Origin of the sequence: Kineosphaera limosa NBRC 100340, from assembly GCF_000298215.1 — a bacterium.
Classification (GTDB): Bacteria; Actinomycetota; Actinomycetes; order Actinomycetales; family Dermatophilaceae; genus Kineosphaera; species Kineosphaera limosa.
Genome location: NZ_BAHD01000050.1, coordinates 1 through 52,605, shown reverse-complemented (window position 1 = coordinate 52,605; position 52,605 = coordinate 1). Strand labels below are relative to the sequence as shown.

Genomic DNA, 52,605 nt, shown 5'->3' with positions numbered 1-52,605 from the left:
GACCGGGATGTTCGAGTCCAAGATCGTGATGGACCCGGTCAATGAGGCCGTGTTCAGCGCCGCCCTGCACGCCCTGTCCAAGCCGCACGTCGACCCAGACACCGGCGAGCACGACCCCCGCACGCCCGGCACGCGGCGCCTGGACGCGCTGGTCACGATGGCCAAACACGCCACGACCCCGGACAAGACCGTCCGCGGCAGCGGGGCCGCCGCACGGATCATCGTCACGATCCCCCTGGCCGACCTCGTCGGCGGCGTCCGCAAGACCAGCCTCGCCGAACAACTCGGCCTCTTTCCTTCACAGGATGAGCAGGCGACCGACCTCGAGCCTGACGGGTGCGCGGCAGGCCAAAAGATGCACGCTGGCAGCGACGGCCCCTGCTGCGGCGGGACGCAGGAGTTGACGACCCACGGGACCGGCGCCGGTGTGCTCGCATCCGGGACGCTCGGGCACCACACGATCCGCTCCAGCGTCGCCGGGTGCGGCACCACCCGGTTCGGGCAGGTGCTCTCGCCCGCGGACGTGCGGATGCTGGCCTGCGACGCCCAGATCATTCCGGCCGTGCTCGGGACCCGCAGCGAACTCCTCGACCTGGGCCACGCGCACCGGCTCGCCAAGCCCGGGCTCGTCACGGCCCTGGAGCTGCGGGACAAGACGTGCACCTACCCCGGGTGCCGAATACCGGCCGCCTGGACCGACAAACACCACCTTCAACACTGGGCCAACGGCGGACCCACCACCGAATGGAACATGGCGTGCGCCTGCCGCCATCACCACACCGTCATCCACCGCCACGGTCACATCGGCACCGTCACGCCCTCCGGCGTGCACTGGACCCGCGCCGACGGCACACCAATCGGCAACCAACCGCGACCCGCCACCGACGCCAGTGACGGCGACGCGAACAGCCACCGGCCCAGCCACGACCACCGCGGCGACGGCGGTGGCGGCGGTGGCGGTGACCTGCCCGAACGCGAGACCCTGCCGAGCGAGCAGCTCACCTTCGCCACGTAGACGGGTGCCGAAGAAGCCGCCAACGCACGACCCCGCGTGATCAAGCAGCGGCCGAAATCGGTGCTCCACCACATCTGAATGGGTGCCCCCGTCGGCAGCAGACCCCGGGGGCACCGGCGAGAATCGGGCCATGCGTACCGAACAGCAGGCGCTGCGGACCTCCCTGGTCGTCGTCCTCGTGCTCGCGGCGCTCGGGGTGAGCTTCGGCATCATGTCCGGCTCGTTCGCGATCATCTTCGACGGAGTGTTCTCCCTCGTCGACGCCTTCATGTCCATCGTGTCGATCGTCGTCGCCGGGCTCATCACCCGCTCCGCGGCCAACCAGCTGTCGCGGCGCACGCAGGAACGCTTCAACATGGGCTTCTGGCACTTCGAGCCGATGATCCTGGCCCTCAACGGGCTGGTCATGCTGGCGGTCATCGCCTACGGCATGGCGCAGGCGATCTCAGCGATCGTCAGCGGCGGACGCGACATCGAGTTCGGCCCGGCGATCGCCTACGCGGCGATCGTGCTGGTACTCACAGCGACCTTCGGCCTCATCGAACATCGGGCGACCAAGCGGATCGGGTCCGCACTCGTGGCCATGGACGTCAAAGGCTGGCTCATGGCCGGCGGAGTCACCGGCGCGCTGCTCCTCGCGTTCATCGTCGGCTGGTTCATCGACGGAACCTCGGCCGAATGGCTCATGCCGTACGTCGACCCGGCGGTCCTCATCCTCGTGTCCCTCGCCCTGCTGCCCGCGCCGATCCCGATGCTGCGCCAGGCGCTGTCCGAGATCGCCCTCGTCGCCCCGCCGGAGTTGCGAGAGGCGGCGCAGCGGGTCGCCGCCGAGATCGGCGAGGAGCACGGGATCCCGGAGCAGCGCGTCTACGTCGCCCAACTGGGCCGCGGCAAGACCGTCGACATCGTCTTCCACGCCCCGCCCGACCTCCCGCCGCGGGCCCTGTCCGAATGGGACGCCATCCGCGCCCAAATCCGCGACCGCCTCGCCGGCGACGACCCGCACTACTGGCTCACCATCACGTTCACCAACCTCCCACCCGCCGACGCAGCGTCGCCCGTGACCCTCCCCAGCGACGCGACATAACGCGTCCCGCGGCCCGACGCCCATCGACCGGAGGGGTCCGGCCCGGCCCCTCAGAAGCTGCGCCGCGCTGCCGACCGGTACCTGACGGCGTGCGTAAGGCGCCGCCCCAGCCGCACTACCGGGGGGAACGCGTGGCCACCGCTCGACCCAAGACCGCGAAGTCTCCGCTGGCGCCAGGGCTCACACTGACCGTCGACCCCGCCTGGCATCTGGCCCGTCGGGCCACCCACGCCGCCACCGCCGCGCAGGCCGCAACGATCCGCCGCGCCGGCACGACGAAGTGGATCGACACCCAACTCGCCCCCGCCCGCATCGACGACGGGCCGACGGAACGCTTCGTCAACAGCACCTTCCGCGTCACGACGCTGGACCTGCCCGGCATCCGCGCCTTCACCGGCAACAAGCTGTGGGAATCGACCCCCTCCCTCGAACGAGCCACCGCCTGGCGGCAACTGACGACCCGCCGCCCCCTGCTCGAGAAGCTCGTCGAGATGTGGCACGACCACCTGCACATCGCGCTCCGCGACGACAACGTGGCTGGGTGGCTGTGCGTCTACGACCGCGAGGTCATCCGCCCCCGCGCCCTCGGCCGGTTCGCCGACCTGCTCTACGCCGCGACCACCCACCCCGCGATGCTGCGCTACCTGGACAACGCCGGCTCCACCGCCGCCGCCCCCGCCGAGAACCTGGCCCGCGAGTTTCTCGAACTGCACACCGTCGGCACCGGCGTCTACCGCGAGCGCGACGTCAAAGACATGGCCAAGCTGCTCACCGGCTTCTCCGTCGACGAGCGCAGCGGCACGTTCGTCTACCGGCCGACCGTGCACGCCGTCGGTCCGTTGAGCATCGTCGGGGTGCGCCTGGCCAACGCCTCCCCCGGAGCCGGACCGGCCGACCTGCGCACTCTCGTCGAACGCCTCGCAGTGCACCCGGCGACCGTCAAGAACGTCGTGACCCGCCTGGCCCGACGGTTCGTCGCCGACGCCCCACCCGCCTCCCTTATCTCCCGGCTGACCAGCGCCTATCTGGCTAGCGGCACCCGGATCGCGCCGGTCGTGCGCACGCTGCTGCTGAGCCCGGAGTTCGCCGGCTCTACCGGGCGCAAGTGGGCGCGGCCGCAGGAGCTCATCGCCGCCGCCTTCGCCGCCGGCGGCCCCCGGTACATCAAGCCCAAGGACGCCGACCCGTGGGCGCCCATGGGCACCTACCTGTGGCTGCTCGACACCCTCGGGCATCTGCCGATGGACCACCCGGACCCCTCCGGCTACCCCGACACCGCCGCCGCCTGGCTGAACCCCGGCGCGCTGCTGGCCCGCTGGAACGCCGCCGAGGCGATCGCCGGACGCTGGGACAAGACGCTGCCGACCCGGCCGTGGGCCACGGCCATCGGGCTGACCACCGCGCAGACCTACGCCCAGGCCGCGACCCGGCTCGTCACCCAGCTCACCGGGTACTCCCCCGCCGCCGCCGACCGCGACGCGATTGCCACCTTCCTGGCCGACCCCAGCGGCCGCCGCGGCACCCCGCCCGCGACCGCGCGGGTCTCCGCCGACGCGCTGCGCTGGCACCTCGACCAGAGCGTGCGGCTCGTGCTCGCCTCCCCGTACATGTCCTTGCGCTGATGGGAGCCCCGTGATGAAGGACCCGCACCTGTGGCGCCTGTCCGACGACATCGTGCCGATGCACATGCACGACTCCGAGGAGGAGGTGCTCGTGCACGCCGCGCCCGACGGCTCCTGCGAGGTGCTCTCGAGCGCCCGGGAGGCCAGCGAGATCGCCGCCGCCGGCGCGTTGGCCGACGCCGACTGCCCGTCGGGGGTGACGCGCCGCACGGTGCTCGCGTCGATGGCGGCACTGGGTGCGTTGGGCGTCGTCTCGGGCACCCCGCGGTACGCGTTCGCGGCCACGCCGACCGCCCGGGACACGCTCGTGGTCATCTTCCTGCGCGGCGCCATCGACGGCCTGCAGGTCGTCGTGCCCGTCGACGACCCGGACTATCGACGCGCCCGGCCGGGGCTCGCGATCCGACCCGAGGACGCGCTGCCCGTCGCCGACGGATTCGGGCTGCACCCAGCCACGCGGCCGCTCCTGCCGATGTGGCAGGCCGGGCAGCTCGCGGTCGTCAACGCGGTCGGCAACCCGAAGGCCACGCGGTCGCACTTCGACTCCCAGCTCGACATGGAGCGGGCCGCCCCGGCGGCGGTGCGCAGCGGCTGGTTGGGGCGGCATCTTGCGGCGACCTCGCGGAGCACGGAGTTGGTGCGGGCGGTGACCGTCGGTTCGCGAGCCGCGGTGTCGGCCGCCGGGTTTCCCACGGCGTCGTTCAGCGGCGACCTCGAGAACTTCGACGTGTGGAGCTGGGAGGGGTATCGCGGCGGGGTACACAAAACCCTCGACCGGTTGCACCGCAGCGCCGGCGGGGCGTTGGCGGCGGACGCCAGCAAGGCGGTCGCCGGGGTGGCGACGCTCGCGCGGGCGCGCGCGACGAAGGCCGGTACCGCGCCCTATCCGGACGACGACTTCGGGCGGGGGCTGCGCGAAGTCGCCCGGGTCATCAAGGCCGGCGCACCCGTGGAGGCGGCCTGCCTGGACCTCGACGGCTGGGACCTGCACCGCAACCACGGCGGCCCGTTCGAAGAGTGGGGGCCGATGCGCCGCCTCGTCGACTCGTTCGCCCGCGGCCTGGCTGCGTTCCGCACCGACCTGGGCTCCCGTTGGGGCCGCACGACGGTCGTGACGCTCAGTGAGTTCGGCCGCCGCGTCGAGCAGAACTCCATCGGCGGCACCGACCACGGCCACGGCAACATCATGTTCGTCGCAGGCGGCAACGTCGTCGGCGGCCGCATCCACGGCCGCTGGCCGGGCCTCGCGTCATCCGCCCTGCTCGACGGCGACCTGGCGATCACCACGGACTACCGCGACGTCGTCGCCGAGATCGTCACCCGCCGCCTACGGACCCCCAACATCTCCGCTGTCTTCCCCGGTCACACGCCCAAACCCGTCGGCGTCATCCGCTGACCTCGCGCCGTGTCCTGTGTGGCCGGGTTGGAGAGGCCGCGCGCCCCTAAACAGGATCGCGGGCGGCCGATGCGGGCTCGGTACAGGCGGGATGTCGTAAAGATCGGCATGCGCTGCGAACAGCAGTGGATGTTGTCGGGCGATCGCGGCGTGAAACTGGCCATGTGTCGTTGGCGGCGCCACCTGGCGTTGCACGAAGAGATCGATCACCGATCGGTACGCTGCCCTGGCCAACCCACACGGACAGGAACAGATCGGGGTTGACTGCCGAGACCCCCACCTCCACCAGATCGGGCTCTGCGAAATCGTCCACGTCCTCGGTGACGAGAAAGCAGGCGCTGGCCGCTTCGGCGTCGGCGAGGATCTGCCGATCCGTAGCGCCGGTGGCACTAAAGCGACCGGCGATGGCGCCCGTTGGTCCAAGAACGCCCCCAAATCGCCGACGCACTGCAGCCGGAGAGATGGCGCGGGGCCGCATGTGCCGGTGGGCTTCCTGCTCGGCGGCACGGCTCCACACGGTGCGGAAACCACTGGGCGGACCGCCGACCATAAGTAGGGTGCGGGTGACGGGCTTGGCCAGGACGTTCGCGTCGAGAAAGACGCAGATCGGACTAGCGGTCACCGAACAGGTCTGCTGCGATCTCGTCCCGGGTTAGCTCCACCACATCGCCCATCGTGTCCCGCCAGAACCTCTCGTACTCCTCGAACGGGATCCGGTTTCGATTACCGACCTTCACCGCGCGCAACTCTCCGGCAGCGATCTTCCGCGAAATCGTCGATCGTGACACACCGAGGGCATCCGCCACCTGCGCCGGGGTCAGCATGCGCCGCTTCGAGGTCAGCGTCACGAGTTCGCCATCCGCAGCCGCTCTCTGCACATAATCGGCGATTTCTTCCAGCCAGTCCGGACGCACCTTGCCGTGCCCGGTGGAGGCGAGCACAACCTCCGGGGTGATGGTGATGCTGCGGGCGACCATGACTCCATCATACCTCGAGGTGCACACTCTGAGAAGCGTAAGTGTGCAAGCGCCGCACTCCGGGTGGAGCGCGCAGGATGAACCCTAGGCAGGCCCCGCGCTGGGGGCCGCAGCCGATGGGCCTGTCGGACGAGGAATCGTCAGCCGGCCAGGTCGGGGAACCAGATGCCGATCTCGCGCTGCGCGGAGTCGAGGGAGTCCGAGCCGTGCACGATGTTCTTCTGCACTCCGGGCCCCCAGTCGCGGCCGAGGTCGCCGCGGATGGTGCCGGGGGCGGCCTTGGTGGGGTCGGTGGCGCCGGCCAGCGAGCGGAAGCCCTCGATGCTGCGGTCGCCCTCGATGACTATGGCGGTCAGCGGGCCGGACGACATGAACTCCACCAGGCCGTCGTAGAACGACTTGCCCTCGTGCTCGGCGTAGTGACGAGCCAGCCGCTCGGGGTCCGCGGTGAGCACGGACAGGGCCACCAGCGTGTACCCCTTGGCCTCGATGCGGCGCAGCACCTCGCCGGTGAGACCCCGCGCGAATCCGTCGGGCTTGACGAGGACGAGAGAACGTTCGGTCATACCCTCACCTTATTCCTGCGGCCCGTCGGTGACGTAGGCATACGTGAGGTCGTCCAGCTTGCGGCCCTGCACGAGTGCGACGACCCACAGCCCGCCGAAGATGAACGTCACGGCTAGCATCGCCGGCAGCGCCAACGCGCTGAGCAGCGTGGCGATCTGGATGACCCAGCCGAGCAGAATCCCCAGCCGCATCCGCACCAGGCCGGCCACGACGACGCACGCCAGGGCCAACGTCAACCCGACGCCGAAGAACAACCCGGCCCGCTCCGGATCCTGCACGCCGAGCAGCGCTCGAGCACCGAACGCCGCGAACAGCAGGATCGGAGCCTGACCGGCCAGCACCACCGCGCACAGCCGGGCCGTCATCTTGCGCGGCACGGGTAGCAGCATGTGACCCGACAGCGGAGCCGCCACCGAGGCCGCGCTCACGACGTCTTTCCCAACAGCATCCGCACCTCCGCGGCGATGAACACCGACCCGGTGGCCACGACCCCGCCACCGACGCCCTCTTCGTCGGCCAGCTCACCGGCGCGATCCAGGGCGTCGGGCAGGTCGCGCACGACGTGCACGCGGTGCTCGCCGAAGAACTCGGTCGCCAAGGCGCCGAGCCGCTCGGGGTCCATGGCCCGCATCGATGTCGTGCGGGTGATGACGATCTCGTCGAACACCGGCTCGAGCAGCTCCAGCATGCCGTCGGCGTCCTTGTCGGCCATGCACGCGAACACCCCGATGGTGCGGCCGAACACGAACGAGTCGACCAGGGCCGCGATGAGCGAGCGCACCCCGGCGGGGTTGTGCGCCGCGTCGACGAGCACCGTGGGGCTGCGCCGCACGATCTCCAAGCGGCCCGGGGAGTCGAAGGCCGCGAAGGCCGCGCGCACGACCTCCTGCTCCAGCGGCTGCTCCCCGCCGCCGACGAACGCCTCCACCGCGCACAGCGCCAGCAGCGCGTTATGCGCCTGATGCACCCCGTGCAGCGGCAGAAACAGGTCGGGGTAGTCGGCCGCCAGGCCCCGCAGGCTCACCTGCTGACCGCCGATGGCGACGTCGCGGGCCAGCACCGCCGGCCCTCCTCCCTCTCCGGAGGCGGTGGTGTCGAAGACGAGGGCCGCGCCCACCTCCGCGCAGCGTTCCCGCAGCAGTTCGGCGACGCCGAGGTCCTGGGCGGCGCTGAGCACGAGAGCGCCGGGCTTGATGATGCCGGCCTTCTCCCCCGCGATGTCTTCCAGTTCGGAGCCCAGGTAGCGCTCGTGGTCCAGCCCGATCGGCCCGATGACCGCGACGCTCGCGTCCGCGACATTCGTGGCGTCCCACTGCCCGCCCATGCCCACCTCGACGACCGCGACGTCGACGGGCGCGTCGGCGAAGGCCGCATAGGCCATGACGACGAGCACCTCGAAGAACGAGAACCGACCCAACCCGTCGGCGACACACCGCTCCTCGGTGAGCGCCAGCAGCGGCGCGACCTCGTCGTAGGTGTCGACGAAGCGTTCCCCCGAGATCGGCTCACCCGAGAGCACGATCCGCTCGCGGATGTCGTGCAGGTGCGGCGAGGTGAACCGCCCCGTGCGCAGGTTCAGCTCCAGCAGTAGGCGCTCGACCATTCGGGCCATGGTCGTCTTGCCGTTGGTGCCGGTGATGTGGACGAGGGGGAACGTGGATTGCGGGTCGCCGAGCAGCTCCAGCAGGGCCTGGGTGCGGGCCAGCGTCGGATCGATGTCGTGCTCGGGGGCGCGGGAGACGATCTCCTCCTCGACCTCACGCAACCGTTTACGAACGGACAGGTCCATGAACTTCCTTGTCGTCGTCACTAACTCCAAAAGTCACCACACATTTCTATGCGGTGCAGCGCGGACGGCGCCGCCTCACGTCGGGTCGCGGCGCATCCAGACCAGGTCCGGCATGTCGGTCTGCGGCTCGCGGTGGTCCTCGACGAAACCCACCGACCGGGTGAACCTCGCGGCCGAGTCGTTGCCGGCCGCGAACGACATGAAGGTCGGCTGATGTCCGATGCGCTCGAGGACCGCACCGAGCAGCTGCCCGCCCACGCCGCGACCCTGCCAGTCGGGCAGCACGTACAGCTTCCAGACGATCTGGCGACCCTCGAGCGGACCGTAGCTGGCCATGCCGACGACCTCGTCACCGGCCTGCGCGACCATCGTGCGCCCTGCCCGAATCGAGGGGATGCAGGCATCCTTCGTCCACCACTTGTCGAGGAAGAGTGGCACGAAATCGGGGTCGTAAAGCTCGCCGTTGGTTGCGGGCCACGTCCGACGACCGATCTCGACGACCGCGTCGAGATCGTTGCCGTCGGCCTCGCGGACCCGGATCATTGCCCGGTTGTCGCTGTTCACCGCTTCGTCACCACCACCCGAATGTCTCGCCCGTCACCGACGACGGCGCTGCTGCCCTGTTCTGCCGGCAGTGCGGCGAGGTCGGCCGCGGCGCCGAACTGCACGGCCAGAGTCTCGGTCATGATGAGCCGCTCGTGCGTCAGACACGCCCGGTACACATCGTCGTCACCGAGGATTGTCAGGCCGATGCGATCGGAGACATCGAGATCGGCCTCCTTGCGGGCCTGCTGCACCGCGCGCACGATGTCGCGGGCCAGGCCCTCGGTGGCCAACTCGGGAGTGACGCAGGTGTCGAGCACCACGAACCCGCCGCCGCTGCTCATCGGCAGCATCGCCGTCGCCTGCTCACCGGCGCCCGGCAGCGCCGCGTCGACCACGGTCTCCAGGGTGTACTCCCCCTCGACCAGGGTCAGCCCACCGGCGACCACCTGACCGTCGCCGTCGACGCTCCAGTCGCCGGACTTGGCCCCCTTGATCGCCACCTGCACGTCGCGGCCCAGGCGCGGGCCGGCCGCGCGCGCGTTGACGCTGAGCCGCTGGGAGACCCCGAACTCGGCCTGCGCGGCGTCGGTCAGCTCGACGAGCGCGACATCCTTGACGTTGAGCTCGTCCGCGATGATCGCGCTGAAGTCGGCCAGGCCCGCCGCGTCGGGCGCCACGACCGTCAGGCGGGCCAACGGCAGCCGCACCCGCAGGTTCTTGGCCTTGCGCAGGCTGGAGCCCACCGAGCACACGGCCCGCGCGCGGTCCATGGCCAGCACCAACTCGTGATCGGCGGGCAGATCCTGGGCCACGGGCCAGTCGGTCAGGTGCACCGATCGGCCTCCGGTCAACCCCCGCCAGATCTGCTCGGTCGTCAGCGGCAGCAGCGGCGCCGCCACCCGACAGAGCACCTCCAGCGTGGTGTACAGCGTGTCGAAGGCGTACGAGACCGACTCGTTGCTGGCGTCGCTGGTGTCCCAGAAGCGGTCGCGGCTGCGGCGCACGTACCAGTTGGTGAGAACGTCGAGAAAGGCGCGGATGAGGTCGCAGGCGCCGGCGATGTCGTAGCCGTCCATCGCGGCCGTGACGTCGTCGACCAGCTCGCGCAGCTTGGCCAGCAGGTAGCGGTCGAGCACGTCCTGGCTGGCGGTCGACCACTTTGCCTCGACGCCGTGACCGCCGTCGGCGGCGTTGGCGTACAGGGTGAAGAAGTACCAGGTGCTCCACAGCGGCAGCAAGGCCTGGCGCACGCCTTCGCGGATGCCCTGCTCGGTGACCACGAGGTTGCCGCCGCGCAGGATCGGGGACTGCATGAGAAACCAGCGCATCGCGTCGGCGCCGTCGCGGTCGAAGACCTCGGTGACGTCAGGGTAGTTGCGCAGCGACTTGCTCATCTTCTGGCCGTCGTTACCCAGCACGATGCCGTGGCTGATGCACGACTCGAACGCGGGCCGGTCGAAGAGCGCGGTCGCCAGGATGTGCATCGTGTAGAACCAGCCGCGGGTCTGCCCGATGTACTCGACGATGAAGTCGGCCGGGAAGTGGTGCTCGAACCAGTCGGCCTTCTCGAACGGGTAGTGCACCTGGGCGTAGCTCATCGAGCCGGAGTCGAACCACACGTCGAGCACGTCCTCGACGCGGCGCATCGTGGACTGACCCGTCGGGTCGTCGGGATTGGGCCGGGTCAGCTCGTCGACGAACGGGCGGTGCAGGTCGACGTTGCCGTCACGGTCGCGGGGCAGCTCGCCGAAGTCGGCCTCGAGCTGGGCCAGCGAACCGTAGACGTCGATCCGCGGGTACTCGGCGTTGTCGCTGCGCCACACCGGGATCGGGCTGCCCCAGAAGCGGTTGCGGGAGATCGACCAGTCGCGGGCGTTCTCCAGCCACTTGCCGAACTGGCCGTACTTGACGTGCTCGGGCACCCACGTGATGTCTTCGTTGGTGCGCAGCATGTCGTTCTTGAACTTCGTGACCTCGACGAACCAGCTGCTCACGCCCTTGTAGATCAGCGGCTCGCGGCAGCGCCAGCAGTGCGGGTAGGAGTGGTCGTAGGTCTCGCGGCGCAGCAGCACCGTGCCCTCGGTGATGCTGCCCTGGTCGTGCTGCTCGGCGCCCGGGGCCTGGTTGCGGGTCGCGGCCTTGAGGTGGTCGATGATCGGGGCGTTCGCGTCGAAGACGAGCATCCCCTCGTACTCCGCAACCGGCGCGGTGAAGCGGCCGTCGGGCCCGACCGGCATGACGGCCTCGATGCCCTCCCGGTCGGTGACGACCTTGTCGTCCTCACCGAACGCACCCGCCGTGTGCACGAGCCCCGAACCGTCGGTGGTCGTGACGAACTCGGCGACGACGAACCGGTGCGCGTTCTCCCACCCGACGTAGTAGTCGAACGGCGGGAGATAGCGGCGGCCAGCGAGCTGGGCGCCGGTGTAGCGGGCGATCTCCTTGGGATTCTCGCCGAGTTCGCGGGCGTAGGCGGCCAGCCGAGGCTCGGCGAGCAGGTAGCGCTCGGTGTTGCCGGTGACGTCGGACTCGACGAGCACGTACTCGATGTCCTCGCCGACCATGATCGCGAGGTTCGAGGGCAGGGTCCACGGGGTCGTCGTCCAGATGAGGGCGAGGGCGCCGGCCAGCGGATCGTCGGTCAGCCCCTCTTCGGGCAGGATGCGCAGGCCGACGGTGACCGCCGGGTCCTGGCGCACCTGGTAGACCTCGTCGTCCATCCGCAGCTCGTGGTTGGACAGCGGAGTCTGGTCGTTCCAGCAGTAGGGCAGCACGCGGAAGCCCTCGTAGACCAGGCCCTTGTCGTAGAGGCTCTTGAAAGCCCACAACACCGACTCCATGAACTCGACGTTCAGGGTCTTGTAGTCGTTCTCGAAGTCGACCCAGCGCGCCTGGCGGGTGACATAGTCCTGCCATTCGTCGGTGTATTTCAGCACCGACTCGCGACACTTGGCGTTGAAGGCCTCGATGCCCAGGTCGAGGATCTCCTCTTTGGTCTTGATGCCGAGTTGGGCCATCGCCTCCAGCTCGGCGGGCAGACCGTGGGTGTCCCAGCCGAACCGCCGCTCGACCCGCTTGCCGCGCATCGTCTGATAGCGCGGCACCACGTCCTTGACGTACCCGGTGAGCAGGTGGCCGTAGTGGGGCAGGCCGTTGGCGAAGGGCGGTCCGTCGTAGAAGACGAACTCGTTGTCGCCGTTCTCCCCCGCCGGCCGGGCCTGCACAGAGGCCCGGAACGTGTCGTCGGCCTCCCAGTACGCGAGCACGTCGCGTTCGATCTGCGGGAAGCGCGGGCTGGCGGGGACGCCGAACGCGGCGCCGGGCACGCCGTTGCTCTGCTGGGCGTCGGCATTCGACGAGGGCGCGCTGACCTTGGGGTAGATCATCGGAGGTGGTGCTCCTGGAGGCTCGTGACGGGCGGGACTACTCACACGAGGACGACGCCCTGCCCGGTCGGGCTACGCCGCGGTACCACCTCGCTTGCCGGGCGCTCTGGCTGTCGCCAGGGTCGCGCCGACCGCTCGTCGCAGGCTGTGACGGGCCCTCCCGTCCGGTTCTACTGAGCCCCCGCGAGGCGCGGACCGTTCTTCCGGAGGCTCGCCGGTGATAGCCGGGTCGATGCCTTGTGTCCCCAGTCTACGGCCCCGCGCAAGTCCGCCGCACGGGCGAGCGGCGGACGGGACGCGCGGGGCAGTCCTGATCAGTCCGGGATCAGTCCGCGGCCTCGAGAAACTCGGACACCAGCGGCGCCAATTCCTGGGCGGACGTGATCAGCCCGAGGTGCCCGTCGTCGTAGAGGTGCAGACGCGCGTGCGGCAGCAGCGTGTGCATCAGCCGTGCGTTGGCCACCGGGATCAGCGGGTCGTCGACTCCGGCGAGGATGAGGGCCTGCTGCCGGATCAGCGGCAGCGCAGGCAGGCTGCTCCACCCCACACCGGCCAGGAGTTGATAGAGGTAGACCCGACCCGACCCGACCCGGGACTGGTCGTGCATCAACGTGGCAGCCCGCTCCGGGCGATTGCGCATCCGCCCGCCGTAGAGCTGCGCCGCGACCGACCCAGCGTAGGCCGGGTCGCGGTACCGACGTCCGGTGAGCATCAGGGCCAGAACGCGCGGGTGGGCCGGCACCATGAGCATGCCGGTGCCCGTGCTGACCAGGACCACGCGCCGACAGCGCCGCGGATTCTGAAAGGCGAGTTGTTGGGCCAGACCGCCGCCCCACGAGATGCCCAGCACGTCGAATCGGTCGTAGTCGAGACGATCCAGGAGCCGGGTCACGAACGCGCTCAGCACCGCGAAGGTGTACGGCAACGCCGGCGTCGGCGACCCTCCGACGCCGGGCACGTCGAAGCGGATCACCTCGATCGCGGGGTCCAGCCGGTCGACGAACGGGTCGAGCAGGTCGAGGCCGGCGCCGATCCCGTTGCAGATCAGCAGAGGTGGCCCGGTGCCGGTGCCCGGGCGGATCGAAATCCGCACCTGCTGGCCGAGCAGCCGCACCCACTCGACGTGGCCGTGCGGGTGACCGTGACCGTGCGGGTGACCGTGACCGTGTGCCTGCCCAGGGCGCTCACACGAAGGCGCCGACACCGGTGATGTCCCGTCCCACGATGAGCGTCTGGATGTTGGCGGTTCCCTCATAGGTGTGCAGAGCCTCCATGTCCGCCATGTGGCGCATCACGTGGAAGTCGAGGAGGATCCCGTTGCCGCCCAACAGGTCTCGCGCCTCGGCGACCACCATGCGCGCCTTGCGGGTGTTGTTCATCTTGGCGATCGCCGAGACGGTGTCGGTGAGCCGATCCTCCTCGATCAACCGCCCGAGCCGGAGGCAGAACAGCTGCATGGAACAGACCTCGGCGAGCATCTTGACCAGGGAGTCCTGCACCAGTTGGAAGCCGACGAGCGGCTTGCCGAACTGCTGCCGCTGCTCGCAGTAGGACAGGGCGATGTCGTAGGCGGCGGTGGCGTGCCCGAGGGCGGCCCACGCGACGGCATTGCGGGTGCCGGCAAGGACGCGCGCCGTGTCCCGAAAACTGCGCGCTGCCGGAAGCCGGTTCGCTTCGGGCACTTCGACGCCGGTCAGGGTGATGTGGGCCTGCCAGACCGAACGCAGCGACACTTTGCCGTCGACGCGCGTAGGTGCCGGGCGCCTCGTCCAATACGGTCAGCCGCGTGCCGCCGAGCGACGTCGGGGCATCCGTGAGGGGTCCGCAGCGCGTCGCCAGCCACTGCGACACATCCGTCCACCACGAGCCTGACTCCTTCTGCGCGCCCGCGAGCCAGCGCTGCGGATCGGCACTCAGGGAGTCGTTGACGTGGTAGCTCGACTTCGGGTTGCCCGGCGGGTTGACCAGCGCCGCCACGTGTCCGCTGTTCGAGAGCACGAATCGCGTCGTGCCGCCCAGCAGTCCGGTGGTGCGGTAGCAGTTCTGCCACGGGGTGATGTGGTCGGCGATGCCGGCCACCACATAGGAGTCGACCGTGATCTGGGCGAGGTCGATGGGGACCCCGAGGACGGTCACCCCGCCCGCGCGGGTGAGCGCGTTCGCCTGGGCCAGGTCGAGGAAGTCGGCGTGCAGGGCGGCGCTCATCCGGGTGGTGTCGGCATTCCAGAACAGGATGTCGAAGGACGGCGGCCGCTTGCCGAGCAGGTAGTTGTTGACCCAGTAGTTCCAGATCAGGTCACGCGGACGCAGCCAGGCGAACATCTCCGCGAGCGAGCGTCCGTCGAGGTAGCCCACGTCGGCCGACCGGCGCTTGGCCTGAGCCAGCAGGTGCGGGTTGGCGAAGGCCGAGACCGTTCCGGCTCCCGCTTGGTCGATGACCGTCACGGCCAGAAACAGGGCGGCAAGCCGGTCCTGCCGACCGACCGCGGCCAGGTAGCCCGCGACCGACGTCGCGAGGATGCCGCCGGAGCACAAGCCGCCGAGCACCGTGGCGGCCGATCCGGTGATCTCCTCGACGGCATCTAGTCCGTCGAGGATCGCGCGGGCGTAGGTGTCGAACCCCCAGTCGGCGTGCCGCGCGTCGGGATTGCGCCACGACATGACGAACATCTGCCGACCCTCCTGCAGGCCGTGCTCGATCATGCTGCGGCCCGGGGCGAGGTCGATGGCGTAGTACTTGTTGATCGTCGGGGGGACGATGAGCATCGGCACTTGATAGACCTGCTCGGTCTGCGGGGTGTACTGGATCAACTCGAAGACATCGGTGCGCAGCACGACGGCCCCGGGGGTCGCCGCGATGTTCTCGCCGACCTCGAAGCCGGTGACATCGACCATCTCCGGTACCCGCGGCGCGGTCGCCAGATCGGTCGCGAGTTGCTTGCCCCCGCGGACCAGGCTCAACCCGGCCGTGTCGATCGCGGCCTTCGCCGAGGCCGGGTTCACCAGCGGCACATTGCTCGGCGAGCAGGCCTCGACGACGTTCTCCAGGAAGAAGCGCACCCGCTTGCGGTCCCGCGGGTTCAGGTCGGCGGCATCGACGAGGTCGTCGATGGTCGCGCCGGTACTGAGGTAGACCTGCACGAGCCGTCGGAGCACGGGATTCTGCGTCCAGCCCGAGTCGGTGAACCGGCGGTCCCCACGCGGCGGGGCCACGCTCGACGTGCCGACGAGGATGCGCGCCGACTCGGTACCCAAGTCGCGCAGCCGGCGGGCCGTCACCACCGGTCGACCCGCCAGGGAGGCCGCCCAACGTGCCGTGGAGGCGCCGGGCAGCAGGTTGCGCAGCGGCCCCAGGGCGGCCGTCACGAGCATGCTGTCGAGCGAATCGGAATGCTCCAGCAGGTCGGCCCCCGCAGCGGTCGGAGAACTGGTCGCGACGGACATGTCAGGCCTGCCCTTCGGTGGCGCTCAGCTCGCGCTTGAGGATCTTGCCGGTCGCCGTCATCGGCATCGACTCGACGACCTGGATGGTGCGCGGGTACTTGTAGCTGGCCATCTGCTCCTTGCCCCACGCCACGAGCTCGGCGGCGGACACGGTGGCGTTCGGCTTCAGAACGACGACGGCCTTGACCTCCTCGCCGTGCGACGGGTGCGGCACGCCGATGACGGCGGCCAGCGAGACGTCCTCGTGGGTCAGCAGGACCTCCTCGATCTCGCGCGGGTACACGTTGAAGCCACCGCGGATGATCAGGTCCTTGGCGCGGTCGACGATGTAGTACCAGCCGTCCTCGTCGCGCTTGGCCAGGTCGCCGGTGCGGAACCAGCCCTCGTCGGTGAGCACCTCGGCGGTCGCCTCGTCGCGGCCGTAATAGCCCTTGAAGATGTTGTGACCGCGCACCGCGATCTCGCCGATCGCGTCGGCGGTCCACTCGATCTCGTCCCACGACCCGGCCGCGACGAGCTTGAGCTCCACGCCGTTGACGGAGGCGCCGATCGAGCCGGGCCGTGCGGGAGCGCCGAACGGCTTGAAGGCTGCGACGGGAGAAGTCTCCGACAGGCCGTAGCCCTCGGCGATGATGACGCCGAAGCGCGCCTCGAACTGGCGGTGGATCTCGACCGGCAGCGCCGATCCTCCCGAGACGGCGGTCCGCAGCCGCGCAGCGATCGCGGCGACGTCGACATCCTCGGTGAGCGCGCTGAGCAGGGCCCAGTACATCGTCGGCACACCGGCGAAGAAGGTGACCTGCTCGTTGAGCATGATCGCCAGCGCGGCGGCCGGCTCGAAGCGAGGCAGCATGACGATCGTGCCGCCGTTGGCGAGGCCGCCGTTCTGGATGACGGTCTGGCCGAAGGAGTGGAAGAGCGGCAGAACGCACAGGTAGGTGTCCGGGTTGTCGGGGTCGGACCCGAACAGGGACTCGCTGAGCAGGGCGTTGTCGCGCATGTTGCGGTGCCGCAGTTCGGCGCCCTTGGGTCGCCCGGTCGTGCCCGAGGTGTAGAGGATGACGGCTGTGTCGTCCTCGTCGGTGACGACGGTCTCGAAGGTCGCGGGCTGACCGGCGAGGGCGCCGGCGAACGTCTGCGCCCCCTCGATCGGCGAGGCCGCGGCCGGGTCGGCGGTGATCAGGAAGAAGTCGCGCACGGAGTCGACCGACTCGAACGCCGTGAAGGCTTCGCGCCCCATCGGCATCTCCGGCGTGCCCTGGAAGGCGAAGAGCGCGACGCAATCCGAGTCCTGCAGGTGGTAAGCGATCTCGCCGGACTTCAGCAGCACGTTGAGCGGAACGACGGTGGCGCCGGCCTTGAGGATGCCGTTGTAGATGATCGTGAACCAGGGCAGGTTGGGGCAGAGCAGGGCGATCTTGTCGCCGGGCTGCACACCGCGCGAGACGAGCAGGTTGGCCACCTGGTTCGCCGCCCCATTCACCTGCGCATACGACAGACGGGTGTCGCCGAGAACGATGGCGGTCCGCTCGGGATAGCGGCGGGTGGAGTCCTCTAGCAGGGATGCGAGGTTGTACGCGGTCATGATGGTGGTCCTCTCCTAACGTGGCATCGGGCTCCGTTGCTGCGATGCCTCTTCGCTCTGGCACAAGTCTGGTGCGGCCGGCGCGCGTAGTCTTTGGCCCCCGGACGCGCGTTCAGGCGCCTCTCATTGTGCGCGTGCACAGTCGTCGCTAGATTTGCATCCATGACGGAGGTCAGCGACGGCCCTCCCGCCAAGCCCGCGCTGGCCCCGGAGGTCGCGATCCTCGCGCGCCACTTGCTCCCCGATTCGGAGGTGCTCGGTCGCCGAGTCGCGGATCGGATCCGCGCCGAGGTCTCGTTCTACCGGCAGGCCTCCATCGTCACGCGGACAGAACTCGATCAGTCGTGCGCCGAGAACGTGCGGCACATCCTGGGGCGGCTGGCCGGCGAACCCGTCCCCGGCAACGACCGCGCCCGGGAGACCGGAGTGCGGCGGTCGGTGCAGGGGGTGCCCAATGCCGCCGTGCTGGCCGCCTTCCGGATCGGGGCCCGGATGATCTGGGAGTTCATGGTCGAGCGAGCCGACCCCGCGTTGGGTGACGTGCTGCTGCGCGCCACGGCCGACATCTGGGCGGTCAGCGACGACCTGTCGGCGACCGTCACCGAGGCCTACCAGGACGCCGCTGCGGAGCGCTCCCGCCGCGACCGACACGTGCGGGCGACGCTCGTCAAGGGGCTCTTCGACGGGGACCGGACCGTCGCCGGTCACCACCTCGAGGGAGCCGCCGCCCTAGGTTTCGGTCGCGGCGCCGGTTTCGTCGTGGTCTCGGCGGACTGCCCCGAGCCCGGCGTCGAGACTCTGCCCGACGTCGGGCGCGCGTTGGAGCGTCGCGGGGTGACGTCGGTCTGGCAACTCGAGGGACACCACCAGGACGGCCTGGTCGAACTGCGGGTCGGGTTCGACGTGCAGCACCTGTGCGAGCGGCTCGCCGAGCTGGCCGAGGCGCGGGTAGGCCTGAGCGCCGTGTTCGCGCAGGTCGCTCGCACACCTGCGGCCCGTCATCAGTCGCGCCTGGCCGCCGAGGCCGGTGCGCCGGGGTCGCGTGACCTGGTCCGTTACGACGACCAACCCCTGGCGGTGCTGCTTGCGAGCGCGCCGCAGGAGGCGCGGCTGCTCGTCGACACGTGCCTGGGCCCGGTCTTCGAACTGGCCCCGGCCGACCGCGACCCGCTGCTGCAGACGGTGCTCAGCTGGCTAACCAATGCCGGCTCCACAACCGCGGTGGCCGGCGAACTCTTCCTGCACCGCAACACGGTCCGCTACCGCCTGCGGCGCCTGGAACAGCTGGTGGGTGCTGACCTGGCCAACCCCGTCGACGCCGCGCAGGTCTACCTCGCCCTCAAAGCCGCTCGCATCCACGGCCTCCTGCCCGATCCCGCCTGACCGACCCTCCCCTCCCCGACGCCACCCGTGAAGATGCGCGGGCGGGGGCGACCTGGGCAGGATGCCGTCATGACTCGGCCGAACAGACCTGACCTCCCGGACGTGCCGTGGATCGTCGACGCAGACGTGCGGGCCGGCTACGGAGTCGACGCCAGTTTCGGGGCGCAGGCGCCGACGGACTTCGAGGTCGTGCGGGCCCGCGACGAGGCGGATGTCGTGGAGGTGCTGCGCTATGCGGCGGCCACCGGCACCCCGATCGTCCCGCAGGGTGGGCGCACCGGCCTCGTCGGCGGCGCCACCGCAACGCCTGGGGCGATCGTGCTGAGCACCCTGGGCCTGAACGACATCGTGGACGTCGACCCGGTGCAGGGGCTGGCCGTCGCGGGGCCGGGCGTCATCGTCGAGGAGTTCAAGAAGGCGTGCGCCGCAGAAGAGCTGTTCTACCCGCCCGACCCGGCCTCGGCAGCCTCGTGCACGCTCGGCGGCAATGTCGCGACCAACGCGGGTGGGCTGTGCTGCGTGAAGTACGGCGTGACCGCCGACTACATCGCGGGGCTGCGGGTCGTGCTCCCCGGCGGGGCGGTGATGACGACCGGCCGCCGGACCGCAAAGAACAGTGTGGGGCCAGACCTGACGGGGCTCCTCGTGGGCTCGGAGGGGACCATCGGTGTCATCATGCAGGTCGTCACCAAGGTGATCCCCGCCCCCGACCCGGCCCTCACGGCGCTCGGCACGTTCCCCACCCTGACCGCGGCAGCGGAGGCGATCGTCGCGTTGCGCCGCGACCCGCACCCACCGTGCCTGTTGGAGTTTCTCGACGAGGCCTCGATCGCGGCGATCCAATCCCTGGCCGACTACGGCTTTCCGCAGGGGTGCGCGGCCGCGCTGCTCGTGCAGGCCGACCGCCCCGGCCACGTCACGCAAGACCTCGCCCGATACGCCGCGATGCTCACGCAGGCGGGGGCCGACGAGGTGGCCGTCGCCGATGACGCCCAGGAGGCCGACGCTCTGCTCGCGGGGCGGCGCGCGCTGCACGTGGCGCTGGAGGCCCAGGGTCCGCAACTCATCGAGGACATGTGCGTGCCGATCCGCGCTCTGCCCCAGCTGGTGACCCGCGGCCGGGAGATCACCGCGGCCCACGGCATCGAGGTCACGATGTCCGGGCACGGGGGCGACGGCAACCTGCATCCGAGCCTGGGCGTGGACCCGCGCGACCCCGATCAGGTGGAGCGCGGCTGGCGGGCCTTCGGCGAGATGGTCGACCTCGCCCTCGAACTCGGCGGCACGCTCTCCGGGGAACACGGCGTCGGGCGACTCAAGGCGCCCTTCCTGCGGCGCCAGTTCGACAACGCCCAGCTGCAGCGGCTGCGCGCCATCAAGGCGGTCTTCGACCCGGCGGGGCTGATGAACCCCGGCGCCTCCTACTCCGCGCCCTGACGCACCCTGACGCTACGCGAACGCCCTGCAGTGGCTTGGGGTCAGGGTTCGAGCAGGGCGGTGCGCCCGAACATCTGCGCTGCCGCTCGCGCGCTCGGCGTCCCGGCGTCCACGTCGGCGCCGGCGGCGAGCAGCAGCCGGGCAATCGCGTCCTCCCCCTTGAAGAACGCCCCGGCCAGGATCGACTGGTCGCGGGCGTTGCGGGCATCGACGTCGGCGCCGCGGGCGAGCAGCAGCCGCACGGTCTGCTCGCTACCGGCGTACGCGGCGAGCATGAGCAGCGTGTTGCCCTCGTGGTCGCGTGCCTCGACCGGCAACCCGTGGTCGAGAAACTCGCCGAGTTCGTCGGCCGCGTCGTCGCGCGCCAGGTCGCCGGCCATCGCGACGACCCGCTCGGCCTGCTCCGGAGACAGCCCGACCGGCCCCGGCGGCACCTGCGCCTCCGACTGCACCTGCGCCTCCGACTGCGGCTGCCGTGACTGCGGCTGGGTGTCCGACTCCGGCTCGGGCGCGGTCAGGGTTTTCAGCACTCGCGCCGGGTTGCCGGCGGCGAGCACACCGGCGGGCAGGTCCTTGGTGACGACCGCGCCCGCCCCGACCACGGTGTCGGCGCCGATGGTGACTCCGGGACAGACGATGACACCGCCGCCGAGCCACACGTTGTCGCCGATGGTGATCGGGGCCTGCGCCTCCCACTTCTCACGCCGGGGCCCCGGCTCCAGCGGATGGGTGGGGGTCAGCAGTTGCACGTTGGGGCCGATCTGCACGTCGTCGCCGATCGTGATGCGCCCGACGTCGAGCGCGACCAGACCCATGTTGGCGAAGCTGCGGGCACCGAACTGCAGGTTGGCGCCGTAGTCGACGGCCAGCGGCGGGAGGATCTCGCTGCCCTCGCCGAACGCTCCGAGCAGCTCGGCCAGCAGCGCGTGCCGCTCGTCGGTGGCGTCCGGATCCATCGAGTTGATCCGATGGGTCAGACTCCGGGCCCGCTGCGCCAGCACCGCCAGTTCGGGGTCGTCCGCGATGTACAGCTCCCCGGCGAGCATCCGGTCCTTCATCGAGCGCGCGTCATCCATCGGGCCACCCTACGAAGGACCGGGCACTCCAGTACGTCGAGGCCGAGCATCGGCGGGCGTCTGGGAGAATGCGAGCCATGAATTCCCCGCTGTCCGCAACCCAGGCGCCCACCGAGCCGCGCGCCGCCACCTCGACGCCCGCGATCCCGGATCGCCCCAGCGTCGACGGCCTCGAGGACAAGTGGGCGCCGGTATGGCAGGAGCAGGGCACCTACTCCTTCGACCGCGAGCGGGCGCTGAGCCTGCCGCGTGAGCAGGTGTACGCCATCGACACTCCCCCGCCGACCGCCAGCGGCAGCCTGCACGTGGGGCACGTCTTCAGTTACACCCACACCGACTGCATCGCGCGATACAAGCGGATGCGCGGGCTCGAGGTGTTCTACCCGATGGGGTGGGACGACAACGGGCTGCCGACCGAGCGCCGGGTGCAGAACTACTACGGCGTGCGCGGCGACACGCAGGCCGCGTACATCGAGGGGTACGAGCCGCCGCAACGTGGTGGCGAGGGCAAGTCGGTCAAGGCCGCCGACCAGCAGCCGATCAGCCGGCGCAACTTCATCGACCTGTGTCACGAGCTGACGACCGAAGACGAGAAGGCGTTCGAGGCGCTGTGGCGCCGGCTCGGGCTCTCGGTCGACTGGAGCGTGACCTACCAGACCATCGATCACCGCTCCCGGGCCGTGGCCCAGCAGGCGTTCCTGCGCAACCTCGCCCGCGGCGAGGCGTACCAGGCGCAGGCTCCCGGGCTGTGGGACGTCACCTTCCAGACCGCGGTCGCGCAGGCCGAGCTGGAGGCCCGCGACTACCCCGGGCACTACCACCGTGTCGCTTTCCACCAGCCCGACGGCGAGCCGGTGTACATCGAGACGACCCGCCCCGAGCTGCTCGCGAGCTGCGTCGCGCTCATCGCCCACCCCGACGACGAGCGCTACCAGGGCCTGTTCGGCACGACGGTGACCAGCCCGGTCTTCAACGTCGAGCTGCCCGTGCTCGCGCACTCGGCCGCGGAGATGGACAAGGGCGCCGGCATCGCGATGTGCTGCACCTTCGGTGACCTCACCGACGTGCAGTGGTGGCGTGAGCTGCAGCTGCCGACCCGCAGCCTGGTGACCCGCAACGGCCGCATGCAGGCCGAGACGCCCGACTGGCTGACCGACCCGGCGGCCCGGGAGTTCTACACGAGCAACGTCGCCGGCACCACGACCTTCACGGCCCGCAAGAACACCGTGGAGGCGCTGCGCGAGTCCGGTGACCTCGACGGGGAGCCGAAGGCGACCCAGCGCAAGGCGAACTTCTTCGAGAAGGGCGACAAGCCGCTGGAGATCGTCACGAGCCGCCAGTGGTACATCCGCAACGGTGGCCGCGATGTCGACCTGCGCGAGGCGCTCCTGGCCCGCGGCCGCGAGCTGGACTTTCACCCCGATTTCATGCGGGTGCGCTACGAGAACTGGGTCGGAGGCCTGGCCGGCGACTGGCTCATCAGCCGGCAGCGCTTCTTCGGCGTGGCGTTCCCCATCTGGTACCCGATCGACGCGGCCGGGGAGACCGACTACGAGCACCCGATCGTGCCCGACGAGGCGCTGCTGCCGATCGACCCGACGCTCGATGTGCCCGCCGGCTACACGCCGGAGCAGCGGGACCAGCCAGGCGGATTCACCGGCGACCCCGACATCATGGACACGTGGGCGACGTCGTCGCTGAGCCCGGAGATCACCGCGGGGTGGCCGGCCGGCGGCACCGGAGACCCGGAGCTGTTCGCGCACATCTTCCCGATGGACCTGCGCCCGCAGGGGCAGGACATCATCCGCACCTGGCTGTTCAGCACCGTCGTGCGCGCGCACCACGAGTTCGACTCGCTGCCGTGGGCACACGCGGCGATCAGCGGCTGGATCCTCGACCCGGACCGCAAGAAGATGTCCAAGTCCAAGGGCAACGCCGAAACCCCGGAGGGCATGCTGACCCAGCACGGCTCGGATGCCGTGCGCTACTGGGCGGCCGCCGCGCGCCTGGGTACCGACGCGGCCTTCGACACCGGGCAGATGAGGGTCGGTCGGCGGCTGGCGATGAAGATCCTCAACGCCAGCAAGTTCGTGCTGGGCTTCCCGGCCCCAAGCGAGGAGCAGGTCGAGCCGTGCGGGGCGACCAACTGCGACGGCGACATCTCGCAGGTCGTGAGGCACCCGCTGGACCGGGCGCTGCTGGCCGACCTGGCCGTGGTCGTCGAGCGCGCCACCAAGGGCTACGAGGCCTACGACCACACCCGCGCGCTGGAGGTCACCGAGACGTTCTTCTGGACGTTCTGCGACGACTACCTCGAGCTCGTCAAGGACCGCGCGTACGGTCGGGAGGGCGATGAGGCCGGTGCACTGTCCGCGCGTGCGACGCTGCGGCACGCCCTCGACGTGCTGCTGCGGCTCTTCGCGCCGTTCGTGCCGTACGCCACCGAGGAGGTCTGGTCGTGGTGGCGCACGGGTTCGGTGCACCGCGCGCCCTGGCCGGCGGCCGACGAGGCCCGGGCCGGCGTCGACGCCGATTCGTCGGGGCAGACGCTAGCGGCCGTCGGTGCCGCGCTGGCCGGCATCCGGCGCGCCAAGTCCGACGCCAAGCTCGGCATGCGCGCCGTCGTGCAGTCGGTGACGCTCGCCGGACCGGAGGCAGCCCTGGCGGCCATCCGCGCGTGCGCCGACGACCTGTCCGCCGCCGGGCGCATCGAGACCATCACCTACGCCGACGCCGACCAGGTGCAGATCCGCGACGCCGTCCTCCTGCCGCCCCCGCCCCGGGAGGGCTGACGCGTTCCACCCCGATACCGGACGTGACCGCGGGCGCCGACCTGGAGGTCATGAGGTCATGGGGGTGTCCGCGGCTCAGGGAACCGGCCAGCCTGCCTTCCCAAAGAGCCTGGGCAAACCATTGCCGCTACCAATCACCCGGCGTAGCATGTTGAACTAGAGGGATTCCGCGTCTAGGATTCGGGTGGCCAATTTGAGTTCCCTACGAGCAGTCTTCGCCTGCACCACGGTCACTGTGACCCTCCTTGCAACCAACACTGTGGCTATGGCCGCCTGGTCGCCCCTCCCCCATTGAGTGACGGCGACCAGGCGGCAACCTCCAGAACTGCTGAACCCGGGCCGCCTCCCCCTAGTTCAGCCTCACTGGTAGACGTTACATCGCAAATGGAGGGCACCGAATCCCTACGCATTGCGATCGACGATGTTCGCCAACAGACCCCTGTCATCACGGGCGCGCACTGGGACAGCACGCGCAGAGCAATGGTCGTTGAGCTCTCCCCAGGGTCGACAAGCGAAGAGCGCGTCATGGCTCGCAAGGGCATCTTGGAACGCGCGGGCAACACGTCGAAATCAGTGATATTCGAAACAACAAAAGCAAACTCGGCGGCAGGAGAGGCGCTCGCCGAGTCAATCTGGAAGCGTGCCGTCGAGGCGGAAGGCAACCTCGCAGGACTAGCGGATGACGCATTCAATTCACGCGGCATCCTGGGCACATACTACGATGCTTCACGCGAGGCAGTCATCGTGGTGCGAGGCCGAGGCCCTATTCCAGGATCGGTACGCCAGCTAGTGGACAAAACCTCGGCGCGATCATCGGCGACGTCGCGAGTGCGGATGTCGCGAGTGCGGATCACGTACGAGGATGGCGAACTGCAAACGCAAAGATCGCGATTCGAACCCGGAGACCAGGCGCCCGGAGGGTCGAAATAGTCCCCGCCAGTGTGGGAATGTTCTGCAGCACTGGCTTCAGCTGGAAGCGAGCAGACGGCGAGAATTTCGGGAATCCCACCTACATACTATATAGCCTACGCCACACCTGGTGATCGAACCTCATGAGGTAACCGAGGCTATCGTGGCACCGTCCGACCCTTCCAAAAAGAGTACAGTGCGTACGCAGCGAAAGACGCGCCGATCACGACCCCAATAGCCATGTAGATCGCAGAGCGGGAGGAAGAAAGCAATATCAGTACAACCAGAAAGAAACCCAGGGCGGCAAGAACTCCCTGCATATTGCGCTGAGAGCGCGACGCTACGTTGGCCGTCAAGGCAGAACCTTCCAGTGGTGCGGTGACGGGACGCCAATGCAGCGCGGCTGGCAGAGTGGGAGGCTAGGAGCGCACTTAGCGATTTTCCCTGGCGAGCGATTAGATGGCACAGCCTGGAGGTCGGCGATCAGGAACATCTCCACCACACATTAGCCACATTAAGGGAAGTCAGAATCTTGCCACCAGCATCACGAGTTGCGATCTCCGAGAGGCCTAGCAAGCCTATACTGGCTCCGCGCACTTGAGAGCGCGATTAACCGCGGCAGGATCGCCGGAGATAACATCAGTCCTCGAGTAGCATTTTCCCTTGTACTCGAAATACCCGAGCGCCTGGCTGCACGTTTCGAGCGGCCGAAGCTTAATCTCCCTGAAGGCCGCCTTGCATTCACCTGGCTTGCAGATAGCGTTCGCCGGAGCAGTTATCCACTTCTTGGGTGCGCACACCCGGACAGTGCCAGCCGAAGTCGCGGTAACCGACAACTCAGAACCCGACTTGAAGTTGTGATTGCAGCGGATCGTATGCGTCGCAGACCCTGCTGTCAACGGCTCTCGCAACTTGTCCTCGCGACTGGCTTCTGCCCGGCTCCTATGTGGCGTCGGTCGCTGTGCGAGCGGGGAGGGTGGGGATGGCACGCAAGGCCGCCGCTCGGTGGCGACTGCCTACCTCCATGGCGGAAACACCATCTCGGCGCCACCCAGCCATCGCTCTCAGTGGACATGACCTTCGCCCCGCGCTGCGGTCAGCCGGGCAGCGTCTACGCTGGCCTACGCCCGCCCAAGCACCCCGCTTCGTGTGCGGACTCAGCCGTCTCCCAAGCCAAGGGGTCAGAGTGCCACAGGACCGTTCTCTGCTGGGCCGCCTACGCAGCGAGCCGGGGGCGGCGCTGCTGCTCGTCGTCGTCACGGTGGTGGCCCTCGCGTGGGCCAATTCGCCCTGGTCGCACAGCTATCACGAGCTGTGGGAGACACATCTCTCGGTGGCCCTGGGGTCGTTCGGGCTCGACCTGAGCCTGCATCACTGGGTCAACGACGGCCTCATGGTCATCTTCTTCTTCGTCGTCGGCCTGGAGGTGCGCCAGGAGTTGGCGGTCGGCTCGCTGCGGGACCGGCGTCGTGCCCTTGTGCCGCTCGTCGCCGGCTTCCTCGGCGTCGCTGTGCCGGCCGCGATCTACCTGGCGATCGCCGGCCGGGAGGCCGCCGCGGGCTGGGGCGCGGTCGTCGGCACCGACACCGCCTTCCTCCTGGGCGCCCTCGCGCTCGTGGGCCCCGCGATGTCGAACCAGCTGCGCATCTTCCTGCTGACCCTCACCGTCGTCGACGACTTCCTCGCCGTCTCGATCATCGGCGTCTTCTACACCGAAGACCTGCAGGTCTGGGCGCTGCTCGTGGCGCTGCTGGCCCTCGTCGCCCTATATCTACTGGGTCGCACCCGGCAGTGGCGCTCTTCCCCCTACGTCGCGATCGTCATCGTGCTGTGGCTGGCCACGCTGGAGTCGGGCATCCACCCCTCGATCGCCGGGATGGTCGCGGGCCTGCTGGTGCCCGCCTACGAGACGCACCGCAGCCACGTCGAAGACGCCCAATCGCGGTTCCGCGACTTCTGGCAGTCCCCGAGGCCGACGCCGCCCGCACGGTGCAGCGGGGCCTGGCGCGCTCGATCTCCATCAACGAGCGACTGCACGTCGCGCTGCGCGGCCCGTCGACGCTGTTCATCGTGCCGATCTTCGCCCTGGCGAACGCCGGCGTCGACCTGCGCGGCGACACCCTGAGCACCGCGATGACCTCCAGCGTCACGTGGGGCGTGATCGCGGGTTTGGTCATCGGCAAGCTGGTCGGCATCTCGCTCGGCACGTGGCTGGCCATCCGGATGCGGCTGGGTCGGCTGCCCGACGGCGTGGGCCCGGGCTCGATCGCAGGTGGCGCCGCCCTCTCCGGCATCGGCTTCACCGTCTCCCTGCTGGTCATCGGGCTGGCGTTCACCGACCAGCGGCTCATCGACGCCGCCACCGTCGGCGTGCTCATCGCCATGGTTCTAGCAGGCCTGCTCGGCTGGGGCATCTTCTACCTGGCGCGGGTGCGCTGGGGTGAGGAGTCCGCCGACCTGCCGGTGACGCTCGTACCGCCGGTCGACCCGGAGCTCGACCACGTCTTCGGTCCCCAGGACGCACAGTGCACCGTCGTGGAGTACTTCGACTACGAGTGCCCGTTCTGCTCGAGCACCACGGGCATCGGCCAGGACCTGCTCGACCACTTCGGCGACCGGGTGCGCTTCGTCGCCCGACACCTGCCGGTGCGCGACATGCATCCGCACGCCGAGCGCGCCGCCGTCGTCTCCGAGGCCGCAGCCCGGCAGGGCAAGTTCTTCAAAATGCACATCAAGCTGTTCGAGAACCAGCACGACCTGTCGGAGGAGACCTACCGCCGGCTCGCGGCCGAGCTGGGCCTGGACCTGGAGCAGTTCGAGGCCGACCTGGCCGACGAGAGCCTCGTCGAGCTCGTCGCCCTGCACGAGCAGAGCGCCCTGGCCAGCGGCGCCCGCGGCACCCCCACGTTCTTCCTCAACGGCTCGCGCCACATCGGCCCCCACGACGCGCGCACGATCATCGCCGCCATGGAAGCCAAGGTCGCCACCGCGGAGGAGCGCCCGGCCCGCCGGCGCTCATAGCGAACCCGACTGTGCCTCGTCCGTAGGCTGGCGGTCATGAGCACCACGGTTCGGGGCGGAGCCCTGGCTCAGATTCTTGCGCTGCTCGTGCTGTGCGCGGTCGGTGCGGAATTGCTCACCGCCTACGCCGCGACGACCGGCAACCCCGCGCGAGTCGCCTTCGAGGTGGTCTTCTTCGCCGCCCTGTACGGCGCGCCGGCGCTCGTGGTCCGCGACGTCGTGCGCCGGAGGGGGTGGGGTTGGCCGAGCCTGCTCCTGCTATTCGCCGCGCTCGGGGTGACCCAGGCGGCGCTCATCGACCAGTCGCTCTTCAGCGTCGACTACCAGGGCTACGAGGGCTGGGAGCAGACGCGTTCCGCAACCCTCGTCCCGGCGCTCGGGGTCAGCGCCTTCAACGTCTTCAACTTCTTCGTCGGGCACGTGATCTTCAGCTTCGGAGCCCCGATGGCCGTCGCCGAGGCCTGGGCACCGGCCCGGGCCGACCGCCCCTGGCTCGGCCGGCTCGGCCGGGTCGTCGCACTCGCGGCCTACCTGGCCACCGCGGCCCTCATCGTCTCCGACGCGCAGTCACGGTCGGGAAGCCCGACGCAACTGGCGACGTCGGCCGTGGTCGTCGCGCTGCTGGTCATCGCGGCGGTCGGGTGGGGGCGCCGGGGTCGCCCACAGTCCGACGATCGGCGCCCGCTGCGGGCGCGCTCCGCCTTCCTTGTCGCATTCCTGGCCGCCGCAGTCATCGCGGTGTGCCCCGAAACCTGGGTGGGCGTCAGCGTCGCCTCGACGACGACAGCCCTGCTCGCCGGGTGGCTGCTGTGGATCTCGCGGCGACGATCGGTCGGCCTGCGGGCGATCGCCGCGGTCGGCCTGGCGTTCCTGGTGGTCCGCGGGCTACTCGCGTTCACCTATTTTCCGCTCGCCGGTGACGTGGCGGCAGGCCCGAAGTACGCCCACAACGTGGTCATGATGCTGGTCGTCGTCCTCGCCGGCGCGCTCGCGCTGCGGCGGCGGACCACCTGACACTCGTCAGTGGCGCCTACTGCGAGCCGCACGGGGCAGAGTCGGCTGACGCAAGTGCCGCAATTTGGAGATCGCGTCCACGATCGAAAGGGCGCTTGGGCGGAACTCCACGGGCACCTGTCCCGCCGCCTCGGCGAGGGCGGGAATCAGCCCCGTGCGGATGCGCTCCACTCGAGAATGCGCCTCATCAGCTCCGAGGCCCAAAGCGGCGCCGGCCCCAATCCAGTCGTCCGCGGTCATATCGCGCGGCTCCCACGATGCCCCGATCTTCATGGACGCACGCAGGCCCTCACCTGGCCCAAGGTAAGGCGCGTACGACGCAGCGTCGTACAAGGGAGCTAGCGCCACACGGGAACCGCGCAGCAGAAGCGAGTAGTTCTTGGCGTGCGCGTCCGTACCGCCCACGAGCACATTGAAGGCCAGTTGCTCGAAGAACGAGGTGGCCACCGGATCCCGGTAGGGGCGGCTCAAAGACCGGAGAAATCGTGCGATCTCTTTGACGCTAGGTCCGCCGTCTTCCTGGTATTTCTGCTCGGGCCGGTAGCTCATGGCCTGCAAAAGGTCCTCCTGATGCAATCGCAGCCACGTCCCGCTCGCGGTCTGGCCGCGGTCGTATCGCGTCACAACCAGGACTCGCGCCCAACCCATCGTTGCGAGTTCGGCTGTCGACGCGCTGATCCCCAGCAAATTGGCCGCTTGCAGGCAAATGCCCTCGTTGACGTGCAGGTCGTCGAATCGAGTTCCGGCTCGAGTCGGCTTGAGGATGTGTGTCGTGGGCATCGAACCGTGGGGCACGGCCCAGCCCCCGTCCGATAAGCGATGCAGCGCCACCTTGTTCTGCGCACCCGCAAGGCTCCATCGCCCAGAAGTGGCACCGACCTCCCAACCGGAATCTCCCGCCGTCAGTTTCTCCATCATGCGCACGAGTTCGTCGTCATCCAGTCGCGGTGCAGTACCAGACCGATGTGCTGCATCGGGAGGCGGTACGCCTCCGGCCAACACCTGAACAGCCCCCGCAGCATCGCGCCCGACATGGCGCAACAGCGCGAAGGGGTTGCGTGCGGATACCCCGAATCTGCGCCCCCACTCGGCACGAACCTCGGCGTTGTCCGGCAGCAGACCCTCCAGCCAAGCCGACACAACCCGATGCTTGTGCTGGCCGACCGCGAGGGGCATGGACAGCGACAATGGCGTCGCATCCGGTGTTCGTGAGTACTCCTCGTCGTATCGGAATGCCAAGGCCCCACCGGAGGCTTGGCTCAGTTGTCCGGCGATCTCACCATCAAGGTAGACCGCAAGGACCGACGTCATCGGTCGACCCTGAAGTAGTGCTCGAAGGGATCGTCAGCCTGTGCCGATCGCTCGGGAGCAATGGCGACCTCGATCCCCAGACCGAGAGCGACAATCACATCGAGAACCTTCTGGACCTCCGCCCGCGGATGCTGTCCCGCCTCCAGGCGCGAGAGCCACGGCCGGGAGACCCCGGCACGTTCGCTCAATTCGGACTGGCTTAGGCCCAATTCGTGCCTCCGGGCACGTAACACAGTCCCAAGCTCTCTGATCGAATCCACGCCGGCCTTCCTGTCGCCGTACCGCTACACCTCGACGATGTAACGGTACCGCGACATCCCAAATTGTTGCCGTTCGACGACAAAGAGACCCGCCGACCACGGCGAGGTGGCATCGGCGCTCCACTAAGCGCTCGGCCTACTGCGGCGAAGGCCCGTAGGTGAGTCGGCGCAGCACCACCTCGGCGGGCCCGCGGCGCCCGGTGCGGGCCAGCCAGGTGGCGAAGACCAGCAGGGCGAGCCAGGTGAGCACGGCGACGAGGACGGCTCCGGCGGAGCTGAGCCACCCACCGACGCCGAGCCCCCAGGCGCACAGCAGCGGGGCGAAGATCACGGACTGGCCGAGGTAGCAGGTCAAGGAGCGTCGCCCGACCTCGACGACCGGCTGGAGCACCGCCGGGGTCGTGCGTAGACGATCGGCGAGGAGTCCGAACACCGCGACGTAGCCCAGGCCGCACGGCAGGCCGGTGCACAACGCGATCATCATGACGGCGTACCAGGAGTCCTGCGACCAGCCGAGCAGCCCCAGGTAGCCGGCGGCGGCGTAGGCTCCACCGGCCCAGCCGATCGTGATGCCGACGATGGCGGTCGTCCAGAGCAGCGGCCGGTGCCGATGTGGCTCCTCGAGCACCTGCGAGCTAGCCGCGACCATGCCCAGCAGAATGCACACGGGCACGATCGGCAACAGCAACCCTTGAGCGAGGGCGACCGAGGCCCACATGCCGAGCCGCTCGGTGATGGTGGCGAGGTAGTCGGGGTTGCCGTTGACGGCCAGCGTCGAAGCCCAGATCGCCCAGCCAGGGGGCGACCCGCCCGCCTCGGCAGGCACATGGCCGGCATCGGTCGCCCAGGCACCGAAGACCGCCAGGGCCGTGAGCGCGCCCAACGCCAGCAGGCCGAGGCTCGCCCACACGAGGACCGTCACCGTCCGCCGCGCGAAGAAGAGGAAGACGAGCACGAGACCGGCCAACCCGTAGGCGCTGACGACATCGCCGAAGAACAGCAGCGCGGCGTGCGCCGCGCCGATCGCGATCATCGCCCAGTGGCGACGACGCAACATGCGTCGCACCCGCCGCTCCGGTACGCCCCGGGCCCTCCGGCTCCGGGCGAACTGCACCATGCCGTAGCCGAAGAGGAACGCGAACATCGGGTACACGCGGAAGTCGACGGCCACGATCGTCACGACCGCGGCGATCCTGTCCGGACCGCCCTCCCCCGCTGGGTGCACGGTCGAGTCCGAGGGTCGTGAGCCCCACAGGTACCAGGGGATGTTCGCCACCGCGATGAGCAGCAGCATCACGCCCCGCGCAAGATCGGGGGCCAGAGCTCGGTGCGCGGTCGTTGCTGCGGTGCGCAGGTCGGTCGCCGAGTCACTCACATTTCCCACCGTACGTGGAGACTGCCGGCCAGACAGCTGCGAATACCCGTATCCGGAGGCCGGTTCCGATGCAGCGTCGCGGCCCGGTCAGGCGGCGTCTTCGCGGGCCAGGGCGCCGGCGGGCAACCCAGAGAGCACGCTCTGGGGCCACCAGCTCGGCAGGTCGGCGGCGCGGCCGACGCGCCGCTGCGCCTTGGGGTAGACGACGAGCCACGGGGTGTTCCAGCCGCCGGCGCTGAACGTGCCGCGCTCCAAGGCAACCAGCGGCACAGCGCGCGCGCCGCCGTCATCGGGGTCGTAGAGCGCGGGCTCGGGGTGCTGCTCGTTGACGTAGAGCAGCAACACATGGCGGGGCAGGGTCGCGTTGCCCACGTAGAGCAGCGCCGGAGCCCCGGGCTGCACCCTGTGCATCACGTGCTCCACGCCGCGGCGCAAGGTAGCGCCGCTCAGCCCCCGCAACATCCCGATCTCGTAGCTCGTGCCGGGCGCGGCAGCACCGTGTTCCAGTTCTGCCAGCGCGCCCCAGGGCGGCGTGCCGAGCGCGATGGGCCATGGCACCTGCCAGCCCAGCCCGCGCGGGCGCAGCGCGTTCGTCCGACTCAGAACCGCGCGTTCCTGCTCGGCGAAACGCTCGTTCGGGGAGCGCCCGTCGACATCCAGGCCGGGCCCGCGACGCCCCTGCGTGATCCAAGTGGTCAGGGCCGGGTCGATCATCATGCGCGCCACGGTGAGGCACGCCGCGCCGCAACTGACGCTGCTCTGCTGCTGCGGTCCCTGGTCTCCGGCAAAGAGGTGGAAGACCCCGGTCAGCCCCATGGTCGCGACCCGCCGGCGCCCACTGCGCTCAGGCGGATTCCTTGCGGTCGGTGCGCTTGCGGCGGGAGGTGGTCTCGCGGCGCACGATCGTCGGGTTGACGTTGTCGAGCACGACATCGCGGGTCACGACGACGGTGGCGATGTCGTCCTCGCTCGGCACGTCGAACATCACCGGCAGCAACACCTCCTCCATGATCGCCCGCAGCCCTCGGGCGCCCGTGCCGCGCAGCAACGCCTGCTCGGCGACGGCCTCGATCGCGTCGTCGGTGAACTCCAGGTCGACCCCGTCGATCTCGAACATCCGCTTGTACTGCTTGACCAGAGCGTTGCGCGGCTCCACAAGGATCTGCACGAGCGCGTCGCGGTCCAGCGGGGAGACCGTCGTGATAACCGGCAGTCGGCCGATGAACTCGGGGATGAGCCCGAACTTCAGCAGGTCCTCGGGCATCACGTCGCCGTAGTACTCGGCCGGCTCCTTCGGCTGGTGCAGCCGTGCCCCGAAGCCCAGGCCGGCCTGCCCGGCGCGCGCCTCGATGAGCTTCTCCAGGCCCGCGAACGCGCCCCCGACGATGAACAGCACGTTCGTCGTGTCGATCTGGATGAACTCCTGATGCGGGTGCTTGCGCCCGCCCTGCGGCGGCACCGAGGCCGTCGTGCCCTCGAGGATCTTCAGCAGCGCCTGCTGCACGCCCTCCCCGGAGACGTCACGGGTGATCGAGGGGTTCTCCGACTTGCGGGCGATCTTGTCGACCTCATCGATGTAGATGATGCCGGTCTCGGCCTTCTTGACGTCGTAGTCGGCGGCCTGGATGAGCTTGAGCAGGATGTTCTCGACATCCTCACCGACATAGCCCGCCTCGGTCAGCGCGGTGGCGTCGGCGATGGCGAAGGGCACGTTGAGCATGCGTGCCAGCGTCTGCGCCAGGTACGTCTTGCCGCACCCGGTCGGGCCGATGAGCAGGATGTTCGACTTCGCGATGTCGACCTGCTCGCTGCCCTTGCGCGGCCCCTCGCCGGCCTGGATGCGCTTGTAGTGGTTGTAGACGGCCACGGCCAGCGACCGTTTGGCCGGCTCCTGACCGATGACGTACTGCTGCAGGAAGTCGAAGATCTCGCGCGGCTTGGGCAGCTCGTCCAGGCCCAACTCGGAGGCCTCGGCCAGCTCCTCCTCGATGATCTCGTTGCACAGGTCGATGCACTCGTCGCAGATGTACACACCCGGCCCGGCGATGAGCTTCTTGACCTGCTTCTGGCTCTTTCCGCAGAAAGAGCACTTCAGCAGGTCGCCACCGTCTCCGATGCGTGCCACGTGGCGACTCCTTTCGTCTGCCCGGTGCTGGGCGTGTGCTGTTTTCGGCGGCCTGCGCTTTTGCCGCTACGGCCGACCGTTCGGCGTGACGCTACCGGTACGGCGAGGCCCGCCTTGTCATTGAACCCCGGCGCGGCAACGGTCAGACACCCCTGTCCGCTAAGGGCGGAATAGCTCAAGGGTGCCGCCACGTGCTTGCGCGCGGGCGGCACCCTTGAGGCTCAGGCCTGTCGGGAGGCCTTGCGGCTGGCCAGCACCTCGTCGATGAGGCCGTACTCCCTGGCCTGCTCGGCGGAGAGGAACTTGTCGCGTTCGATGTCCTCGTTGACCTGCTCGGGCGTGCGCCCCGAGTGGTCGGCCAGCGTCTGCTCCAGCCACGTGCGCATGCGGAAGACCTCGTTGGCCTGGATCTCGATGTCGCTGGCCTGGCCGTAGTCCGAGCCACCGAGGGCCGGCTGGTGGATGAGCACCCGCGCGTTCGGCAGCGCGTACCGCTTGCCCGGCGCGCCGGCGGCCAGCAGCACCGCGGCGGCGCTGGCGGCCTGCCCGATGACAAAGGTCTGGATGTCGGGGCGCACGAACTGCATCGTGTCGTAGATGGCCGTCATCGCCGTGAACGAGCCGCCCGGTGAGTTGATGTACAACAGGATGTCGCGGTCGGGATCCTGGCTCTCCAGCACGATGAGCTGGGCAATGATGTCGTCGGCCGAGGCGTCGTCGACCTGGCTGCCCAGGAAGATGATGCGGTCCTCGAACATCTTGGTGTACGGGTCGGTGCGCTTCATGCCGTACGAGGTCTTCTCCTCGAACTGCGGCAGGATGTAGCGGCTGGTCGGGCTCGGCGCGATGATCCGGCCCTGGGAACTGCGGCTCATGGTGGCTCCAAGGATGGCGTCGACGGGGCGGGTGAAGGTCGGCTCGGTCACTCGGTCCCGCCCTTGCCGGGGGTCTGACCCGCGCTGCTGTACACGTGGTCGACGAAGCCGTACTCCATGGCCTCCTGCGCGCTGAACCAGCGGTCGCGGTCGGAGTCCTTGGTGATCTGCTCGACGGTCTGCCCGGTGTGCTCCGCGATGAGCTCGGCCATCTGACGCTTGATGAACAGCATCTGCTCGGCCTGGATCTTGATGTCGGTGGCCGTGCCGCCGATGCCGCCGAGCGGCTGGTGCATGAGGATGCGCGCGTGCGGCGTCGCGTACCGCTTGCCTTTGCTGCCGGCCGAGAGCAGGAACTGCCCCATCGAGGCCGCCATGCCCATCGCCACGGTGGCGACGTCGCACGGGATCCAGTTCATCGTGTCGTAGATGGCCATGCCCGCGGAGATCGAGCCGCCGGGGCTGTTGATGTACAGCCAGATGTCCTTCTCGGGGTCCTCCGCTGCCAGCAGCAACATCTGGGCGCAGATCGCGTTCGCGTTGTCGTCACGCACGTCCGACCCGAGGAAGATGATCCGCTCCCGCAGCAGCCGCTGGTAGATGTGGTCGTCGAGGCCGCTCTTGGACCGCTCGTCGGCCGCGATCGGGCCGGTGGTCGCAGGGCTGTTGGTCACACTGTCTCCATTCTCGAACGTCCGCCGACCCGTGAACGGGCAGCGGGCGGGACGCACCCGGCATCCCTATCGACACTAACGCCCGGCCCCGACAGGGCACTCCCGGCTCCGGGGCTGTTCGCCGTCAGCGCACAAGCGCGTCGCGCTCCAGCGTGGTCGGCGGGAGCAGGCGGCCCCGGACACCGTGCAGGTGTCCGGGGCCGTGCCCGGGTGCTCCTGGGAGGTGCGGGCTACTTGTTGTCCGCGTCCTCGTTGTTGTCCGCGTCCTCTTGTGCTTTTGCCTCGCCGATGGCGTCGACGATTTCCTGGACCCTGGCCTCGTCGACCTCACCCTCGTCCTCGTCGTCCTCGAAGTCCTCTTCGAAGTCCTCGGCCTCGAAGTCGACGCCTTCGAGATCCTCGTCCTCTTCACCATCGGTGATGGCGTTGAGGTCGACCACGTTGCCCTCGGCGTCGGTCACCTGCACCCGCTCCAGCACGCTGGCCAGCGCCTTGCGACGCGCGACCTCGCCGGCCATGCCGGCAACCTGGTCGCCGTCGTCCATGGCCTTGGCGAAGGTCGCCGGATCCATGCCGTACTGCTGCGCGGCGTTGACCAGGTACTCGATGAGCTCCTGCTGGGTGACCTGCACCTCCTCGGCCTCGACGATCGCGTCGAGTAGCAGCTGGGTCTGCAGCGCCTTACGGGCCTCGCTGTCGACCTCCCCGCGGTGCTCCTCGTCCTCCAGGCGGTCCTCGCCAGCGAGGTGCTGGTGCACCTCGGCCTCCACGAGCGACTCCGGCACGGGGATCGACAGCGTCTCCAGCAGCTGCTCGAGCACCTTGTCGCGCGCCTGCAGGCCCTGCTCGAACCCCTTGGCCTGACGCGACCGCTCGAGAACGGCCTCTCGCAGCTCGTCCAGGGTCTCGAACTCGCTGACCTCCTGGGCGAAGTCGTCGTCCAATTCAGGCAGCTCGCGCTCCTTGACCGCGGTGAGCGTCACCGTGATCTGCGCGTCCTCGCCGACCCGGTCGCCGCCGGCCAGAGCCGCGGTGAAGGTCTTGGACTCGCCGGCGGACAGCCCGGTCAGCGCGTCGTCGAGACCCTCGATCATCGACGCCGAGCCGATCTCGTAGGAGACACCCTCGACCGCGTCGATCTCCTCGTCGTCGATCGTGCCGCGCAGGTCGATCGTCACGAAGTCGCCGTCCGCGGCGGCGCGCTCGACACCCACGAGGCTGCCGACCCGCTGGCGAAGCTCCTCGAGCTGCTCGGCAGCGAACTCGGCAACGTCGGACTCATCAACCGCGTCGACCTGAACGGAGATGCCGGCGAAGTCGGGCAGCTCGATCGGCGGGCGTACATCCAGCTCGGCGGTGAAGACCAGCTGGTCGGTGTCGTTGACGGGCACCTCGGTGATGTCGACCTCGGGCTGGCTCAGCGGCTTCAGCTCGTTCTCGATCAGAGCCTGACCGTAGAAGTCGGGCAGCGCCTGATTGACGGCCTCCTGCAGCACGGCCCCGCGACCGACCCGCTGCTCGATGATGCGGCTGGGCACCTTGCCGCGACGGAAGCCCGGCACATTGATCTGAGATCCGATCGCCTTCAGCGCCGCGTCGACGCTCGGCTTGAGCTCCTCGGAGGGGACCTCGACGGTCATCTTGACCCGGGTAGGAGACAGGGTCTCGACGGCACTCTTCACTTCTGGCACTCCAGCATGGGATCGGGGGTAGGTGGTGGGGTGAGTCCGCGGGTGCGCGGACTCGACAAACCTTCGACTCATGGTAACGGTTCGGGCAACGCCGCCCGTGTCGCCCCGGCGAGGACCCGGCGAGGACCCGGCGGTGACCCGGCGGTGACCCGGCGATGACCCGGCTCCCCGCCGGCCGCACAGCCGACTCCTCAGCGACTCCAAGGGACGATCCAGGGGCGTTTCAGGCTCGTTTGGTCTCGATGAGGTCACGGGATGCTCAAGGAACAGTCAATTCCGTAACGGATCGCCGTAGCTGGCGATGTGGGTAGTGTCGACGCGTTGCTGAGGGGCTTGCGTCGACCCCCGAAATCACCGGGTGGGAGGAAAGCGAGACTCCGATCGTGTCCGAGGGGACTGGACACGGACCAGGACGTCCGCAGGTCAAGGCGCCGGGACAGCGCCGAGATCGCAGGAAGGGGCTCACGGCCTAAGCCGTGAGCCCCTTCTCCTGTCTCCGGGCACCTCGGCTCTCTTTAGAACCTGGGCACAGACTCCGGTGACCGGCGATGGTCGGGCTGACAGGATTTGAACCTGCGACATCGTGCTCCCAAAGCACGCGCGCTACCAAGCTGCGCCACAGCCCGTGACGTGATTCGCGAGGACCAGCGTAACCCGAGCCGGCCGGAGGCCTCGCGCACGCCGCCTGGACCTCGCCAGGGGGTGGCAGGCCGTGAGTTAGACTGGCCGAGGCCCGATCCCCTGACCGCCGTAGCGCCAGGGCGGGTCGTTTGTCCGGCCGGGCGCAACGGTTGCTACGGTCAGGCCAGACACTGCGGGTGTAGCTCAATGGTAGAGCCCCAGTCTTCCAAACTGGCTACGCGAGTTCGATTCTCGTCACCCGCTCCACCACGAAGGCCGGGCCCGACCAGGGCCCGGCCTTCGTTTGTTGCCGCGGGTCGTTCTGCGCGTGGTGCGCCTCCGACTCGGGGCTTTGCGCCTACTACTGGGGCAGCTGCCCGGTGCGCTCGAACGCCGCGAGCAGCGCCAAGCGGCGTTCGTGCCGCGGGTCCCCGGAGAACGGGGTGGCCAGGAAGGTCTCGACGATGGCCTTCGCGTCGCTCTCGCTGGTCATGCGAGCCCCGATGGCCACCACCTGCGCGTTGTTGTGCTGGCGGCCGAGCTGCGCGGTCTGCGGGCTGTAGGCCAGCACGGCGCGCACGCCGGCCACCTTGTTGGCGGCGATCTGCTCACCGTTACCACTGCCGCCGAGCACGATGCCCAGCGATTCTGGCTCCGCGGCGACCGCCTGCGCGGCCGGGACGACGAACCGGGGGTAGTCGTCGTCCGCGTCGTATTCGAAGGGCCCGTGGTCCACGGGCTCGTGGCCCAGGCTCTCGACGTGGGCGATGAGAGCGTTCTTCAGTTCGTAGGCCGCGTGGTCGGCGCCGAGGTGCACGCGCATGGGGGTTCGAGTCTCCTGGAGTAGTCGGTGGGAGTGAGTCGGTCAGTCGAAGATCGGGTCGACGTTGCGGCTGCGCTTGAGCTCGAAAAAGCCCGGGGTGCCGGCGACGAGCACGCAGCCGTCCCAGAGCTTGCCGGCGGCCTCGCCCTTGGGGGCAGGCGAGATGACGGGCCCGAAGAAAGCCACATCGCCGATGGCGATGACGGGGGTGCCCACGTCGTCGCCGACCAGGCCGATGCCCTCGGCGTGACTGGCGCGCAGCGCCTCATCGACGGAATCGGAATCGGCGGCGAAGGCCAGCTCAGCGGGCAACCCGACCTCCGCGAGCGCCTCGGCGATGACCTGGGCGCGCTGCTGGCTGTCCCGAAGCGCCATCCCGCCCGGATGTACGCGGGTGCCGATCGCGTCGTAGAGCTTCTTGACGACCTCTTCGCCGTGTTCGGCCTTGGCGGCCATGATGACGCGCACCGGGCCCCAGGCCGCATCCATGAGCGCCCGATAGTCCGGCGCCAGGTCGCGGCCTTCGTTGAGCACCGCCAGGCTCATCACGTGCCATTCGACGTGGATGTCGCGCACGCGCTCGACCTCCATCAGCCAGCGGGATGTCATCCATGCCCACGGGCAGGCAGGGTCGAACCACATCCGCACCCGCTGCCCACCGGAAGCATCACTCGTCTGGGGGGTCGACTCGTTCGTCTCGGTCATGGCGTCATCGTTGCAGGCTTCGCCCGCCGAGCGCAGGTAGGGGCCCACCGAGCGAGGCCGGACGACCGAGGTCGACGAGCGTCGTCTGCGCCTACGCCGGTCGTTGTCGGTGGTGCCTGCAAGGCTGGCCTTCGACCGGTGCAAGAGCCGGCGATCGATGGGAGCGATCGATGGGAGCGGGGATGAACGACAAGGTGCACGAACTGGTGCGGCGGCACGTCGAGGCGGGCACGCTGCCGGGCGCTGTGACCCTCGTGGCCAGGCCCGGGCGCGACGACGGTGCCACGGGGGACGAACTCGCGCAGGCGGTTGGCGTGCTGTCCTTCGAGGGGCGGCCGATGCGCCCCGATGCAATCATGCGCATCCAGTCGATGACCAAGGCGATCACCACCGTTGCGACGCTGCTGCACGTCCAGGCCGGACGGGTGGGTCTGGACGATCCGGTGCAACGCTGGCTGCCCGAAATGGCCGATCGGGTGGTGCTGCGGGAGCCCGACTCCGACCTGGACGACACGGTGCCCGCGATCCGGCCGGTCACCGTGCGCGATCTGCTGACCAACGCCTCCGGCTACGGGATACAGACCGGCCAGACGCCGCTGGCGACGGCAATGCGCGCGGTGGGCGTCGAGGCGAGCGCCGAGCCACCGGGGATGGCGAGCGACGCGTGGCTGAACGCGCTCGCCACGCTTCCGCTGACCCACCAGCCCGGAGCGGGGTTCCGCTACCACCACTCGTTCTCCATCCTGGGCATCCTGCTGTCCCGGGTCGCCGGCACGGGCCTGGACGAGCATCTGCGGCGGTCGATCTTCGACCCCCTCGAGATGCGCGACACCGGCCTGTGGGTGCCCACCGATCGGTTGGATCGGCTGTCGGCGGCCTACCGGTTCGAGGACGACGCGCTGGTCGAGACCGAACCGGCCGGCGGCGGCTTCTACGCCGGGCCACCGCCCTTCGACGTCGCCCATGGCGAGCTCGTCTCCACTGCGGCCGACCTGTGCCGCTTCCTGCGTCTCTTGACTGACGGTGGCCGCGTTGCCGGCCGGCGGCTTCTCGAGGCCGACCTCGTGGCGCAGATGATCCGCGACCAGGTGCCGGCGCAGGCCAAGACGCCGGACAGTTTCTTCCCCGGCTTCTGGGACGGCACCGGCTGGGGCTACGGGGGGTCGATTCAGCTGGATGGTCCGCACAAGGGACGGTTCGGTTGGGCCGGCGGTCAGGGCACGGACTTCCTTCTCGATCCCGACGGGACGATCGCGATCCTGCTGACCCAGGTCGAGCTCGGGGAGCGGATGTGGCCCGTCCTGGAGGAGTTCCAGGCGGCCGTCTGAGACGCCGCGACCGTCCGCCGCCGCGCCGCGCCGCGCCGTGTCGTGGTGCGTTGCCGTGGTGCCGTGTCGTGGTGCGGTCTCGTGGTGCGGGGGCGCAGCGGTCGGTTGGGCCGGGGGCCCTTTCGGCGCGGACGACGGATGGTTGTCGGTGGCCCGTGCGATCATGCGGCTGCACGGGTCGCTTGGCCTGGTGTGCCTCAACGGTGGGCCGCGAGCGCGCCGAGGACGCCGGTTACGCACCTGTTCGACCAGCACCGATGAGATAGGGAGTTCGCACGTGTCTACCGAGAACCTGACCCGCGAGGAGGCCCGCGCGCGGGCCGAACTGCTCGACGTCGCCTCCTACGACGTCACGGTCGACGTCACGCGCAGCGCCACGACGTTTCCCACGCGCAGCCGCATTCGGTTCACGTGCGCGCAGCCGGGGGCGCAGACCTTCGTGGACTTCCTGGGTGCCTCGGTCGAGGCGATCACGTTGAACGGGCAGTCGTTGGACCCCGCGCAGCACTACGACGGAGCCCGGGTGCATCTGCCTCGGCTGGCGGCCGAGAACGAGGTCGTCATCGAGGCGACCGGTCGATTCATGAACACCGGCGAGGGCCTGCACCAGTTCGTCGACCCGGTCGACGACGAGGTCTACCTGTACACGCAGTTCGAGGTTGCCGACTCGCGCCGCATGTTCCCGGTCTTCGAGCAGCCCGACCTCAAGGCGTCCTTCGCGTTCACGGTCACGGCCCCGGCTCGCTGGCAGGTCATCTCCTGCCAGCCGACCCCGACCCCGGAGCCGGCGGGAGAGGCGGTCGTGCCGGTGCACCCGCCCACGCAGGACGGCGCCGACGACTCGGCGCAGCGTGCTCCCGAGCCGATCGCCACCTGGCGCTTCTCCCCCACCCCGGTGCTCTCCAGCTACGTCACGGCGCTCGTCGCCGGCGCGTACGAGGTGGTCCGCGACGAGGTGAGCACTCGCGACGGCAAGGTCGTGCCGCTGGGCCTGTTCTGCCGGGCCTCCCTGCGCCAGTACCTGGACCACGACGAGCTGTTCGACATCACCAAGCGCGGCTTCGCGTTCTTCGAGACCGAGTTCGATCTGCCGTATCCGTTCGAGAAGTACGACCAGATCTTCACGCCCGAATACAACATGGGCGCGATGGAGAACGTCGGGGCGGTGACGTTCAACGAGATGTACGTCTTCCGCGCCAAGGAGACGCAGACGCGCATCGAGCGCCGCGCCCTGACCGTGCTGCACGAGCTGGCGCACATGTGGTTCGGCAACCTCGTGACGATGGTGTGGTGGGACGACCTGTGGCTCAACGAGTCGTTCGCCGAGTGGGCCAGCACCACGGCGCAGGCCGAGGCGACCCGCTGGACCGACGCCTGGACGACGTTCGCCACCGCCGAGAAGGCCTGGGCCTACCGGCAGGACCAGCTCTCGTCCACGCACCCGATCCTCGCGCCGATCCGCGACCTCGACGATGTCGCCGTCAACTTCGACGGCATCACGTACGCCAAGGGCGCCTCGGTGCTCAAGCAACTTGTCGCCTACGTAGGGCGCGACGCCTTCCGCGAGGGGCTGCGCGCCTACTTCCGCAAGCACGCGTGGGGCAACACGACGATCGGTGATCTGCTGACCGAGCTGACCGCCGCTTCCGGCCGCGACCTGAGCACCTGGTCGAGTGCGTGGCTGGAGACCGCCGGCGTGAACACGCTGTCTGCCGCCGTCACCACAGACGACGAAGGCGTCATCACCGACGCGAGCGTGGTGCAGACCGCCGCTGCGAGCCACCCGACACTGCGGCCGCACCGGCTCGCGATCGGCCTCTACAACGTGCGCGGCGACCGCCTGGAGCGCACGCAGCACTTCGAGATCGACGTCGACGGCCCCAGCACCCCCGTGCCGCAACTCGCCGGGGTACCCATGCCCGACCTGCTCCTGATCAACGACGACGACCTGGCCTACGCCAAGATTCGGCTCGACGAAGGCTCGCTGCGCACCGTCCAAGCCTTGCCGGACGGCTTCGCTGAATCGCTGCCTCGGGCCCTCGTGCTGGGCGCCATGTGGGACATGACCCGCGATGCGCAGCTGCCGGCGTCGCGGTTCGTCCCTTACGTGCTCGACACGCTCGCGCACGAGAGCGATTCCACCCTGCTGCGGGTGCTGCTCTCCCAGGTCGAGTCCACGGTGAAGTTCTACAGCGATCCCGCCACTCGCCCGCAGGCCGTCGAACGCACCGCGGCGCGGCTGCGCGGGCTGGCGCTGGACGCCGCCCCCGGCAGCGACGCGCAGCTGCAGCTCGTCACGGCCTTCGCCAAATGGGCGCAGGCACCGGCCGACCTCGACCTCGTCGCGGAACTGCTCGCGGGCACCCGGGAGCTGCCCGGGCTGGCCGTCGACACCGAGATGCGTTGGACGCTGCTGACCTCACTGGCCGCGGGCGGTCGCGCCGACGCCGACGCCATCGAGGCGGAGCGCCAGCGTGACGACACGGCGACCGGCCGCGAGCGCGCCGCCCGGGGGCTGGCGAGCCGCCCGACAGCCGCCGCGAAGGAGGAGGCGTGGGAGTCGGCCGTGGTGCGTTCAGGCCTGGCCAACCAGACGGTCGACGCGATCGCCCAGGGCTTCGGCCTCGTCCACGACGCGCAGCTGCTGGCGCCCTACGTGAGTCGATACCACGAGGCGTTGACCGGAGTCTGGTCGCAGCGCACGCACGCCATCGCCGAGAGCATCGTCGAGGGCTTCTACCCGCTGGCGTTGGCCGACCAGGCACTGCTCGACGCCTCGCAGCGCTGGCTCGACGCCCACCCCGACGAGCCGCAGGGGTTGCGCCGCCTCGTTGCCGAGAACCGCGACGCCGTCACCAGGGCGCTGGCAGCCCAGGCCGCGGACAGCGCCGCGTCGGCGCCGCAGGGCTGAGCGGGCCGCCGCGATGAGCCAGCCTCCGGAGGCGACCGGCAGCGGGCCGCACGAGCGCGGCTCGACGGGCGGCATCGAGCGCGCCGAGCGCCGCATCCTGACCACACCGGTCGTCGCGTGGGCCGCCTACGACGTCGGGTCGGCGGCCTTCAACGCGGTCATCACGACCTTCGTCTTCACGGTCTACCTGACGAGCTCAGCATTCGGTCCCGCCGATCAAACGAGTTCGGCGTTGGGGCAGGGGCTCGCGGTTGCCGGGCTGGTGATCGCGTTGCTGGCACCGGTCACCGGGCAGCGGGCCGACCGGGCGGGTCGGCGCACGTTCTGGCTCGGCGTCAACACGGCGCTCGTGGTGCTGTGCTCGGCCGGGCTGTTTTTCGTGCGGCCCGACCCGGCCTTCCTTTGGCTGGGGGTGGCGCTCGTCGCGTTGGGCAACATCTTCGAGGAGTTCGCCGGGGTGCAGTACAACGCGATGCTGCCCGCCATCTCCACGCCTCGCACGATCGGGCGGGTCTCCGGGCTGGGCTGGGGCGTCGGCTACCTGGGCGGCATCGTGTTGCTGGGCATGATCGTCGTCGGCTTCATCAACCCCGAGGTCGGCTGGTTCGGGGTGACCTCGCACGACGGTGAGAACATCCGGGTGGCCATGCTGCTGGCCGCAGCGTGGACGTTGGTGTTCTCGATCCCGGTGCTGCTCGTGGTGCGCGACGCCAAGCTGCCGCACCGCGCGCCGGCGAAAAAGCTGGGGCTGCTCGCCTCCTACAAGGCGTTGTTCGGCACCATCGCCAGCCTGTGGCGCTCGGACCGGCACACCCTGTACTTCCTGCTCGCCTCGGCGGTCTTCCGCGACGGGTTGGCCGGTGTGTTCACGTTCGGCGGGATCATCGCGGCCGGCACCTTCGGCTTCGACCCGGGTCTGGTCATCGTCTTCGGGATCGTCGCCAACGTCGTGGCGGGCATCGCGACGATCAGCATCGGGGCGTTGGACGACCGGCTCGGGGCCAAGCGCGTCATGGTGTTCTGCCTCGTCGCCATGTGCCTGGCCGGGCTCGGCATCTTCCTGTTCCACGACCAGGGACCGATGGTGTTCTGGGTCCTCGGCCTCATCCTGTGCATCTTCGTGGGGCCCGTGCAGTCGGCCTCCCGCACCTTCCTGGCGCGCCTGATCCCACCGGGCCGCGAGGGCGAGGTCTTCGGCCTCTACGCGACCACGGGCCGCGCGGTGAGCTTCCTGGCACCGCTGCTCTTCGCCGCGGCCATCGAGATCGGCCGCCGGGTCGTCGAGCCCGGGCAGGACGCCCAGTACTGGGGGATCCTGGGCATCATCTTCGTGCTGTTCATCGGCCTCATGCTGTTGCTACCCGTGCACCCACGCCAGCAATCGCTTGCTGCCGAAGAGAGCTGAGCCGCACCTCAGGGCCGGCGGCCCCGGTGCACGCCGCGAGTCAGGCGACGGGCCCAGCGCGAGGCCATCAGCTCCTCCAGCAGCATCGGCTTGCGGTCCGGCCCGGCCAGCGGCAGCAGCCAGTTGGGGTACTCGGTCGAGGTGCCCGGTTGGTTCATCGTGCGACGATCCCCCACGAGATCGGGCACGGAGACGCCCAGCAGCAGCGCCGGGGAGAACGACAGGTACTTGTGCAGCCCCTCGATGATCTCCTCCAGCTGGCTGGCCGACGGATCGATCGCGAGCGTCGACAGCTCGGCCTGCTCCTCCAGCAGCCCTCGATCACGCAACGCCACGAGCATCTGTTCGCGCCCCGCGATGTCCTCCGCGAGCTCCTCGACCATCGGTCGAGTGAAGAGGCCCAGCTCGTCGCGAACTCGAATGTGCTCGCCGGTCAGGTACCCGGCCGTGGGCGGCAGGTCATGCGTCGTCACGGACGCCAGGCACAGCCGACGGTACTGCTCCGGGCTGCGAGGCCAGCCGTCGTCGTTCCGCTCGAACCACAGGATCGACGTGCCGAGCACACCGCGCTCCACGAGGAAGTCGCGCACCCACGGCTCGACGGTGCCCAAGTCCTCACCCACGATCACCGCGCCGGCCCGGTGCGCCTCGAGGGTGAGGATGCCGATGAGCGCCTCGTGATCGTAACGCACATAGGTGCCTTCGGTGGGCTCTTGACCCTCCGGGATCCACCAGAGTCGGAACAGGCCGATGATGTGGTCGACCCGGAGCCCGCCCGAGTGGCGCAGCGCCGCCCGGATCATGTCCCGGAACGGCCGATAGCCCAGTTCGGCGAGCCGGTCCGGTCGCCACGGCGGCTGGCTCCAGTCCTGGCCGCGCTGGTTGTAGGGGTCCGGCGGGGCGCCGACGGTGACCTGCCCGGCCAGTGCGTCGCGCAGACCCCAGGCGTCGGAGCCGTCGGGGTGCACCCCGACGGCGAGGTCCTGCATGATGCCCAACGTCATTCCCGCATCCAGCGCCTCGCGCTGCACCGCGGCCAACTGCTGGTCCACGATCCACTGGCACCACATGACGAAGCCGATCTCGTGCAGATGCTCCATCCGGACCTGTTCGACGGCCGCCGATCGGGAGTCCTGCAGTTCGGCCGGCCACGGCTCATCGTTCAGTTCGTGCAGCACGCACCAGGTGGCGTAGTCCACCAGCGCCTCCCCCTCGGCCTCCATGAAGGCCTCGAACGAGCGTTGCCGGCGGGACGAGCGCGGGTGCGCGTAGACCAGGCGAAGGGCCGCCTTCTTGGCCTCCCAGCACGCATCCCGGTCGATGCGCTCGGAGGTGTTGCGCGCGCGCGCCGGCACGGCGATCGCCTCGATCTGCGCGCGCACCGTCGCGTCGAGGTAGGCCACCTCGGGGATGTCTTCGACGCGGATGTACAGCGGGTTGACGAAGCGCCGGGAGGTCGGCAGGTACGGCGAGGCCTCCATCGGGCCGGAGAACTCCGCGGCGTGCACCGGGTTGATGAGGGTGAAGTCGGCGCCCAGGTCACGGGCCGACCAGACCGCCATGTCGGCCAGGTCGCAGAAGTCGCCGACGCCCCAGGAGTTGGCCGACCGCACGGAGTACAGCTGTGACATCAGGCCCCACGCGCCGTCGCTGTCGACACCGGGCGGTGGGGTCAACGAGTGGGGAACGACGACGAACGTGCCCGACGCCGCCTCCTGCTCGCCGTCGATGAGCGCGTGCAGCGTGTGCCAGCCCAACGGCAGGTCCGCGGGCAGGTTGAACGTGGCCACCCCGATGAGCTGACCGTCGATCCACCGCGGGTCGACCCAGACCATGGCCTGCTCGAGGACCAGCCGACCGCCGGATTCGGGTTGCACCCACGCCTCGAGTTGCGCGCCGTCTGGCACATGGACCCGCACAGTGCCCCAGGTGCCCTGCCGGTGCAAAGTCATCGGCGGCACCCGCCTGCGCCAGGGCCGCTCATGCGCGGCCCACAGCGATTGGGAGGCTGCCTGATCGTCGGCGGCCTCGACGCCGAGCGCGCCCAGAACAGCCCGGATGGTCGTGGCCGAAACGAGGATGTGGTGCCCCTGCCAATCCCAGTACTCGGTGGCCACGCCGTAGACGTGAGCCAGTTCAGCGAGGGCGGCGGAAGGCGCTTCGTTGGTCACTGGGTCCCTTTCCATGGGTCTGGTGGCCCGATGATCCTATGCCGCCACCGATCGTGGGGGTGGCCGGGTGAGAATGGCCCGCATGAGGTTGCCGATGACGCAGGCCACACCCGACCCTGTCGTGGAGTCCGTGTCGGGTCTGTCGTGGGAACGGGTGGGCGATTGGCTGCTGGATGCCCCCCTGAAGATCCTGCTCATCATCGTCGTCGCGGTGATCGCCCGCTGGCTGGCGCACCGGTTCATCGCCGGGCTGGTGCGGGCGCTCGTGGCCCGCCGCCAGGCGACGACGGAGTCGGGCTCGATCGTGGTCGTCGACCCGGTGCCCACCGCGCAGCTACCCGTCATGCGGCGGCAGGCCCGCAAAGCGGCGCGAGCGCTGACCCAGTCCGGCCTCGTCGACACCGACCGCCAGCGACAGCGCGTCGAGACCCTCGGCTCCGTGCTGCGCTCCATCACCTCCGTGGTCATCTGGTCGATCGCGGTGCTGATGATCGGCGCCGAACTTGGCCTCAACATGACGCCGATCCTCGCGTCGGCCGGTGTCGGTGGCGTGGCTCTGGGTTTCGGCGCGCAGAGCCTGGTCAAGGACTTTCTGTCGGGGATGTTCATGATTCTGGAGGACCAGTACGGCGTCGGCGACATCGTCGACACCGGCGACGTGGTCGGCACCGTCGAAGAGGTCACTTTGCGGGTGACGCGGGTGCGCGACATGCAGGGTGTCGTCTGGTACATCCGCAACGGCGAGATCGTGCGCATCGCCAACAGGTCGCAGGGCTGGCAGACGGGATCGGTCGAGGTGCAGGTCGCCTCCGACGAAGACCCGGAGCGGGCTATCAAGGTGATCCGCGAGTCCCTGCAGGGGATGGAGGAGGAGAAGCCCTGGTCGCGGGTCATCCTGGAACCGCCGCGGGTCGCCGGTGTGGAGTCGATCACTGGCGGCACGATGACCATCTCCGTGTTCGTCAAGTGCCTGCCCAACGAGCATTGGGCGGTGCAGCGTGAGATCCGCGAGCGAACCAAGATCGCGCTGGCCAAGGCCGGTATCCGCGGGCCGATCCTCATGCCCGGCGGCTTCCCGATGGGGGCCGCGGATCCGACCAAGCCTGCCAACCCGACGTAGCCCGGTGCGGCGGTCTGGGCGCCGACCCTGGGAGGATGGGCGTGTGAGCGAGCAGCCGACGACGTACTACGAGGCCATGGGTGGGCACGCCTTTTTCGACGCGCTCGTCGCGCACTTCTACCAGGGTGTCGCCGGCGACGCACAGCTGCGGGCGCTGTATCCGGAGGAGGATCTGGCGCCGGCGCAGGAGCGTCTGCTGCTCTTCCTCGAGCAGTACTGGGGCGGGCCGACGACCTACTCGGACGAGCGGGGCCACCCGCGGCTGCGCATGCGGCACGTCCCCTACGCCGTGACCCCCACGATGCGCGACAAGTGGCTCGAACACATGCTCGGCGGGCTGGATGTCGTGGGTCCCCAGTTCGACCTGCACCCGCAACTCGACGCGGCGCTGCGCGACTACCTGACCCGCGCCGCGGACTCCATGGTCAACTCCCTGGAGGGCCAGCCCGCGCCGATCCACCGGATGGCGACTCCTCCCCCTTCCGCGATGTGAGCCACCTCGCAGTCCGGCATGTGGAAACTACCCGAATCGATTCGATTGCGGGTTGCTGAGCCAGCAGACTGGTGACTCGTGACGTCTTCTTCGACCCGGACAGCCCAGACCACCCTCCGCAGCGACGACTCTGCCCAGGCACAGCGTGAGGGGGTGCTCCTGCACGCGCCGGACGGCCCGGACGCCGCCTGGTGGCGGCACGCGGTCATCTACCAGATCTACCCGCGCAGCTGGGCCGACTCCAACGGCGACGGCATCGGCGACCTGCCGGGCATCACCTCCCGGCTGCCCTACCTGCGCGACCTGGGCGTCGACGCGGTGTGGCTCTCGCCGTTCTACCGCTCGCCGATGGCCGACGCGGGCTACGACGTGGCGGATTACCGCGCCATCGACCCGATCTTCGGCACCTTGGGCGACGCGGACGCGCTGCTGGCCCGCGCCAAGGAGCTGGGCCTGCGCGTGATCGTGGACCTCGTGCCAAACCACTCCTCCGACGAGCACGCCTGGTTCCAGGCGGCGCTGGCCGCCGGCCCGGGCAGCGCCGAGCGGGAGCGCTACATGTTCCGCGAGGGCAGCGGCCCGACCGGTGATGAGCCGCCGAACAACTGGCGCTCGATCTTCCACGGCACCGCCTGGACCCAGGTGGAGCGCGGCGACGCCGCGACCGGCGCCAAGGGCCAGTGGTACCTGCACCTGTTCGACTCCAAGCAGCCCGACTTCAACTGGCAGAACCCGCAGGTCCGCGAGGAGTTCCACGACATCCTGCGGTTCTGGCTCGACCGCGGCGTCGACGGCTTCCGCGTCGACGTCGCCCACGGCCTCGTCAAGAAGGACGGCCTGCCGCCGTGGGAGGCCGAGACGGTCATGATCGACGACCACCAGGGCGAGGGCGAACTGCACCAGAGCCAGCCGACGAACGCGGCGCCGATGTGGGATCAGGACGGCGTGCACGAGATCTACCGCGGGTGGCGCCAGGTGCTCGAGGAGGCCAACCTCGGCGGCGACCCGGCGGGCGACAAGATCCTGTGCGCCGAGGCGTGGGTCGAGCCGATCGAGCGACTCACCGACTACACCCGCTCCGACGAGATGCACCAGGCGTTCAACTTTCCGTTCCTCGTCAGCCCCTGGAAGGCCCCAGAACTGCGTGCGGTCATCGTGGAGTCGCTGCGCGCGGCCGACACCGTGGGCGCCCCGACCACCTGGGTGATGTCGAACCACGACGTCGTGCGCCACGCCTCCCGACTGGGGCTGCCGATCGGGCTGCCGCGCCCGAACGGCATCGGCCCCAACGACCCCCAGCCCGACGCGGTCGCCGGGCTGCGTCGGGCCCGCGCCGTGACGACCCTCATGCTCGGCCTGCCCGGCTCGGCCTACCTGTACCAGGGTGAGGAGCTCGGGCTGCCGGAGTCGAGCGAGGTGCCCGACGAGGCCCGCCAGGACCCGGCCTGGTTCCGCTCGGACAAGACCGAACTGGGCCGCGACGGCTGCCGCATCCCGATGGCCTGGGAGGCGGACGCGCCGGCGCTGGGGTTCAACGACACCGGCGAACTGTGGTTGCCGCAACCGGCCGCCTACCGCGAGCTGGCCGTCGACCAGCAGATCGGCGTGCCCGGCTCCACTCTGGAGCTGTACCGCACGCTGCTGGCCGGACGCCGCGAGCACGACCTGGGCACCGGCGGTCTGCGCGCGCTGCCCGGCGACGACGACCAGGTCGTCGCGTTCGTCAACGAGGCCCACGACGGCGCCCGGGTGGCCCTGCTGCTCAACCTCGGCGCCACGTCGGTGGCGCTGCCCGCCGGTCGGCTCCTCGTGGCCAGCGACGAGCTGGACGACGGACGCCTGCCGACCGACACCGCCGCCTGGGTGCTGCTTGACTGACCCCGTGACCATGCCCGACTCCGGCGCCGGACCCGGCCCGCGCTCCCGCGCGGCCGATCCGGCGCCGGCGCCGTTCGCACCCGAATTTCGGGCGCTGACCACAGCCCTGCTCGCGCTCATCACGATCGTCGCCTTTCAAGAGATGGCGATCTCGACCGTCATGCCGACGATCGCCGCCGATCTGCAGGCGGCGGGCGGCTACGCGCTGGCGTTCAGCGTGATGTTCACGGCGCAGTTGCTGGCGATCGTGTTGGCGCGGGCGTGGATCGAGACGCGCGGCCCACTCAGCGCGATGCGGCTCGGCCAGGTGTTCGTCGTGCTCGGCGGACTGCTGGCCGGGCTGGCGCCGAACCTGCCCGTGTTTCTGGCCGGGCGCGTCTGCACGGGGCTGGGCGGCGGATTCGTCATCGTCGCGATCTACGTGACGGTCGGCGCGGTCTACCCGGTGCGGCTGCGGCCCAAGATCTTCGCGTGGATCTCCGCCGCCTGGGTGCTGCCCTCGATCCTCGGCCCGTTGGTTGCGGCCGGATTGGCGGCCCTGTGGTCGTGGCGGCTGGTGTTCCTGCTCGTCGTCCCCGCCGTCGGGTGGATCCTCATCGCGCTGAGCCGGGTCGGGCACCTGACCACCGCTGCCGAGAACCCCGTCGCGCCGGATCAGGGCACGTTGAGCGAGCGTGCCGACCCGACCGCGCAGGCCTCGCAGGCCTCGGATGCAGCCGCCGGTGCCGCCTCGACGTCGCCGCCCGCTGGTCGCCGGGCGGGTTCAGCGGGGTCGGCGGGTTCAGCGCGTTCGGCGGCTCGGCGAGCGGTCGTCATCGCGGTGCTGGTGGCCGCGGGGGCGGGGCTGTTCCAGTGGGCGGGCACGCGGCTCGTGCCGCCGCAGCCGCTGCCGGTGGCGGGGCTGCTGATCGGTCTGGCGCTGCTGGGGGCGACGCTGCCCAGACTGCTGCCGCCGGGAGCCCTGGCCTTGCGCCGCGGGCTGCCCTCGGTCATCGTGGCCCGCGGCCTGTTCACCGGCGCCTTCAACGGATCGGTGGCCTTCGTGCCGCTGTACCTGGTCTCCCAACGCGACCTCAGTCAGGCGAGCGCCGGGCTGATCCTGGCGCTGGCGTCGATCGGTTGGAGCCTCGGCGCGTATCTACAGGGCCGCGAGCGGCTCGCCGATTCCGGCCCGGCACTGGTCGTGGTGGGAGCCTTGTGCGTCACCGGCGGCGTCGGCTCCTTCGCGTTGCTCGCGCTGACGGGCGCGCCCACCCTGCTTGCGGTGCCTGCCGGCGCCCTGCTCGGCATCGGGATGGGCCTGGGCACGACTGCGCAGTCGGTGCTCATGCTGGCCCTGGCTCCCCGCGCCCAGCACCCCGCCGCATCCTCAGCCCTCATGCTCTCGGACACCCTCGGTGCCGCCCTGGGCATCAGCGTCACCGGCACCGTCTACGCCTCCCTGGCCAGCAGCCCCGGCGACGTGCTCTTCCCCGCCGTCTGGGCGACCTCCGTGGCCATCGGCATCGTCGCACTCCTGGCCGCCCGCCGCGTCATCGCGCGCTGACCGCCGGTGGCCGGCGGTCAGCGGGCGATGACGTGGCCAGCCGGGGTGGACAGGCGCCACCACGGGGAGGCCCGGTACAGGGTGGGCGGTGCGGGTGCGCCGGCCGGCGTCCCGGAGGAGGAGGTGTCGGAGGGTCCCGTCAGCAAGCCCAGGGCGTGGGCGCCGAAGGCGAGGCCGGCGGGACCGCCGGCGAGGTCGGGGGCTGGGCGCGTCCAGACGCGGCGGCGCAGTTCGTCGACGGCCAGAG

General features: G+C 69.7%; 40 protein-coding genes, 2 tRNA genes and 1 pseudogene. 18 read left to right on the top strand and 25 right to left on the bottom strand.

The window, feature by feature from the left end; all coding sequences use genetic code 11:
• From KILIM_RS14115 to KILIM_RS14100, 4 genes are all read left to right on the top strand, one after another.
• A partial coding sequence (locus KILIM_RS14115) for an HNH endonuclease signature motif containing protein (protein ID WP_006593391.1) occupies positions 1 to 1,015 on the top strand: 1,015 nt, incomplete at its 5' end.
• 130 nt (positions 1,016 to 1,145) lie between these two features.
• Positions 1,146 to 2,102: a cation diffusion facilitator family transporter gene (locus tag KILIM_RS14110; RefSeq protein ID WP_006593390.1), complete on the top strand. Its 957-nt coding sequence runs from the start codon at positions 1,146 to 1,148 to the stop codon at positions 2,100 to 2,102.
• Between the two features lie 131 nt (positions 2,103 to 2,233).
• Positions 2,234 to 3,724 carry a DUF1800 domain-containing protein gene (locus tag KILIM_RS14105; protein WP_051988798.1) on the top strand — a complete coding sequence of 497 codons (1,491 nt, stop codon included), beginning with the start codon at positions 2,234 to 2,236 and terminating at the stop codon, positions 3,722 to 3,724.
• Between the two features lie 13 nt (positions 3,725 to 3,737).
• Positions 3,738 to 5,120 carry a DUF1501 domain-containing protein gene (locus tag KILIM_RS14100; RefSeq protein ID WP_006593388.1) on the top strand — a complete coding sequence of 461 codons (1,383 nt, stop codon included), beginning with the start codon at positions 3,738 to 3,740 and terminating at the stop codon, positions 5,118 to 5,120.
• A 46-nt stretch (positions 5,121 to 5,166) separates the two neighbouring features.
• Here the strand turns inward: KILIM_RS14100 and KILIM_RS24060 are convergent, their stop codons facing one another.
• The 11 genes and pseudogenes from KILIM_RS24060 to KILIM_RS14050 form a co-directional block, all read right to left on the bottom strand.
• Positions 5,167 to 5,742: a hypothetical protein gene (locus KILIM_RS24060; protein ID WP_006593387.1), complete on the bottom strand. Its 576-nt coding sequence runs from the start codon at positions 5,740 to 5,742 to the stop codon at positions 5,167 to 5,169.
• Positions 5,732 to 6,097, bottom strand: a complete 366-nt coding sequence (locus tag KILIM_RS14095) for a helix-turn-helix domain-containing protein (RefSeq protein ID WP_006593386.1) — start codon at positions 6,095 to 6,097, stop codon at positions 5,732 to 5,734. Before KILIM_RS14095 ends, KILIM_RS24060 begins: the two co-directional genes overlap by 11 nt.
• Positions 6,098 to 6,237: 140 nt before the next feature.
• Entirely contained in the window at positions 6,238 to 6,663 is a 426-nt protein-coding gene (gene ndk / locus KILIM_RS14090; RefSeq protein WP_006593385.1) for a nucleoside-diphosphate kinase, read from the bottom strand.
• A gap of 9 nt (positions 6,664 to 6,672) precedes the next feature.
• On the bottom strand, positions 6,673 to 7,092 hold the full coding sequence (locus KILIM_RS14085) for a DUF4233 domain-containing protein (RefSeq protein ID WP_006593384.1): 420 nt from the start codon (positions 7,090 to 7,092) through the stop codon (positions 6,673 to 6,675).
• Positions 7,089 to 8,453 (bottom strand): bifunctional folylpolyglutamate synthase/dihydrofolate synthase, encoded by a 1,365-nt coding sequence (locus KILIM_RS14080; RefSeq protein WP_006593383.1) that lies wholly within the window; start codon positions 8,451 to 8,453, stop codon positions 7,089 to 7,091. Before KILIM_RS14080 ends, KILIM_RS14085 begins: the two co-directional genes overlap by 4 nt.
• A gap of 75 nt (positions 8,454 to 8,528) precedes the next feature.
• On the bottom strand, positions 8,529 to 9,017 hold the full coding sequence (locus tag KILIM_RS14075) for a GNAT family N-acetyltransferase (RefSeq protein WP_006593382.1): 489 nt from the start codon (positions 9,015 to 9,017) through the stop codon (positions 8,529 to 8,531).
• The gene (ileS, locus tag KILIM_RS14070) at positions 9,014 to 12,385 is read right to left on the bottom strand and encodes an isoleucine--tRNA ligase (RefSeq protein ID WP_006593381.1); all 3,372 of its coding nucleotides are present in this window, start codon (positions 12,383 to 12,385) and stop codon (positions 9,014 to 9,016) included. Before ileS ends, KILIM_RS14075 begins: the two co-directional genes overlap by 4 nt.
• A 325-nt stretch (positions 12,386 to 12,710) precedes the next feature.
• Positions 12,711 to 13,589: a poly(3-hydroxyalkanoate) depolymerase gene (phaZ, locus tag KILIM_RS14065; RefSeq protein ID WP_255247659.1), complete on the bottom strand. Its 879-nt coding sequence runs from the start codon at positions 13,587 to 13,589 to the stop codon at positions 12,711 to 12,713.
• Positions 13,570 to 14,067, bottom strand: a complete 498-nt coding sequence (locus KILIM_RS14060) for an acyl-CoA dehydrogenase family protein (RefSeq protein ID WP_255247662.1) — start codon at positions 14,065 to 14,067, stop codon at positions 13,570 to 13,572. The genes phaZ and KILIM_RS14060 overlap by 20 nt, the downstream gene beginning before the upstream one ends.
• Positions 14,068 to 14,353: 286 nt before the next feature.
• Positions 14,354 to 15,757 (bottom strand): annotated as a pseudogene (locus tag KILIM_RS14055) (PHA/PHB synthase family protein); the annotation flags it as partial.
• Positions 15,758 to 15,830: 73 nt separating this feature from the next.
• Entirely contained in the window at positions 15,831 to 17,414 is a 1,584-nt protein-coding gene (locus KILIM_RS14050) for a long-chain-fatty-acid--CoA ligase (RefSeq protein WP_006593378.1), read from the bottom strand.
• Positions 17,415 to 17,576: 162 nt separating this feature from the next.
• On the opposite strand from KILIM_RS14050, the gene KILIM_RS14045 reads away from it, so the two are divergent.
• Positions 17,577 to 18,797 (top strand): PucR family transcriptional regulator, encoded by a 1,221-nt coding sequence (locus KILIM_RS14045; protein WP_006593377.1) that lies wholly within the window; start codon positions 17,577 to 17,579, stop codon positions 18,795 to 18,797.
• Positions 18,798 to 18,866: 69 nt separating this feature from the next.
• The gene (locus tag KILIM_RS14040) at positions 18,867 to 20,234 is read left to right on the top strand and encodes an FAD-binding oxidoreductase (RefSeq protein ID WP_006593376.1); all 1,368 of its coding nucleotides are present in this window, start codon (positions 18,867 to 18,869) and stop codon (positions 20,232 to 20,234) included.
• A gap of 41 nt (positions 20,235 to 20,275) precedes the next feature.
• On the opposite strand, the gene KILIM_RS25355 is transcribed toward KILIM_RS14040, so the two are convergent.
• Positions 20,276 to 21,310, bottom strand: coding sequence for a maltose acetyltransferase domain-containing protein (locus KILIM_RS25355; protein WP_006593375.1), 1,035 nt, complete (start codon positions 21,308 to 21,310; stop codon positions 20,276 to 20,278).
• A gap of 77 nt (positions 21,311 to 21,387) precedes the next feature.
• On the opposite strand from KILIM_RS25355, the gene valS reads away from it, so the two are divergent.
• The 4 genes from valS to KILIM_RS14020 all read left to right on the top strand — a co-directional run bounded on the left by valS (position 21,388) and on the right by KILIM_RS14020 (position 29,046).
• The gene (gene valS, locus KILIM_RS14030; RefSeq protein WP_006593374.1) at positions 21,388 to 24,102 is read left to right on the top strand and encodes a valine--tRNA ligase; all 2,715 of its coding nucleotides are present in this window, start codon (positions 21,388 to 21,390) and stop codon (positions 24,100 to 24,102) included.
• 2,095 nt (positions 24,103 to 26,197) lie between these two features.
• The gene (locus KILIM_RS25065) at positions 26,198 to 27,136 is read left to right on the top strand and encodes a Na+/H+ antiporter NhaA (protein WP_006593372.1); all 939 of its coding nucleotides are present in this window, start codon (positions 26,198 to 26,200) and stop codon (positions 27,134 to 27,136) included.
• Positions 27,082 to 28,032: a Na+/H+ antiporter NhaA gene (locus KILIM_RS25060; protein ID WP_006593371.1), complete on the top strand. Its 951-nt coding sequence runs from the start codon at positions 27,082 to 27,084 to the stop codon at positions 28,030 to 28,032. The genes KILIM_RS25065 and KILIM_RS25060 overlap by 55 nt, the downstream gene beginning before the upstream one ends.
• Positions 28,033 to 28,068: 36 nt before the next feature.
• Positions 28,069 to 29,046, top strand: coding sequence for an AF_0692 family protein (locus tag KILIM_RS14020; RefSeq protein ID WP_006593370.1), 978 nt, complete (start codon positions 28,069 to 28,071; stop codon positions 29,044 to 29,046).
• 6 nt (positions 29,047 to 29,052) lie between these two features.
• Here the strand turns inward: KILIM_RS14020 and KILIM_RS14015 are convergent, their stop codons facing one another.
• The 9 genes from KILIM_RS14015 to KILIM_RS13975 form a co-directional block, all read right to left on the bottom strand.
• Complete coding sequence (locus KILIM_RS14015; RefSeq protein WP_006593369.1) at positions 29,053 to 30,357, bottom strand: HipA domain-containing protein; 1,305 nt, start codon at positions 30,355 to 30,357, stop codon at positions 29,053 to 29,055.
• A complete protein-coding gene (locus KILIM_RS23355; RefSeq protein ID WP_255247660.1) occupies positions 30,354 to 30,590 on the bottom strand; it encodes a helix-turn-helix domain-containing protein in 237 nt (78 codons plus the stop codon). The genes KILIM_RS14015 and KILIM_RS23355 overlap by 4 nt, the downstream gene beginning before the upstream one ends.
• 163 nt (positions 30,591 to 30,753) lie before the next feature.
• Complete coding sequence (locus tag KILIM_RS14005; protein ID WP_006593367.1) at positions 30,754 to 31,992, bottom strand: DUF418 domain-containing protein; 1,239 nt, start codon at positions 31,990 to 31,992, stop codon at positions 30,754 to 30,756.
• 87 nt (positions 31,993 to 32,079) lie between these two features.
• Positions 32,080 to 32,808, bottom strand: coding sequence for a hypothetical protein (locus tag KILIM_RS14000; protein ID WP_006593366.1), 729 nt, complete (start codon positions 32,806 to 32,808; stop codon positions 32,080 to 32,082).
• 28 nt (positions 32,809 to 32,836) lie between these two features.
• The gene (clpX, locus tag KILIM_RS13995; protein ID WP_006593365.1) at positions 32,837 to 34,117 is read right to left on the bottom strand and encodes an ATP-dependent Clp protease ATP-binding subunit ClpX; all 1,281 of its coding nucleotides are present in this window, start codon (positions 34,115 to 34,117) and stop codon (positions 32,837 to 32,839) included.
• Between the two features lie 221 nt (positions 34,118 to 34,338).
• Positions 34,339 to 34,992 (bottom strand): ATP-dependent Clp protease proteolytic subunit, encoded by a 654-nt coding sequence (locus KILIM_RS13990; RefSeq protein WP_006593364.1) that lies wholly within the window; start codon positions 34,990 to 34,992, stop codon positions 34,339 to 34,341.
• Positions 34,993 to 35,039: 47 nt separating this feature from the next.
• Positions 35,040 to 35,666 (bottom strand): ATP-dependent Clp protease proteolytic subunit, encoded by a 627-nt coding sequence (locus tag KILIM_RS13985; RefSeq protein ID WP_051988796.1) that lies wholly within the window; start codon positions 35,664 to 35,666, stop codon positions 35,040 to 35,042.
• Positions 35,667 to 35,896: 230 nt separating this feature from the next.
• Positions 35,897 to 37,348, bottom strand: a complete 1,452-nt coding sequence (gene tig / locus KILIM_RS13980) for a trigger factor (protein WP_006593362.1) — start codon at positions 37,346 to 37,348, stop codon at positions 35,897 to 35,899.
• Positions 37,349 to 37,906: 558 nt separating this feature from the next.
• Positions 37,907 to 37,983: transfer RNA gene (locus KILIM_RS13975), tRNA-Pro, on the bottom strand.
• Between the two features lie 188 nt (positions 37,984 to 38,171).
• Between KILIM_RS13975 and KILIM_RS13970 the strand changes: the two genes are divergently transcribed.
• Positions 38,172 to 38,245 (top strand) — tRNA-Gly (locus tag KILIM_RS13970).
• A gap of 94 nt (positions 38,246 to 38,339) precedes the next feature.
• On the opposite strand, the gene KILIM_RS13965 is transcribed toward KILIM_RS13970, so the two are convergent.
• Both KILIM_RS13965 and KILIM_RS13960 read right to left on the bottom strand, forming a co-directional pair.
• A complete protein-coding gene (locus tag KILIM_RS13965; RefSeq protein ID WP_006593361.1) occupies positions 38,340 to 38,801 on the bottom strand; it encodes a ribose-5-phosphate isomerase in 462 nt (153 codons plus the stop codon).
• Positions 38,802 to 38,843: 42 nt separating this feature from the next.
• Positions 38,844 to 39,506, bottom strand: coding sequence for a mycothiol-dependent nitroreductase Rv2466c family protein (locus KILIM_RS13960; protein WP_083876181.1), 663 nt, complete (start codon positions 39,504 to 39,506; stop codon positions 38,844 to 38,846).
• A gap of 182 nt (positions 39,507 to 39,688) precedes the next feature.
• Here KILIM_RS13960 and KILIM_RS13955 point away from each other — a divergent pair, with 182 nt between their 5' ends.
• The 3 genes from KILIM_RS13955 (at position 39,689) to KILIM_RS13945 (ending at position 45,150) form a co-directional block, all read left to right on the top strand.
• The gene (locus KILIM_RS13955; protein WP_040563455.1) at positions 39,689 to 40,834 is read left to right on the top strand and encodes a serine hydrolase domain-containing protein; all 1,146 of its coding nucleotides are present in this window, start codon (positions 39,689 to 39,691) and stop codon (positions 40,832 to 40,834) included.
• A gap of 277 nt (positions 40,835 to 41,111) precedes the next feature.
• Positions 41,112 to 43,745: an aminopeptidase N gene (pepN, locus tag KILIM_RS13950; RefSeq protein ID WP_006593358.1), complete on the top strand. Its 2,634-nt coding sequence runs from the start codon at positions 41,112 to 41,114 to the stop codon at positions 43,743 to 43,745.
• 13 nt (positions 43,746 to 43,758) lie between these two features.
• Positions 43,759 to 45,150 carry an MFS transporter gene (locus tag KILIM_RS13945; protein ID WP_006593357.1) on the top strand — a complete coding sequence of 464 codons (1,392 nt, stop codon included), beginning with the start codon at positions 43,759 to 43,761 and terminating at the stop codon, positions 45,148 to 45,150.
• Between the two features lie 8 nt (positions 45,151 to 45,158).
• Here the strand turns inward: KILIM_RS13945 and malQ are convergent, their stop codons facing one another.
• The gene (malQ, locus tag KILIM_RS13940; protein ID WP_006593356.1) at positions 45,159 to 47,321 is read right to left on the bottom strand and encodes a 4-alpha-glucanotransferase; all 2,163 of its coding nucleotides are present in this window, start codon (positions 47,319 to 47,321) and stop codon (positions 45,159 to 45,161) included.
• A gap of 82 nt (positions 47,322 to 47,403) precedes the next feature.
• Here malQ and KILIM_RS13935 point away from each other — a divergent pair, with 82 nt between their 5' ends.
• The 4 genes from KILIM_RS13935 (at position 47,404) to KILIM_RS13920 (ending at position 52,358) form a co-directional block, all read left to right on the top strand.
• Positions 47,404 to 48,441: a mechanosensitive ion channel family protein gene (locus KILIM_RS13935; RefSeq protein WP_246308503.1), complete on the top strand. Its 1,038-nt coding sequence runs from the start codon at positions 47,404 to 47,406 to the stop codon at positions 48,439 to 48,441.
• Positions 48,442 to 48,484: 43 nt separating this feature from the next.
• Positions 48,485 to 48,934 (top strand): globin, encoded by a 450-nt coding sequence (locus KILIM_RS13930; protein WP_006593354.1) that lies wholly within the window; start codon positions 48,485 to 48,487, stop codon positions 48,932 to 48,934.
• Between the two features lie 78 nt (positions 48,935 to 49,012).
• Positions 49,013 to 50,812, top strand: a complete 1,800-nt coding sequence (locus tag KILIM_RS13925) for a glycoside hydrolase family 13 protein (protein ID WP_006593353.1) — start codon at positions 49,013 to 49,015, stop codon at positions 50,810 to 50,812.
• A 10-nt stretch (positions 50,813 to 50,822) separates the two neighbouring features.
• Entirely contained in the window at positions 50,823 to 52,358 is a 1,536-nt protein-coding gene (locus KILIM_RS13920) for an MFS transporter (RefSeq protein WP_006593352.1), read from the top strand.
• A gap of 17 nt (positions 52,359 to 52,375) precedes the next feature.
• Here the strand turns inward: KILIM_RS13920 and KILIM_RS13915 are convergent.
• On the bottom strand, positions 52,376 to 52,605 hold a 230-nt coding region (locus tag KILIM_RS13915), incomplete at its 5' end, for a DUF8185 domain-containing protein (protein ID WP_006593351.1).

What these genes read in the sequence shown, in the direction of transcription:
- ileS (WP_006593381.1), bottom strand. Translation starts at nt 12,385, where the DNA reads ATGATCTACCCCAAGGTCAGCGCGCCCTCGTCGAATGCCGACGCCCAG.
- KILIM_RS14020 (WP_006593370.1), top strand. Translation starts at nt 28,069, where the DNA reads ATGAGCACCACGGTTCGGGGCGGAGCCCTGGCTCAGATTCTTGCGCTG.
- KILIM_RS14040 (WP_006593376.1), top strand. Translation starts at nt 18,867, where the DNA reads ATGACTCGGCCGAACAGACCTGACCTCCCGGACGTGCCGTGGATCGTC.
- KILIM_RS13920 (WP_006593352.1), top strand. Translation starts at nt 50,823, where the DNA reads ATGCCCGACTCCGGCGCCGGACCCGGCCCGCGCTCCCGCGCGGCCGAT.
- KILIM_RS14000 (WP_006593366.1), bottom strand. Translation starts at nt 32,808, where the DNA reads ATGGGGCTGACCGGGGTCTTCCACCTCTTTGCCGGAGACCAGGGACCG.
- KILIM_RS14110 (WP_006593390.1), top strand. Translation starts at nt 1,146, where the DNA reads ATGCGTACCGAACAGCAGGCGCTGCGGACCTCCCTGGTCGTCGTCCTC.
- KILIM_RS13935 (WP_246308503.1), top strand. Translation starts at nt 47,404, where the DNA reads ATGAGGTTGCCGATGACGCAGGCCACACCCGACCCTGTCGTGGAGTCC.
- KILIM_RS13960 (WP_083876181.1), bottom strand. Translation starts at nt 39,506, where the DNA reads ATGACCGAGACGAACGAGTCGACCCCCCAGACGAGTGATGCTTCCGGT.
- KILIM_RS13965 (WP_006593361.1), bottom strand. Translation starts at nt 38,801, where the DNA reads ATGCGCGTGCACCTCGGCGCCGACCACGCGGCCTACGAACTGAAGAAC.
- valS (WP_006593374.1), top strand. Translation starts at nt 21,388, where the DNA reads ATGAATTCCCCGCTGTCCGCAACCCAGGCGCCCACCGAGCCGCGCGCC.
- ndk (WP_006593385.1), bottom strand. Translation starts at nt 6,663, where the DNA reads ATGACCGAACGTTCTCTCGTCCTCGTCAAGCCCGACGGATTCGCGCGG.
- KILIM_RS13990 (WP_006593364.1), bottom strand. Translation starts at nt 34,992, where the DNA reads ATGAGCCGCAGTTCCCAGGGCCGGATCATCGCGCCGAGCCCGACCAGC.
- KILIM_RS14015 (WP_006593369.1), bottom strand. Translation starts at nt 30,357, where the DNA reads ATGACGTCGGTCCTTGCGGTCTACCTTGATGGTGAGATCGCCGGACAA.
- KILIM_RS13955 (WP_040563455.1), top strand. Translation starts at nt 39,689, where the DNA reads ATGAACGACAAGGTGCACGAACTGGTGCGGCGGCACGTCGAGGCGGGC.
- KILIM_RS14045 (WP_006593377.1), top strand. Translation starts at nt 17,577, where the DNA reads ATGACGGAGGTCAGCGACGGCCCTCCCGCCAAGCCCGCGCTGGCCCCG.
- KILIM_RS14080 (WP_006593383.1), bottom strand. Translation starts at nt 8,453, where the DNA reads ATGGACCTGTCCGTTCGTAAACGGTTGCGTGAGGTCGAGGAGGAGATC.
- KILIM_RS14100 (WP_006593388.1), top strand. Translation starts at nt 3,738, where the DNA reads ATGAAGGACCCGCACCTGTGGCGCCTGTCCGACGACATCGTGCCGATG.
- KILIM_RS25355 (WP_006593375.1), bottom strand. Translation starts at nt 21,310, where the DNA reads ATGGATGACGCGCGCTCGATGAAGGACCGGATGCTCGCCGGGGAGCTG.
- KILIM_RS14050 (WP_006593378.1), bottom strand. Translation starts at nt 17,414, where the DNA reads ATGACCGCGTACAACCTCGCATCCCTGCTAGAGGACTCCACCCGCCGC.
- KILIM_RS13945 (WP_006593357.1), top strand. Translation starts at nt 43,759, where the DNA reads ATGAGCCAGCCTCCGGAGGCGACCGGCAGCGGGCCGCACGAGCGCGGC.
- KILIM_RS14095 (WP_006593386.1), bottom strand. Translation starts at nt 6,097, where the DNA reads ATGGTCGCCCGCAGCATCACCATCACCCCGGAGGTTGTGCTCGCCTCC.